This is a genomic window from Streptomyces sp. NPDC004838, from assembly GCF_053600955.1.
Genome location: NZ_JBSGAW010000006.1, coordinates 1 through 57,671 on the forward strand (window position 1 = coordinate 1; position 57,671 = coordinate 57,671).

Below are 57,671 nucleotides of genomic sequence, written 5' to 3' on the forward strand. Positions count from 1 at the left end.
AGGGAGGCGTACGTGGGCCCCTGGCTGCCCGAGCCGCTGCTCACCGCGCCGGACGTGGCCGAGGACGTCGAGCTGGCCGAGAGCGTGTCGATGGCACTCATGCTCATCCTGGAGACGCTCTCGCCGACCGAGCGCGCCGTCTTCGTGCTGCGCGAGGTCTTCGACATCGGCTACGACGAGATCGCGGCCGCGGTCGAGAAGAGCCCCGCGGCCGTCCGCCAGATCGCGCACCGCGCCCGCCGGCACATCGACGCCCGCCGCCCCCGCTCGGTGGTCTCCCCGAGCGAGGCCCGAGCGGCTCTGGAGTCGTTCCGGCGCGCGCTCGAAACCAGGGACCTGCAAGGGCTGCTCGACGTGCTCGCCCCCGATGTCGTCGCGGTCAGCGACGGCGGCGGCGTCAAGCAGGCCGCGCTGCGGCCGATCACCGGCGCCGACAAGGTGGTCCGCTTCCTGGCCGGCGGTCTCGGCAAGTTCGATGCCACTATCACCGTCGCCCCGACCGTGGTCAACGGCAACCCGGGGCTCGTCTTCCGCCTGGCCGACGAGATCGACGGAGTCATGGCGGCCCGCGTCGAGGGCGGCCGCATCACCGGCCTCTACTATGTCCGCAACCCGGAGAAGCTGACCCGCGTCGCGACCGAGACCCCGCTCACCCTGCGATGAACACCGGCGGCGAGCCCAGGACACCGGAGTCACCTGCACGCCGTCTCGCCCCGTGCGTCGTGCCCCGGGCGTCGCGCCCGCTGCGGGCAGCGTCGCCCGCGTACGTCATCAGCGCACGTGGTGGGTGAGGTCGTCCAGCGGTAGCCGGGACAGTTCTGCTGTCGGGCGCCTCATCCGTCCGACCGTGGCGAAGCTACCGAGCGGCTGGGTGAACAAGCCGCTCCGGCTCCGGTGGTCGGGACGCCGTGGGACGCGGACGGGTTGCCCGGGTTGCGGCCGGAGGCGGACTGGCGTGAACGGATCGTGGTCCGCGGTGATTTCGGGCCCTCGGCCCGCTTCCGGCGGCCGCGCACCGGGCGGGTGGCGCCGTCGCGCGTCACGGGGTGCCGATCTCGGTCACGAGCCGGGACAGGGGTATCCGGCCCGTGGGAATGGCGGATGTTCCAGATGGTGCCGGGGCGGGGTGCCCGAGAGAGATCGCGGTGCGGACCCGCCAAGGGGCCGCCACCCGGCAGAGGGCGCCGGCCCGGTCGGCGTTGGCGCGGGGGAAGAACGACGCCGGGCAACTGCCCAGGCCCGCCGCGCCGGCGGCCAGCATGAGATTCTGCGCCACGCGTCCGGCGTCGAACTGGGCGTCCTCACCGCCGCCCTCCTCGTCCACCGCGAGGGCCACCACCACCGGAGCGAGGGCGAGATGGCCCGCGTACGAACCCAGCAGGCTCAGCTCGCGCCTGACCCGGGCGTCCCGGACGACGACGAATCGCCACGGCTGCCGGTTGCGGGCCGAGCCGGTCCAGCGGGCGGCTTCGAGTACGGCATGGAGTTCACCGTCCGTGACGGCCGCTTCGGTGAACCATCGGGTGGCCCGCAGCGAGGACAGGGCCGCGAGCAGGTCGTGATCAGGAGTTCGCACCCGATCACCCTATTGCCGGCCGTTTCGGTTCCCGCGGGCGGCGGCTCTCCGCCGTCGACGCCGCACGCCCACCGCCGGGTCGCGATGGAACTCCCGCACCACCCGCCCGGCGGGGCGGCGGACGCGCGTCCGCCGCGCACTGTCGGTCCGGCCACTGCGGTACGCCGCCGTGTTCTGCCTGGCCGGGGACTGCGTCGCGCCGCCCCGCCGCGCTTTCTTGACTCACCGGTGCGCCTCCAGCGAACGGGATCATTTCCCCGCGAGTCCCAGATTCACACCGCCTCGGAAGTCCACGGTCGACTGGGCGATCACGGCGCCGTGGTTGCGACATGTTTCCTGGACGGAAACGCTTGAGGGGAGCGTCCCGCAGGACAGCTTCTGGTACTGCTCAGCAGCGTTGCGTGTAGACACTGCCACCCTGCGCAGCGTCGCAAAGCCACCGTGCTTCCCCTTGATCTCAGCCAGCACGGTCTCCGTGAACCTTCCGACTGCGCCAACCATTTCCGCACACGATTCGGTGAAGAGTTCCGCAGTAGCCGAGCTGCACGGGGAGTTGGTTCCTTCGCCAAAGGTGCCGGCGAGGCTGTCGATACGAGGGGACAGCATCTGCTGGACCCGTTCGGCCTCTAGCTGACGGGCACTCGGGGGCGAGGCAGTTGCGCTACTGGAAACACTCCCCTGGTTCGAAGGTTCCGAATCTTCCACCGCAAGCGAATCGCATCCTGTCAAGCATAGGACGAGGACGAGGGGCCCCCAGATACGGCTGTTCATGGGGATTCCTCGTCCTCAAGGACCTTCGAAGCAATCTTCAAAGCGGTCTCCATTTAGCGCTTCTCCGAGCAGTCCTCAGGAGGCTTCGAATACCTGCAAGCTGGTCCAGACCATAAAACAGGACCACAGGGCTGTCCACCCCGCGAATGAGACACTGTCCGGAAGTAACTCGCTGAGCCGTCTACGATAAATCCCTTGGCCATAAACGCCGATGTGAATCTCATGAGAAGGTCTCATATGGCGAGTTCGGCGAGTTCTTGTAGCAGGTCGGCGCGGCGGCGCCGTATCGCCGGAATGCCCCTCACCGGAGGCTTGGGGACCTGGCCGTCATGGGTGTTCACACCAGAGACTCCCACTCAGAGCAGCCCGTCCAGCCGCCCGCGTACAAGCGGGTCGTAGGCCCGGTGCCGGAGCGGGCTCGGGGCTGGGTCGTCGCGGCCGTGGTCGTACATCCGGCCACGCGGCAGCCGCTCGCCGTCGGTGTTCATCAAGTCGGTCTGCCAGCCACCGCCGACACCGGACCGGGATACGGCGACGGGACCGGCCTTGGCGAGGGCCGGGCCCTGACACTGCAACAGGTCTGGTCAGGAACCACGTGCGCGGACTCTGGGACTCGTGAAATGCTGGAGTTCTTTGAACTGCGCATATCAACGGGGGTCGATGGGGCGTGGGTTACACGATTCCTGAGGGTGTCGACACGATGCTCGACGTCGTGGGCGTGGGGTGGCCGAATGTCGACGAGGACGCGTACCGCGATATGGCGGACGCGCTACGGGAGTTCGCGGAGGACGCGGACGACGATGCCGGGACGGCGCACGGGCACATCCAGCGGTTGCTGTCGTCGGGGCGGAGTGAGTCGCTGACGGCGCTGGACGCGCACTGGAAGAAGGTCCAGGGGAAGAACAAGGACCTGTCGGGCGCGGCCCGGATCGTCGCCGGGGCGTTGGACCGGGTGGCGGACATCATCGTCGCCCGGAAGATCGCGGCGGTCGCGGAGTTGGCCGATCTGTGTGCCACGGTCGGGATCGCGCTCGCCGCGGCCCCTTTCACCGCCGGGCTCACCACCCTCCTGGCGGGCGCGAAGATCGTCGCCACCCGGATCGCGTTCAAGAAGATCCTCAAAGAGATGGCCGAGGCGGCGGTCGCGGAGATCACCGCGGTCCTGACGCAGCCCGCGGTCGCGGCGTTGGAGTCGATCGTCGCGGACCTGGCGATCCAGACCGCGATGAACGTCACCGGTCAGCAGGACGGCATCAACGTCGACCAGGCGGTCCAGGCGGGCAAGGACGGCCTCCAGTTGAACACCGCCGGTGGCGGGAGCGGTCCGGGCGGCGCCTTGGGCATCGACCACGACGCCCACAGCAACACCGGCGGCAAACTGGCGAACGTCCAGGTGTCGATGAACAGTCGCGCCGCCGGCAAGATCGGCAAGGCGAAGGGCCACCACGGCCGGGCGAAGGGCAAGGACTCCCTCACCGCCGTCCTCGACAGCACCATCGAGGGCGTGGTCGAGAAGCTGGTCAAGGGTCACAACCACATCGGCGACCACCTGGGCAAGAAGCTCCCCGATGCCCTCGGCCACAGCTCCAGGACCCATAAGAGCACCGACAAGGACATCGACGACCGCATCAAGAAGATCACCGGCAGCGGTAGACGTGACGGCGACGACCTCGCCGGCCGCCGCGCCGAACCCGGCTCCCCCACCCGCCAGCACCCCGACAGCACCCGCACCAAACCCAACTCGCTCGATGGTGCGGTGAACGATCCCCGAGGCAATGCGGTTTCGCTGGAGAAGAAGACCTGCGCCACAGATCCGGTTGATGTCGCCGCTGGTGAGATGGTGTTGCCGCAGACAGACCTCTCCTTGCCCGGCGTTCTGCCGCTTGTTCTGCGCCGGACTCATCTGTCGGGGTACCGCTACGGGCACTGGTTCGGGCGGAGTTGGGCCTCCACGCTCGATGAACGCATCGAACTCGACGCCCGCGGCCATGGAGCTTTGTGGGCCCGGGAAGACGGTTCGGTCCTTGTCTATCCGCGGCTGCCCGCTCCCGGTGACGCGGAGGGCGTGCTGCCGTTGGAGGGCGATCGGTTGGCCTTGGTGCACGGTGGTGTCACGGACGATGTGACGACCTACGTGATCAGGGACCCGCGGGCGGGTCTGGTCCGCAGGTTCGCGGGCAGCCCGTATCGCGCGTCGACGGCGTACTGGTTGCAGGAAATCGAGGACCGGCACGGCAGCGGGATCACCGTCCACCGCCGTCCCGACGGCTCCCCCACCAGGGTCGTCCACGACGGCGGCTACCACGTCGCCCTCACCACCCGCGACGGCCGAATACATGAGCTGACCCTGCGCACCCCCGACGGACCCGTCATCGTCATGACGTACGGCTACGACCGGGACGGCAACCTCGACGCCGTCACCAACTCCTCCGGGCTTCCGCTGCGCTTCGGCTACGACGCGGAGGGGCGCGTCACCTCGTGGACCGACCGCAACGACTCCACCTACCAGTACCGGTACGACACCAGCGGCCGTGTCACCGGCACGGTCGGCCCTGACGGCTACCTCTCGTCCTCCTTCGTCTACGAGACGGTCCCGGGCTCCGACGACACGATCACCCGCTACACCGACTCCCAGGGCGCCACCACCACGTACCGCGTCAACAGCCGTCGCCAGGTCGTGGCGGAGACGGACCCTCTGGGCAACACCAGCCAGTACGTCTTCGACGCCCACGACCGGCTCCTCGCGGCAACCGATCCGCTCGGGCACACGACGCGACTCGAACGCGACGCGGCCGGCAATGTCATCGCCATGGTCGCGCCGGACGGGGAGCGGACCACGGCCACGTACAACGATCTGGGTCTGCCCGTCGAGGTGGTGGAGCGGGGCGGCGCACGGTATCGGTACGTCTACGACGCGCGGGGCGATCGCATCGCGGTCGTCAGCCCTCTCGGGTCGAGGACGGAGTACGCGTACGACAGTGCGGGTGGGGTGGTCGAGATCCGCCCTCCGGCCGGCGACCCGATCCGTGTCCGTAACAATGAGGCGGGCCTGCCCGTACGGATCACAGCGGTCAACGGTGCCGAGGCCGTATGCGTCCGGGACGCTTTCGGCCGGGTCACCGACGTCACCGACGCCCTCGGCGGCTCCGTTCGTCATGGATGGACAGTCGAGGGCAAGCCGGCGTGGCGTGAACTGCCCGACGGTGCCCGGGAGGCGTGGAGCTGGGACGGCGAGGGGAACCTCCTCGGCTACACCGACCGCATGGGACGCACCCGCACCCACTCCTACACCCACTTCGACCTGCCCCTCGAAACCAGCGCGGAGGGTGCTCGCCACCTCTTCACCCACGACACCGAACTGCGTCTGACACAGGTCACCAACGCCGCGGGGGCTTCGTGGACCTACGTCTACGACCCGGCCGGCCGGCTCGTCGAGGAGCGCGACTTCGACGGCCGCTCCATGACCTACGCGTATGACGCCGCGGGCCGCCTCGTCAGGCGGCGCAATGCGGCAGGGCAGGTATTGGAGTACGAGCGTGACGTCCTCGGCCGGGTCGCACGAATCACCCACGAGGGCGACACCCTCTCGGCCTTCGCGTACGCCTCGACCGGCGCCATCCGGGAGATCACGAGTCCCGACGCCCGGATCACGTTCGAGACCGACGCCACGGGCCGCCTGCTGTCGGAGACGGTGAACGAGCGGACCTTCCGCTACGCCTACGACGCGCAAGGCCGCCGGACCTGGAGGCGCACTCCTTCCGGTGCCGAGAGCAACCTCCACTACGGACCCGCCGGGCTGGCGGCCTACGACGTCGGGGACCACGTCTTCGACTTCGAGCGTGACGCGCTGGGGAGGGAGCGCACGAGAACCCTCGACGACTCCCTGGTCATGCGGCAGTCCTGGGACGAGGTGGGCCGGCTCACCCGGCACCACGTGGAGACGGAGAGCGCCGAGGTCCTCGCCCGAGCCTTCAGCTACCAGCCGGACGGGTCGCCCGTCGCCATCGACGACAACATCACCGGGCGCCGGACCTTCACGCTGGACGCGGGTGGCCGCATCACCGGTGTGAGGGCACGAGGGTGGAGCGAGCGGTACACGTACAACAGCGGAGGCGACCAGATCCACGCCGACGTCACCGCGGCGACAACCCCCGAGCAGGACCGCGCCGACGAGCGCCACTACGACGGCACCCTGCTGACCCGCTCGGGCCGGCGCCATCACACCTACGACGCCCAAGGGCGGCTCGTGGAACGCCGGGAGCGCTCCCTCAGCGGCAAGCAGCTGACGTGGACCTTCGCCTGGGACGCCATGGACCGCCTGACCGAAGTCCGCACACCCGGCGGCACCATGTGGCGCTACGTCTACGACGGCCTGGCCCGCCGGATCGCGAAGACCCACCACCGGGCCGACGGCACGATCCTGGAGTCGGTCGACTTCAGCTGGGACGGCCCCCAGCTCGCGGAACAGCGAACCGGCAACACCGTCCTCGTCTGGGACTACCTCGGCGCCAGGCCCCTGGCCCAGCGGGAGATGAAGACACGGGCCGACGCCGCCGGCGCGGATCAGCGGGAGATCGACCAGCGGTTCTTCGCGATCGTCACCGACCTGACCGGGGGCCCGCAGTACATGCTGGCTCCCGACGGATCCGTCTCCTGGCGCGCACGGACCACCGCCTGGGGCACGACGCGGTGGAACTCCGACGCCACCGCGTACACCCCGCTCCGCCATCCAGGCCAGTACTTCGACCCCGAGACAGGGTTCCACTACAACGTCCACCGCTACTACGACCCGGACCACGGCCGCTACATCAGCCCCGACCCGCTCGGTCTCGCGCCCGCCCCGAACCAGTACGCCTACGTCGCCAATCCGTTCGTCATGGCGGACCCTCTCGGGCTGGCCGGCTGCTCACCGGACCACACCTGGGGCGGGAGGGTCGTCTTCGTGAGGGACGAGCACGGCCGCCCGTATGAGATGCACGCCACGATCACCCGCGACATGCTCGACGAGGGCACCCACGCCAACAATCAGCTCAGGCCCCCGGGATTCGTCGACGGCAATGTGCACAACCAGGCCCGCGGGCACATGCTGGCCCGCATGCTCGGCGGCACGGGCGACGACTTGGACAACCTCTTCACCATCACGCAGAACCCCACCAACACCCCCCTCATGCGCGACTTGGAGCAGAGCATCTACAACGCCGTCGCGGGAGATCCCGCCAACGGTGTCCGGGGCCAGACCGTCCAGTACAGCGTCTATCTTGACTACACGGACGACCGGGCAACCTCGGTGCCCTCGACCATCTACATGGGTGCGGACGGCTCCGACGGATTCTCCATGGACACCCACCTCGCCAACCCCGACCACGCAGCGCAACAGAACCGACGCCGACTGGGAATCGAATGACCGACCTCGACACCCTCATCCGACTGTGCCCTCCCCCGAACCCGGCGATGACCATCGACTGGAACGGCACCGAGGCCGAACTCGGGACGCGCCTGCCCGATGACTACAAGGCACTCGCCGAGCGGTACGGGCCGGGTACCTTCTGCGACTACCTCACGCTCTACCACCCGCACGGGGTCACCGAGTACGTGAACCTCACCGGCCCCATGCCCGGGCGGATCCGCTCCCAGCTGCGCACGGACTACGACCACGGCACACACCCCGTGCCCTACGACCCCGACCACCTCTTCGCCTGTGGCGTGACCGGCAACGGCGAGTACCTCTTCTGGATCAGCGAACCGGCGGACGAGCCCGAACGCTGGCAGGTCGCGGTCAATGAGGCCCGGGGCCCGGTCTGGTTCACCTACGAAGGAGACATCACCGGCTTCCTCGTGTCCGTCCTGACCGGGCGGACTCAGGTGCCGCAGTTCCCGACCGGCCTGCTTCGGGCTCCGCTCACGTTCACCCCCTCGCACCCGGTCCTCGTGAAGCCCGAGCCCCTCGACAGCCTTCCCACCGCCCCTGTCGACACCGCGGCCATCCGCGCATGGGCCCGCGAACACGGTTACGCCGTACCGCCCCGAGGACGCATCCCCCCGGACATCCGCGAAGCCTGGGAGAGGGCCCAGAACCACTGATCGCTCCCGGTCATCCAGCCGCGCACCGCACGCCCGGCGGACCCTGGCCGCCACGGCTGGATGGCCCTGAACTTGGCCTGGGACGGGCTCCCGTCGTCCGCGGCCGGATCGCGGCCGCGGGAGTGCCGTCCGGCGGCCGCAGTTGCGACTGCGGCCTGTGCCGTCCGGCACTCCTCCCGCTCCCCTACCCTCTCGCGCGGCATGTCATGGGGCGGGGACGTGATCGTCGGCATCCGTGGAGAACGCGAGATCCTTCGAGGCTTCGAGAGAGTCCAGCCGCTCCCTGAGCGCCGCGGTGCCGAGCGTGTAGGCGTCCGAGCCCAGGGTGAGCCGCTTGACGGCTTCCGGCTGATCGGCGGACGCGATGATGGCGGCTGCGATCTTCACGGGGTCGCCGGGGGCCGGGAGTGCGGGAACTTCACCGGCGAACATCCGCCGCAGCCGGCCGGGCGCCCCGTCGGCGTACTCGGGCATCGCCGTGCCCAAGACCGCGCTGCCACCGCCGAACTCCGTGCGGGCGACCCCGGGCTCGACGAGTGTGACTCCGATCCCGAAGGGGGCGATGTCCGCCGCCGCTGACTCCCAGAACCCTTCAACACCCCACTTCGTGGCGTGATACAGGCTCATCGCGGGGAAGGCGATCTGTCCGCCGATGCTCGACAGCTGCATGATCCGCCCGCCTCCCTGCCCGCGCAGGAAGGGGATCACCGCGCGAGCGAGCTGGATCGACGCGGTCAGATTCGTCGCGATCTGCCGGTCGATCTGCTCGTCGGAAAGCTCCTCCGCGGCTCCGAAGAGTCCGTAGCCCGCGTTCGAGACGACGACGTCGATGCGCCCGAGGTCGGCGACGGCCCGCGCCACCACCCGGCGGAGGCGGTCGGTGTCGGTGACGTCCAGCGTCTCCCGCCAGAGCCTCTCGCCGTGGCGGGCCGCGAGATCGTCCAGGGTGTCGGTACGACGCGCGGTCGCCGCCACGCGGTCGCCGCGTTCGAGCAGTTGCTCGACCATCGCCCGTCCGAATCCCGACGATGTTCCGGTGATGAACCAGGTCTTCATGACGCCCCTCAAGGTAACCAACTGGATAGATACACACTGCCATGGCCGACCTTCCGTAAGCAACTGGATGGTTACGTACGATGGGGGTATGCCACCCGACGCCACCGAGACCAAGCGCCGCATCCTGACAGCCGCACGGGACGAGTTCGCCATGCACGGCCTCGCCGGTGCCCGAGTGGACCGGATCGCGGAGACCGCGAAGGCGAACAAGCGCTCGATCTATGTGCATTTCGGCACCAAGGAAGAGCTCTTCGACATCGTCGTCGCACAGAGCCTGCTGGAGCTGGCAGACGCGACACCGTTCGACGCCTTCGCACTCCCGACGTACGCCGGCGAACTGTTCGACGTGCTCCAGAGCCGCCCGGAGGTCGGGCGGCTCACGTCGTGGGCCCTGTTGGAGCGCCCCCGGCCGCTCGACGCCGAGGTGGAGGCATACCGCGCGAAAGCCGAGGCGATCCGCGAGGCCCAGGAGCACGGCGCGATCGCCCGCGACAGGGACGCCGTAGAGCTCCTCGCCATGATCATCGCGCTCGTCACCAGCTGGACCAACGCGTCTTGGTCACTGCGCTCGCTCGGAACGTCGAGCGATCCGGGCGTTCCCGGTCCCGACTTCCGTGCCGGCATGATCCGCGCCGTCGCCGAGGTCGTCGCGCCCCGCCGCTGAGCTGACGGATCATTCGATCGGTGCGGTGCTTGCGAACGTCTCGTTACCGGTCGGCGGCACGGTCGAGTTCTCGGTACAGAACGGCGATCACCGAGCACACCAAGGGCATGACGGTCAGCGGCAGCAGCAGGAGAGCCACGGCCGTCGGTGTGATCAGGACCAGCACCCCGGTGATGTACGCGTTGTCGCCGCTGATCTCCAGCATGGCCAGCCCCGCCGGACGCGCGACGGGGGCGGCCGCGTAACGGAGCAGGAAGAACGCCGGCGCCGCGGTGGCCGCGAGGAGCAGGCAGACTCCGACCGTCCTCCTCAGCGAGCCCCGGGTCAGCGCGAACGAGCGCCGCAGCGCGTGACGCGGCGACAGGTTCTCGTTGACCAGCGCGGCGGTGGCCACCGAGAGCCGGATGTACACGAGCAGCCCCACGGCCCCGGCGGCGGCCGGCAGCCCTACGGCGACCAGCAGGTCGAGCGCGCCTTCGGGCGAACTGAGGCGGCCGTACGCGGAACCCGGCACCTCGCCCGCGTCCATCGCGAGCCACAGAACCGCACCGAGCAGCACCGGGCCGCCGGCGCACAGTCCGGTCAGCAACTGGACCCGGAAGGCGTCGCCGGTGCGCGCGAGCGTGCGCCGCCGCAGTTCTCCGGCGTCCTGGGTTCCGGGTCCCGCCAGGGCACCGGGGGCGGCGAGGGCGTGCGCGGTGTGCAGCAGGGCGAGGACCAGTGCGGCGAGCCCGAGCAGCAGGACCACCACGACGGCGCCGACCGCGAGGAGCGTGGGCCACTGGTCCGCGTACGCGACGTAGGAGTCCTCGGCGGCGATGGACGCCTCGGCGTCGCTGCGGGCGTCCTCGAAGGCGCCCCACGCCAAGGCGAACCCCAACGCCAGGACTCCGACTCCGAGGAGGGCCGTCAGCGCGCTCACGGCGAGCGTGAAGCGGTACAGGGCGCGCCGGCCGTTCCGGAGAACGCGCAGTGCGTCGCGTACGAGTTCCGGCACGGTGCGGGGCGGATGGTCTGCCCCGTCGGCGTCGCCCCGGCGTGCGTCCGGTCCGCGTATCCCGCCCGGTGCCGCCCTGTCACCGCTCTCCCGTGTTCCCGGTCGCGGTGCTTCTCCCGTGCTGTCTGTCATGGTGCGATCATGCCTTAGCGAACGCCCCCTCACCCCGCCGCAGTTGGCGACGTCCACGGGCCCGCAGGTCATCGCGGGAACCGCCGAGCGGTGTCGAACCGGGCATGGCCGAGGTCAGCCGCCACCCCGCCGATGTCCTCGCCCAGCTCATGCGCCGTGCCCACGCCCCCGGCGGGCAGCACCTGCTCACCCGTACCGCTGAGAACTCCCCCGGCCTCGGATGTCAGTGGGACGATCTACGGTCTTCTCCATGACGCGATCAATGCGGGCGCTCGCCTACGCCGATCCGTCCGCCCTGGGTTCGGGTGCGGGCGGGCGGCTTCTCGGCCTGGAGACCTCCGGCGGACCGACGCCGGCCGGACCCCGGGCCCGTCCCACCTCCTTCTCGGGCGGTGTGGCATCGCCCCGGACGGCGGCGCGAGGTCTGCCGACGGTCGCGGACGTGGCCGCCGCCCGATATGTCGGTCCACGCCCCGGACCCTTGCTCGACCCGGTGGTGACCGGCGACAGCGACCGGCTCCGGTTCGAGTCCGTCTCCGGTTGCCGCGGGGTGTACGCGCGGCTCGACGTGTCGCGGGAGGGGCTGGAAGGCGCGGAGACGCCGGCCGCCGCGGGAGGCACCCGGTGAAGGAACTCCTCGAATCCGTCAGGAACGGGCGCGCCCACGAGGTGCCGGGCCTGCTCGAGCCCCTGACCGCGGCCGAGCGGAAGGAGTGCCTCACGGAGATGAAGGCGCTCCGCGCGGAGGTGCGCGGCTGGCGACGCTGGAACGAGCGGACCGCGGCGCAGACAGCGCTGCTGGTCGCGGGCGTGGGGTGTCAGACCGGGGCCGCCGCCGCGGCAGCCTGGATCAACTCCCGTGAACTCCGGTCCAGCGGCCGTACCCCGCACAAGCTGATCCTCGATGTGCTGGCCGACCGGGATCCCGCGTGGCTCGGCGACGTCGCCCACCGGCTCGCCGCCCGCGACTCCACCGCGCGGGAGGAGTATCCGCTGATCGAGGGCCTGGTGCGGCGGTCCGGGTGCCCGCTGCCCGTCACCGAGGGCGTGGTGCACGGGTGGGCCGACCATGTGGGTGCCCCCGGAAGGGGCGGGCTGCTGCGCCTCGGCGAGGATCCGCACGCGGCGCTGCTCGTTCCCCGGATCTTCGAGCTGGCGCGCCTGCCCTCGAACATCCTCTGGTACTCGGACATCAAGGCTCCCGAGGCGTGGCCCGCCGCTTTCCTGAGGCTGGCCGACGCCGGCGTGGTGGAGCGTTCGGTGCTGGTCGACGGCTGTGTCTCGCGCCTGCTGCGCGGTGGGCGGCCGGCCGAACTCAGGTTCCTCACCGGGCTGGTGCGGCGCCTGGAGCTGAGTACAGAGGAGGAACGGGCCCGGATTCCGGACTGGCTGGGCATGGCGGCGGACGGGCCGGTTCTGGTGGCCTCGCACGCCCAGGGGGTGCTGGCGGGGCTCGCGGAGAAGGGCCTGCTGGAGACCTCGGTCCTGGTCGAGATGTCGGGTGCCGTGGTCTTCCGCCCGGAGAAGAAGCTGGTGCTCACGCAGTTGGTGCTGCTGCGGAAGGTCCTGCACCGCGATCCGGACGCCGCGCCCGCGCTGCTGCCGTCGGCCGCGGACGCCTTCGGGCACGAGGACGTGGGCGTCCAGGACCGCGCGTTGAAGCTGGTGACCCGGTATCTGCCCCGCGTGGAGGCCGGACTGCGGGAGGAGCTCGCCGCGGCCGCCTCGCTGCTGGGTCCCGCGCACCGGGACGCCGCGGAGCGGGCCTTCGGGACGCTGCCGGAGGAGGACCCGGAGGAGTACCGGGAGTTCCTGCCCGTGGTGAGCGAGCCCGGTGAACTCGCACCGGCTCCCGAATCGGTGGCCGAGCTGGTCGAGGCTCTGCTCGCCGTTCTGAACGGGCGGGGCCGGACCGAACCGGATGTGTGCGAGCGGGTGCTGGACGGGCTGGTCAGGATAGGTGCCCGGGAGCCCGAGGTACTGGCCGGGGCCATGCGCGAGGCGCTGGCCGACCGCTGGTGGCTCGACGAGAGCCGTCGGCGGCCACCGGTGCTGAAGATCACGAACTTCGCCACCGGTCTGGAGGCCGTCGCCGCGGCCCTTCTCGATCGGATCCCGCTCACGACCCTCGAAATCGGCTGGAAGGGCAGGCGTTCGGGTAAGGGGCCCCGTTGCCCGCACAACGGGCTCGACGCGATCATCGATTCCCGGCTCTGGGAGGTCGCGTGGCGGCTGCGGACCGATCCCCTGCCGTTCCTGCTGGCCGTCCCGACCCGGCGGACCGGCGTGCTCGATCCCGGGGTGCTGGCCGAGCGGCTGCGGGAGTACGGGCGACTCGGTGTGGCGCCGGCGCCCGTCGACTTCGGGCAGGCGCTGCTGCGGGTGGAGTACGGCGGGGGCGGGGCCGCCGCGGAGACGGCCGCGTCCCTGGGCACTCCGGAAGGGGATCGCCTCGCCGCATGGCTCATGGGCGAGGGACCCCGGATACGAGCCCTGGGCAAGGGAGGGGCGGACGAGCCCCCGGGGCCGACCGACGGCGGACCACCGCGGCTCGGCGCCGACGCCGTCCACGTCCGGCTCGACGGGGCACGGCGGCGGCCGCAGATCGAGCACGAGTTCCGCAAGCCCTTCCACTGGTTGGGGGACGATCCCCAGGAGCTGTGGCACTGCTGCTACGGGTACTGGAACGAGAACTGGCGGACGGCGCTTCCGTACGAGCGGGAGTCGCTGGCGACCTGGATGACGCCGGCTCTGATGAGGTCGGCCGGGGAGGGTGAGCGCGGCGCCACCGTCTGTCTGCCGCGGCTCGCGGAGTCCGAAGCGCCGGAGGGGCCCGCCGGGCCGGCTCTGCACCGAGCTCTCGCGGTCGGCCTCGGTGCACGGCACGCGGACGACCGGCTGGCGGCGGTGGACGCGACGCTGATCCTGGCGGCACGGAAGCAGTTGGACCCGGCGCGTCTGGGCGACGACCTGGCCCGGCTGACGGTCCAGGGGCAGGTGAAGACGAACAGGCTGGCCGACGCCCTGGGGAAGGCCGCGGTGTCCGGCGCGTACGGGACGGCGTGGTCAGTCCTGGAGGTCGCGCTGCCCGGGCTGCTCGGCGCCAATGGGTCCGCGCGCGGGCTCGGCGAGGTCCTCGCCGTGGCCGCGGAGTGCGCCGAACGCTGCGGTTCCGCGATCCTGCCCGACCGGGCACTTCTTGTGCCGGATGGGCCGGGTGAGCCGTCGGCGCGGGGGTCCGTCGGTGGGCCGGAGCCGGGCGGGGCCGCCTCCGGTGACGGGTTCTCCGCCGGGGCGCTCTCCGCCCCGGACGGGGGCCCGGCGCGGGAGGCAGGAGGCGTGCCTGTCGACGGCGGCTCGGCAGGAGCAGCGCCCGCGCGGCACACGGTCGCCGAGGCGGAGCCGCCCGCGAGGACCGCTCCCGCAGTCTGTCCGGTCCGGGCGGAGGACTGGATACCGGGTCTGGCGGAGCTGGCGGGGAAGGGAGGAGGGTCGCAGGTGGTGGCTCAGGCGTCGCGTCTGCTGAACGCACTGCGGAAGGCGGCGGAAACGGGGGCGGACACCCGGCGGTGAGGGCCGTCCGGTCATCGGCGGTCGATCAGTGCGGCGTCGGATGCGGTGACCGTACCGGTTTCCACCGCGGCGGTGGACATCGCGGAAGCGGGTTCAGCGCCGGGCCGCCGTCCCATGGCCCTCGTTCCGCTGAGGCTCCGTCAAGGAGTCTCGCCGGACCGGTCCCAGCGGTTCCGCTCGCCGGGGTGCGGGCCGTACAGGGCCCGGCCGGGCCCTGTACGGCCCGTGCACTCGGCCCCCCGACACGGCTGCCGATGACGCGACGCGGCCAGGGCGTACGTACGGGTACCGGACACGGAGATACGCGGGCTGCGGCTGCGGCGCGCGTTGCTGGACCGCATCGCGAGGCACGGCAGCACCACCGAGGAGATGAAAGCGATGCACGAACGGGCCCGGATGTCCGCCCTCGAGCCGCATGAGCAGAGACCCTGCGGGATGCCTCCGCACGGAGGACGCCACGGGGCGGGCCGCCACCCGCCCCGCCGCGCCGCGGTTCACACCGTCTGGGAGTCGTGGGTTGTGCGCCCTCCGACGACGGTCCAGTCGCTCAGGATGGTCGAAAGCTCGTCGACAGGGACGGCGAAGGGGTCCTTCGTCGGCACGAAGAAGTCCGCGAGGTGGTTCTGGGCGATCATGCCTCGGTGGGTCTCCTCGCCGACCATGTAGCTTCCGGTGTGGGAGTAGGCGGTGAGGGCCTGGGCCACGCTCAGCCGGTGCCGGGCCTCACGCAGGCCGGGGTGGTCGATGGTGCTTCCGCTGACGAGCCACCAGATGGACGTCCAGGGCTGGTACCGGTTCGCGCGCGTTCCGTCGGTGCCGGCCGCCAGCCACAGGCCGGCGTCGGTGAAGTCACCGAGCGGGGGTGTCCGGCGGGCCTGGTCGAGTCCCCACAGCGGGACGTAGTCCGAACCCTGGAGCACCATCCGGTTCTGGATCTGGACGCCCAGGCCGAGGGCCGCCATCCGGGAGATGTTCGCGGGGCTGGCCTGGTCGGCGTGGACCACGGACCAGCGCAGCGCCCGCAGGTCCGCGGTCTGCGCGACCTCCTCCCACGCGGTCAGGACGCGGTCCAGGGAACTGTCGAGGACGGCGTGGATGCTCATCGGCCATCCGGCGGCGGCGACGCGCTTGCTGATCGCGGTGAGTTCGGCGAGGGGAGCGTCCTGGATGGTGAAGTCGTCGAACCCCTCCATGTCGTGGCAGCCGAGGTGGACGAGTTCCCCGATACCGCTGTAGCGCATCATGTCGTCGCCGAAACCGGGTGCCACGTGACGCATCCACGCGGAAAGCTCCTCCAGCTCACGCCCGGCCGTGGAAGCGGAGAGGAACAGTCTGAGGCGGACCGGCAGGTCCTGTGCGCGCCACAGGTCGAAGACGGCCTGATAGCTCTCCGGTGTCATCATGAAGCCGCCCGCGTCGGCGACAGCCGTCAGCCCGTGCCGTGCGAACTCGTCGAACATGGCGCGCGTGCCGGCGCGCTGGAGTTCGGGGGACGGCTTCGGCATCTTCAGCAGAGCGTGGCGATAGGCCGCCTGTCCCCGGACCACTCCGGTCAGCTCTCCGCCTTCGTCGACGTCGAAGGCGGCACCCGGCGGGGCGTCGTCCGCGGATGCCCAGCCGCAGGCGCGCAGGGCCGCCGTGTTCAGGACCGCGCACTCGTAGCCCATCTGGGCGAAGACCGGGTTCCTGGGAGAGGCCGCGTCCAGTTCCGCCCTCGTCGGTGTGCGCTGCTCGGCGAACTGCCTGCGATGCCAGCCGCCGACGACGCAGACCCAGTCGTCCTCGCCGACCCGGGCCACCTGGACGCGGATGCTCTCCAGCGCGTCGGCGACGGAGCACACGGTCTCCCAGTGGAGCTCTGTGTTCCACGTGACGCCGGCGCGCACCGCGTGGATGTGCGAATCCTGGAGGCCGGGGAGCACCCGGCGACCGCCGAGGTCGATGACGCGCTCGCTCGCGCGGGCGAGGGGAGCGATGTCCTCATCGGTGCCCACGGCGATGAAACGCCCGTTCCGGACGGCGAAGGCGGTCGGTTCGCCGCCTTCCGGGCCGCTTTCACCGGTCCACACCCGCGCGTTCCTCACCACGAGGTCAGCGAGCCTGGTTGTCATTCCTACTCCCTTGCTGAGCGTTGATTCGGTCGCCGCCCGCCCGTCCACGCCCCTCGGCAGAGCATCCGTCCGAGGGCGGGAGCGCTTCGGCCGCGGCGGACTCCGCCGGGTGAAGGGAGTCGCCCTGAGCATGCTGTGGAGGGACTGCGGGTGAGGCCGGTGACCGCCGATCCGGCTGAGGCCCTCGCGCCCTGCCGGGAGCGTCGCCTCGAAGACGTCAGGCGGAGCCCGGCCTCTGGGCTGTCGGGCGTCCGCTTCTCCGGCCGTGTCGAGAGCCGGGGTCGGGTCCATGGGGCCGGGTACCGGTGAAGCCGGTGGCGAGTGCGTGTCGGCGATCGCCCGGCCGTGGTGATTGCGGGCGGGCCGGCTCCACACGATGTTGGCGTGGCAAGGCGCCTCCGTGATACTCGGGCGCCTTGTCGCGCCGCCGAAGCTGCGGCAAACGTAGACCCAATAGAATCCAATCGCAATACTCTGCCCGCTATTGGTGTCGATTGACGCCATAAATGAGTCGCTTATTGTATCCAATGAAGGGTGAGGGTTCCCTGGGTTGAAGGAAGGGGAAGCGCGCGCCGCCGCCCGGTGGGCAGGTACCGGGCCCACGGTTCTCACCATGCCCGGCCGATGCGACTCCTCCCCCGTACGCGCCGGTACGGCGTGGTGGCCACCGTCCACGGCATCGGCCGCCGTGTCGGTGCGCGGGACCGGCCCCTCCCCGTCCCGCGAGTCGCCACGCCGTCGCGCCTCCTTGCGAGGCCCCCGGAAGGGTCCGTTCGGCCCTACTGCGCGCACGCGGGCTGAGGAACGCTCGTCGTGAACCGGCAGCGTGCCCGGCACATGGCCGGGGCAGAGGGTGTACAGGATGAATGAACACGCACGGCATATGAGCGGCGGCGGTGAGGCGGAAACCCCGCGGCATCTGACCCGGCTCCTCCGCGGCGAGGCGCTGCGGTTGCTGGGAACCGTCTCCCTGGGACGGATCGTGTTTACGCACCAGGCTCTGCCCGCCGTCCGCCCCGTCAACCACCTGGTGGACGGGGGAGATGTCATCGTCCGGCTCCACGACGGCGCGAGCGCCGCCTCCGTCGGCGCACCCGCCGACGGTCCCGGCGTCGTCGTCGCCTACGAGGCGGACGTCATCGACCCGGACACGCACCTCGGCTGGAGCGTCGTCGTGACCGGATACGCCCGCCACGTCGCCGACCCCGATGCGCTGAGCCGGTACCGGACCCTGCTCCGTCCCTGGGTCGCCCAGACCACGAACGACATCCTGCGCATCCGGCCGGACATCGTCACCGGCTTCCAGATCACCGTCCTGCCCGGCCCGGCAACACCTTCACCGGCGGGAACCCGGCCACCGGTCCCCGGGCTCCGCGGCTCGGGCTGACCGTCCCCGGGCCGGTCGCGGAGATGACCGGACCGTCCCATCGGGCCGCTGTCGGAGCGTCGGGCCGCGGTAGCAGCATCGCCCCGCTGTCGGCGCGTCAGGCCGCGGTCGCAACGTCGGGTCACGGTCGTGGCATCAGGGCTGCGGTCGTGACATCAGGCCGCGGTCGTCGCGTCAGATCGCCGTACCGGGGATCAGCGGTGCCCGCCAGACCAGCCGGGTACCGCCGCCCTCGGCGGGCGTACCGACCTCGAAGGCGCCGTCGGCGTCCCGCGCCCGTTCGCGGAGATTGCCGAGCCCGCTGCGCCGGCCGTCCTCGGGGATGCCCCTGCCGTTGTCCGTCACCGTGAGGACGACTTCGTCGGCGGTGGCCCGCACGTTCACTTCCACTCGCGTCGCGTGCGCGTGCCGGGCGGCGTTGCTCAGCGTCTCGGTCAGCACAGCCATGACGTGGTCGGCCACCTGCGGCGGCACATCGGTGTCCAGCAGGCCCTCCATGGTCAGCCTGGGCGGGAATCCCAGGGCCGAACCGGCTTCCCCGACGGCGCGGGCGACCCGGGCGCGCAGGCTGGGCCCGGTCTCCCCGTCCCGGTTGCGCAGCCCGAAGATCGTCGAGCGGATGATCTTGATGGTCTCGTCAAGGTCTCCGACGGCCCGAGCGACGCGCTCGGCCGCGCCCGGATGCTCGATCAGCCGGGTAGCGCTCTGCAGGGTCATGCCGGTGGCGAACAGCCGCTGGATGGCGAGGTCGTGAAGATCGCGGGCGATGCGGTCACGGTCTTCCAGAAGCACGAGATGCTCGGCGTCGCGCCGGTGGTCGGCCAGTTCCAGGGCGACGGCTGCCTGCCCGGCGAAGGCGAGCAGCGGGTCGAGTTCACCTTCGGTGAAGACGTCGTCGCCCTCCGGACGGGCCAGCAGCAGAACACCCCGCGTGTCCTCCGCCGCCGTTCCCAGCGGGACGGCCACCGCCGGACCCAGCCCCTCGAACTGCCGTGGCCCGGCGTTGTACCGGGCGTCCGAGGCGATATCGGCACAGGTGATGGGTTCGCCGGTCCGGTAGGCGGCGCCGGAGAGGGTCCTTTCCACCGGTACGACCAGGCCCCGCCGCAGGTCTCCCTCCTTTCCGACGGCCAGCTCGGCGACGAGGTCCCCGGTGCCGGGTATCGGGACGCACACGTCGGCGAGCCGCGCGCCGGTGATCTCCTGTGCCCGGCGGGCGATCAGTTGCAGCACCTCCAGCCGCGGGCTCCCGGAGAGCAGGCTCTTGGTTATCTCCGCGTTCGCCTCCAGCCAGCGGCGCTGGCGCTGCGAGTTCTCGTACAGCCGGGCGTTGTCGATCGCCACCCCGGCGGCCACTGAGAGGGTGGAGATCACCGACTCGTCCTCGGCGTCGAAATCCTGGCCGTTTCGTTTGTCGGTCAGGTAGAGGTTGCCGAAGACCTCGTCCCGGACCAGGATCGGCATGCCGAGGAACGTCCGCATCGGCGGATGGTGGGGCGGGAAGCCGTGCGACGAAGGATGCCCACCGAGGTGCGAGAGCCGCAGCGGCTCCGGGTGACGGATGATCTCGCCGAGCAGGCCGTGACCTGCGGGCCGAGGCCCGATCTTCGCGATCTCCTCCTCGCTCAGCCCGGTGGTGAGGAACTGGGACAGTCTGCGTCCGTCGGGACCGACCACGCCCAGGGCCCCGTACCGGGCGTCGACCAGCAGCGCGGCGGCCTCCACGATCCGTCGCAGCACTTGGGCGAGGTCGAGTTCACGGCCCACGGAGACCACGGCCTCCAGCAGGTTGTGCACACGGTCCCGGGTCCCGCGTGCCGCGTCGATGCGTGCCTGCAACTCGTCCAGCAGTTCGTCCAGCCGCAGCTGGGGCATGCGCGACAGCGGCTCCTCCGCGCCCACCGACCACTCCTTCGTCGATTACCCGTTCGTATCCGACAAAGGTTATCGGGCCGCCCGCGGTGCGCTGACGGCGTACGGGCGGACCCGGCCGGACGCGTGCGAGTACGGGGTACGTACGGCGAAGACGTCAGCGCCTCGGACGGCCCTCGTGCGGGGAATGCGACGTGCCGTGCCGGCCCTCCTGGCCGATCTGGGCGGCGATGACCGCCGCCTGGACCCGGCGCTCCACGCCCAGCTTGGCCAGCAGGCGCGAGATGTTGTTCTTGACGGTCTTCTCCGCGAGATAGAGCCGCTCGCCGATCTCCCGGTTGGTCAGCCCCTCGCCCACCAGCGCCAGGATGTCCCGCTCACGCTCGGTCAGCCCGGAGAGCCCCTGCGACTCCTCCTTCCGGCCGCCGTCCCGGAGGCGGGCCATCACCCGAGCCGTCGCACCGGGATCCAGCAGGGACTTGCCCGAGGCCACCGTGCGTACCGCCGAGACCAGGTCCGTGCCGGAGATCTGTTTCAGGACGTAGCCCGACGCCCCGGCCATGATCGCGTCCAGCAGCGCCTCCTCGTCGTCGAACGAGGTCAGCATCAGACAGGCCAGTTCCGGCATCCGGGAGCGCAGCTCACGGCACACGCTCACCCCGTCCCCGTCCGGCAGTCGCACATCCAGCACCGCCACGTCGGGGCGCAGGGCCGGCACGCGTGCCAGCGCCTGCTCCGCCGTGCCCGCCTCTCCGACCACCGTGAGGCCGGGCTCGGCGTCCAGTAGATCGAGGACACCCCTGCGTACGACCTCGTGGTCGTCGAGGAGGAACACCTTGACCGGCCCTGGCGTCGAGGCGCCGGTCGAGGTGTCAGCGGCATTGTCCGTCATGTGGAAGCTCCGTCATCCCTGTCGATGGCTGTGCTCGCCGCCCGCCCGGGTGGAGAGCACCTCGCAGTGTGCCTGCGGAGGGCCCGCGGTGCCAGGGCCGGATGGCCCTCCTTCCTCCTTGGGAGACCCTGGCGGAGCGCGGTGGCGTTGCCGGGGGCGGTGCGGTCGGGCTCGGTGTCGACGTCGAGGCGCGGGTCCGCGGTGGCCGCCAGGGCGGCGCGTTCGGCGGCCCGCGTCCGCCGCGAGGGCCGCGAGGGCCGCAAGGTCGGCGGGTTCGGGGTCGAAGGTGGGTGTGGTCGGCTGCCGCCGGGTCGAGGAGGGCCTTGACGATGGCGATGCCGGGTTCATCCTTCTCGACCAGCATGGGGGGGCGCCGGCACGGCGAACTCTTCGCCGTCGGGGTCGGCGGGTCGGTCCTCCAGGTCGTACCGCGATCAACCGATCGGATGATTCCCCTTCGAGCGCGATGGGCGATGTGGCGGGGGCGGTCCGCGCGCGAAGCTCTCCGCATGACCACCACGAGCACGCCCAGAGCGGGTCGACGGCCCATCATCGAGGTCAGCGACCTCCGTAAAGCCTACGGCGGCAGGACCGTCGTCGACGGCGTCTCCTTCACCGTCGAGGAGGGTGAGATCTTCGGGATTCTCGGTCTGAACGGCGCCGGCAAGACCACCTCGGTCGAGTGCGTCGAGGGCCTCCGTGTTCCCGACTCCGGCCGCGTCCGGGTCGCGGGACTCGATCCGATCGCCGACCGCGCCGAGGTCACCGAGGTCCTCGGCGCCCAGCTCCAGGAGAGCGCCCTCCAGGCGAAGCTCACCGTGCGCGAGGCGCTTCAGCTGTACTCGGCCTTCTACCCGCGCCCGCTCGACTGGCGGCCCCTCGCCGAACGGCTGGGCCTGACCGCCAAGCTCGGCACCCGCTTCGGCAAGCTGTCCGGCGGGCAGAAGCAACGGCTGTTCATCGCGCTCGCCCTCATCGGCTCCCCCCGCGTCGTCGTCCTCGACGAGCTGACCACCGGCCTCGACCCACGCGCCCGCCGCGACACCTGGTCGCTGATCGAAGACGTCCGCGACAGCGGCGTCACCGTCATCCTCGTGACGCACTTCATGGAGGAGGCGCAGCGGCTGTGCGACCGGATCGCCCTGATCGACAAGGGACGTATCAGCGCGCTCGACACCCCCGACGGGCTGATCGGCCGCTCGACGGGGTCCGCGGTCATCTCCTTCACGCCGTCGCGTCCGATCGACCACGAGACCCTGGCCGCGCTCCCCGGGCTGGCGGCCATCGAGAGCAAGGACGACCGGATCACGCTCAGCGGAACGGACGAGACCGTCAACGCGGTGATCTCGCTCCTCGCCCGGAGCCATATCGAGGCGCACCGGCTCCGGGTCACCGACGCCACGTTGGACGACGCCTTCATCGAGCTGACGAAGGCATGACCGGCAATGCCCCGCCCCGCACCCAGGAGCAGCGACATGACTGAACCGGCGATGACCACGGCCCCGACCGTCACCGGCGGCCCCTCTCCCCGAGCCGCCGTGCTGCGCTCCGAGATCAGGCTCTACCGTCGTGACCTCTCCAACATCGTCTCCATCGTCTTTCCTCCCGTACTGCTGCTGATCCTCGGCCTCGTGCCGATGTTCCGAGAGGTCGACGATGACCTCGGCGGCCTGCGGGTCATCGACCTCTATGTGCCGGTGGTCGTACTGATCTCGCTGATCACGGCCGCCCTCCAGGTCTTTCCGCCGATCCTGACCGGCTACCGCGAACTCGGCATCCTGCGGCGCATGTCGACGACCCCGGTGCGCCCGTCGACCCTGCTGTCCACGCAGATGTGGCTGAACGGCGTGGCGGCCCTCGTGTCGGCGGTCATGTGCCTGATCGTCGGCCGGCTCGCCTTCGATGTGGCGTTCCCGCGCGAGGTCGGGGGGTACGTCCTGGCGCTGCTGCTCGCCGCCGCGGCCGGTCTCGCCATGGGCGCCCTGGTCGCGGCCCTGGCCAGGACCGCCAAGCACGCGACCGGCATCGGCACCGCGGTGTACTTCCCCGCGCTGTTCTGCACCGGGCTGTGGATTCCCGTGCGGGCCATGCCGGACGTCCTCGCCGACATCGTTGTGCTGACGCCCTTCGGCGCCGCGGCCGGCGCCCTGGACCAGGCCGCCGGCGGCGACTGGCCCGCCTGGTCCCACCTGATCGTTCTCACCGTGTGGGCCGTGGTCACCTCGGGCGCCGCCGTCCGCTGGTTCCGGTGGGAGTAGGGAGCGTCCGTGCACACTGAGGCCATGACGACCGCGGACACCGATCTCGACCGGCATTGGGCGACCGTCCTCAGATGGCATCCGTACTGGTTGCTCGCCACAGGCACCCTGCTGTCCGCGGCGAGGCCGGAGCTGACGCCGACCACGGGCGAACGCATCGCCACGGTCACGCTGATCGTCGCGGCTCTCGTACTGCAGCTGTGGTGGGGAAGGACCCGTCGCGTCGGGACGTCGGCCCGGCCGGTACGCGCCCGCCCCGACACCGCCTCGGCCGCGTACTTCGCGATGCGCTGGGCGATCAGCTCCGTGCTCACCTGGCTGAATCCCTTCTTCGCCTTCTACGCGGCAGCGGGCTACATCGACAACAACGAGCTGATCTCCGACCGGCGCTGGCGGAAGGTCGGGGCCTTCGCCTCCTCCCTCCCGCTGGCCGCGGCCCAGGCCGGCGGGGTGCCCTTCACACACGCCGGGCAGTGGGCGCTGTTCGCCGGTCTGCTCCTGGTCAACAACGCGCTGCTGATGATGATCGCCTACTTCGTCCAGCACGAGGAGGATCGGTCCGCCGCCAGGGCCGCCGCCATCGCCGAACTCGAACGCACCAACACCGCCCTTCAGCAGGCGCTCGACGAGAACGCCGCCCTGCAGGCCCGCCTCCTCCACCAAGCGCGGGAAGCGGGCATCGCCGAGGAACGCAGGCGGCTGGCGGCGGAGATCCACGACACCATCGCCCAGGGCATGACCGGCGTCATCACCCAACTCCAGGTCGTATCGAGCACATCCGATCCGGCGACGGCGCACGAACACCTCGACCGCGCCGTCGACCTGGCCCGCCACAGCCTGGGCGAGGCCCGCCGCTCCGTGCAGAACCTGGCTCCCGTGGACTTGGCCCACGACACACTCCCCCGGGCGCTGCGGAAGGCGGTCGCCCAGTGGGCCGAACAGAACCGCGTCCGCGCCGAGTTCACCCTCGCCGGCGAGGAACTGGAGCTGCACAGCGAAGTCTCCGCCACTCTTCTGCGCATCACCCAGGAAGCGTTGACGAACGCGGCCAGGCACGCCGACGCCTCCCGCGTCGGCGTCACCCTCAGCTATATGGACAGCGAGGTCGCGCTGGACGTCCGCGACAACGGCCGGGGCTTCGAGCCGCTGCGGCCACCGAAGCGCACGGGGACCGGCGGCTTCGGGCTCGAAGGGATGCGGTCCCGTGCCGAGCGCGTCGCCGGCTCCCTCACCGTCGAGTCCGAACCCGGCTACGGCACGGCGGTCTCGGCCCGACTGCCCCTGGTCCGCCCGTGAGCTGATACGGCGGCCCCGGCCGCGTGCGGTACGGGCCTCGACGAGGGAAGGCCGGGGCACCAGGGGTTCCGCCCCTTGTGCGCCATCGCAGCACCGTGCGGCCGGGCGCTCTCCCGGCGGTTCAGACACTCGCCGCCGTGGCGTGTACCGCGTCGGCGACCAGGTCGGCCATGTGATCTCGATGCTCCCGGCCCGTCCCGGCCTCGTGCCCTGGGAGACCCGGTAACGGCCTCCCTCCCGTACTGTGGGTGCGCCATGACCGACATCACCTTGCTGCTGGTGGACGACCATCCCGTCGTGCGGGACGGGCTGCGCGGCATGTTCGCCGCCTCCCCCGGCTTCACGGTTCTCGGAGAGGCTTCGAGCGGCGTCGAGGCCGTGGAGATGGCATTCCGTCTCGATCCCGACGTCGTACTGATGGACCTGCGGATGCCCGGCGGCAACGGTGTCGACGCCATCGCCGAGCTGACGCGGCGCGGCGCGCGCTCCCGGGTCCTGGTGCTCACCACCTACGACACGGACACCGACACGCTCCCGGCGATCGAGGCGGGCGCGACCGGATACCTGCTCAAGGACGCTCCGCGGGATGAGCTGCTGGCCGCGGTACGCGCCGCCGCCGACGGCCGGGCCGTTCTGTCGCCGGCGGTCGCGTCCCGGCTGATCAGCGTGGTCCGTGGGCCGGCGACGCCCGGCGGCGAGACGCTCTCGGGCCGTGAGCGCGAGGTCCTCTCCCTCGTCGCCCGTGGCACGTCCAACCGCGGGATCGCGGCGAAGCTGTTCATCAGCGAGGCCACGGTGAAAACCCATCTGACGCACATCTACGGCAAGTTGGGCGTGAAGGACCGGGCCGCGGCGGTCGCGGCCGGCTACGACCGGGGCATCCTCGGCAGGCCCTGACGGCAGCCGGACCGGGACGGCGGCTCCGGCCGGGCCGTCGCCGAAGCCATAGCGCCGACGACCCCGCCGTCTGCCGACCGCCCGGGGCCGAGACGTACGCGCCTGCGGGCCGGGGGCTACGAGCCGGGGGCCGAACGGGACCGGGTACGGCGGCGGGGGACGCCCTCGTCGGTGGCGCGCAGATCCTCCAGCAGGCGGGCCTGGCCGGTGAGAACGCCGGTGAGGATGCCCCGGGCGACCCGTAGGAGTTCGGCCACCTCGGGGCTGGCCAGCGCGTAGTGCACCGCTGAGCCCTCACGGCGGGTCACCACCAGATTCGCGCGGCGCAGTACCGCGAGCTGCTGGGAGAGATTCGCGGGCTCGACCCGTACCTCGGCCAGCATTTCGGACACGGCGTGCTCACGCTCACTCAGCAGTTCCAGCACCCGGATACGCACCGGATGCCCCAGCGTCTTGAAGAACTCGGCCTTCAATTGATAAAGCGGCGCGGTCACCGGACCGGCCTCTCGCCCCGACGCCCCGGCGTCCGGCCGGACGTCATCCGTCCCGCCCACTCCATGCCCCACATCCCCTCAGCAGCCACTGTCACGAGGACATCATCGGCCATCGCGCCATTGTGGCGACATCGCGGCGGCCGGGCCCGGGTATTCGGGAAAGCCGGAGAAAGCCGGAGAAAGCCTTGCCCGGTGGCTGTGTCCGCGATCTTTGCGGACACAGCCAATCCGTCATGCGGTGAATTGCAGAAGTCTGCAATTCATGGGCAGAAGAAAAGGGCTCGGAAGATCAGCCCGGATTGCCCTGGTCGTATCGCCGTACGGCCCAGTCGTCCCCGGGGCCCCAGGTCCACTCCATCGACGGGTCGTACCCCTGCTGACCCTGCTGGCCGCCGTACTGCAGCTCGTCGTACACCGGAGGCTGGCCGTGGCCCTGCGGCTGGCCGAAATCCTGTACGGGGATGCCCTGGGGCGGGGTGACGTCGGGGCTGTACCCCTGCGACTGGGAGTACTGCGGGTACTCCTGGTAGTGCTGGTGGCTGTGGGCCGGGTGCGAGAGGTGCACCTGGGACTGCTGTGTGGACTGCTGCTGGTACGCGGCGCGGCCGTACACCTGACCGCCCATGCCGTACTGCTGCTGGTGCTGCTGGGTGTGCTGGTGCTGCCGGGCGTAGGGGCTTCCGTGGGGCAGATGACCGTGGGCGTACCCCTGGGCCGTCAGGTGCGGGACGTCGTAGCCCTGCTGCGGCTGCGGCACATAGGGGCGGAAGCTCTCCGGCTGGAGCTGCTCGGGTACGGGCCGCGCGGGGGCCTCGGCAGTGACCGTTCCGGTGGCGCCGGAGGCGGTCGGCTCGGGGACGGGCGTGGCTTCGGGGGCGGTCTCCGGCGTGGCGGTGTCGGGGCTCTCCTCGGGCCGGTGGCCGGGGAGCAGGACCTCGACGTCCCCGTCACCGGCCTTGCGCCTGGCGTCCGCCCACTCCTCCAGCTGGGCCTTGCAGGCGAGGTCCAGATGCATCACGGCACGGGCGTCGACCACGACCCGCCGCTTGTCGGCGACGGACTCCAGGGCGTCGATCAGCTTGAGCATCTTGAGAAACGTGGCGCTGCCCTTGATCACGAGTCGGGCGCTGTCGCCGTCGGTGGTCTTGCGGATGGTCATGTGGGACATCCGCAGCGCCGTGAGGACGATGGCGACGGCGAGGCCGGCGAGCACGCCCTCCAGGAGGTTCGCGAGGACGATGGCGGCCGTGGTGATCAGCATGACGATGCCCTCGCCGCGGTCCGTCTTCCACATCTGCACGAACGCGGGCGGGTTGAAGAGCTTCCACCCGGCATGGAGCAGGATGCCGGCCAGGACGGTCACCGGGATGAGGCCGAGCAGCCCCGGCAGCAGCAGTCCGAAGCCGAGGAGCCAGGCACCGTGCAGAATGCGGGAGATCTTGGTCCTCGCGCCCGCCTGGACGTTGACCGCGCTGCGGACGATGACGGCGGTCATGGGCAGGGCGCCCAGGAGTCCGCAGATGGTGTTGCCCACGCCCTGGGAGAACAGTTCCTTGTTGTACTCGGTGCGCTCACCGGAGTGCATCCGGTCGACGGCCGCGGCGCTGAACAGGCTCTCGGCGGAGGCGATGATGGTGAAGGTGACGATCATCATCAGTACGGCCGGGTCGAGCAGATGCCCGAGGTCGGACGGACCGACGACGTCGATGGCCTCCGTCAGGTCGTCGACCTTCACCCTGTCGATGTCGAACACCGGCAGCGCGGCGATGATCGAGCCGAGCATCACGGCGAGCAGGGGCGCGGGCACTTTCCCCAGCGGCTCGGGGACCTTCTTCCACACGAAGCACAGCACGACGCTCATGGTGCCGAGGACCAGCGCGGCGACCTTGTGGGGATCGCCGACGACGTCCGCGGCCAGATCGGGGAGACCGGCCATGTTCTTGGTGGCCGTGCCGAGCTGCTTGGAGTCCACGAGGGCGTAGGTCTGACTGAGCATCAGCGGGAGACCGATGCCCGCGAGCATGCCCTGCACCACGGAGAGCGAGATGGACTGGAACAGACGGCCCATCTTCAGCATGCCGAGCCCCATCTGGAGCAGGCCGGAGATCAGGACCACGGGACCGAGCAGCGCCACCGAGTGCTCGGTGGTGAACTCCAGGACGAGGACGGCGAGTCCGGCGGCGGGACCGCTCACCTGGAAGGTGCTTCCGGGGAGGAAGCCGACGACGAGGCCGCCGACGATGCCCGAGATGATGCCGAGGGATACGGAGACGCCGGAGGCGGCCGCGACACCGATGCACAGGGGCAGGGCGACCAGGAAGACGACGACCGACGCGACGATGTCGGTGCCGATGGACCCGGAGCGCGCGGACGAACCGGCGGGTTTCCCGGAGGTCCCGCCGCTGCTCCGTTTGGCGTGACGGCCCGCACCGGGACGTGTTCGTTCAGACGACAAGGTGGTTCCTTCCACCACATCCGGCCGGCCGTGGTGCCCGGGGGGAAGTCCGTTCGGCGAACCGGTGCGTGGGTCGTGGGGGGTGCCGTCCGCCGGGACGGCCGGGACTCCGGGGCGGAGTCCCGGCCCGGAGCATGCGCCCGTGCCGTGAGTCGTCCATGAGCACTTCATTAGAGCGTTCTCACCGACGGGGACGAAACACCCGGCCCGGCCGCGCGGGCCCAGCAGGCTGCCGGGGCGTTCCCCGCACACCGCCCGGCGGGCGGGCCCGGAGGCCCCCCACGCCGCGGTGGACGCCCGGAACGGGGCCTCGCGCGCCCTGCTGGAGCCTCTGGGTTCCACCAACGTCCGTGACGTCGAGGAAGGCGACGACGGCGCCACCAAGGGGTGCTCACGCGCCTTGCCCGAGGGACGGGAGGCCCTCCGGGGCGCCGGCCCCACCCCGGTGCCCCGCCCGGTGCCCCTCCCGTGTCGTCCCGGCCCGTGGTCGGACCGGCCCGTGGTCGGACCGGCCCGTGGTCGGACCGGCCCGTGGTCGGACCGGGGAGATCAGGCCAGGAACTCGGTCAGGTGCCGGTTGAGCCGGGCCGCGTCCTCGGTGGGGATGGTGTGGTGGGACGCGCCCGCCAGCACGGCGACATCCGCCTGCGGCATCAGGCGCCGCACGGCGGCGGCCGTGCGCCGGAGGTCGTGGGCCCGGCTGCGCTCGGCCAGGAGCACCAGGGTGGGCACGGTGCAGGACCGGAGCGCCTCCGCACCGGGACGGCGCATGACCAGAAGCTTGGAGGGCCGGGCACCGACGGTGCTGTCGAGGAAGGACTGCCAGCCGGGATCCTGCGGGGTGCGTCCTGTCTCCCACCTCAGGAATCCGCGGTGGCGTGCGACGGAGGGCTTCAGCAGCGCCGGCAGTGCGCGAAGGAAGTAGCGGGCGCTCATGCCGGCGAAGCAGTTGGTCGGGTCGAGGAGGACGATCCTGCCGAGCCGGGCGGGCGCGTGCAGCGCGTAGTTCAGGGCGATCCAGGCACCGTAGGAGTGCCCGCAGAGATGCGCCCCGTCCAGTTCGAGGCCGTCGAGCAGTTCGTCCATCCAGGCCGTCAGATCGCCGATGTTCCGCAGCGGCGCCCCGTCGTGAACGCTGCGGCCGATGTCGCCCATCACATCGACGGCGTACACCCGGTGGTCGCGAACGAGTTCCCCGACATTGGCGAACCAGACCATCGACGTCGTCCCGCCCCCGGGCAGCAGGACGAGGGGGACACCGTCCTCGGGGCCGCTGATGTGGACCCGCGTACTCCCGTACCGGGAGGGCACGTCGACGCTGTTCACCGCCACCGGCCAGCGGCTCAGAGCGGCGTCGTAGGCTGCATCGAACTCGGTGTGGTGAGGCATGGCTCCGCCCTGGTTTCTTGATTCATCAAGAATCTCGATTATCGAGATATTATTCGGAGGACACGCGTGGTCGACAAGGACGCCGGGCTTCAGATGGTCCACCTGCTGCGCGATGTCACCGTCGAACTCGACCTGTTCGCCGCCGGGTTCGCGGAGGAGTACGCACTGCACTCCACGGACGTACGCGCGTTGATTCATCTCGTGGACGCGGACCGAACGGGCGTGCCCGCCACGCCGGGATGGCTGGGCGCGCAGTTGGGGGTCAACTCCGCGTCGACGACGGCCCTGGTCGACCGGCTGGAGCGCAAGGGGCTGGTCCGCCGGGACCGTGACACCCACGACCGCCGCAGGGTGCTGCTGATGCTCGAGGAGAAGGCGGTCACCATGGGCTGGTCCTACTTCGGCCCGCTCATGGGCGAGATGGTCACGGCGATGGGTTCGTTCGACGAGACCGAGCTGGCCACGGTGCGGCGGTTCCTGCTCGCCATGCGCGACACCACGGTGGCGGAACGGCTGTCGCGGGGCGAGACCGCGGGCAAGCCCGTGCGGCGCGCCCTACCGGAAGGCTGAACGGACTCTGTCCGAAAGCGATCTGACGAATAGACCTGTCTCCCGCGCCCGACGGCCTGCTCCACCCGCGCGCCCGGACAAGGGCCCGCCGACGAAACGGGCGTGAGGACGCCGGAGCCACTGACGGGAGCGAGGGTTTCCGGCCCCGGGAGGGCACGGCCGCGAGCGCCCCGGGCAGCGGCACCGCGGCCACGGCCCGGAGCGGCCGGGGCGGTTCAGCCGGCCCGTCGACCGCCGTCGACGCCGGGCGGGAACATGTCCTCGATCCACCGTGCGTCGGTGAGGTACCGGCGGTCGTGCCCCTCGGCGATGTGCCGGCCGAAAGCCGGATGCCCTGCCGACGCCTGGGCGTGCATCCACTCGACCAGCGCCCGCAGACGGGCTGCCGCGACGGCCGGAAACGCGGTCCGCTCCTCCTGCGACAGGCCGTAGGCGTCGGCGAAGAGCCGCAGCCGGCGGCGGGCTTCGGGGACGGGCAGCGTGAGTTCGGCCTCGTCCGGCGCGTACAGCGGGACGAAGCGGTACGCGGTGTAGGCCACGTCCCACAGGCGCGGACCCGGGTGGGCCGTGTCGAAGTCGATGAAGGCGACGGGGAGCGACCCCCGGAACACGGTGTTGTAGGTGGCCGCGTCACCGTGGCAGATCACTTCCGCGGGTTGACGCGCCGGCAGCTGCCACACGTCGTCCGGCTGCCGTACGAAACCCAGCGAGGCGTCGTGCAGACCCCGGAGCAGCAGAGCCGCGGCGGTCAGTGAGTCGTCGCCGCGCACCTCGGGTGCGGAGAAGTCGTGTCCGACGTCGCCGGGAAGGAACTCGACGACCTCCTCTCCCCCGTCCTCGCTCAGTCCGTGGGGGCGCGGGGCCCCGGTGAAGCCGGTCTCGGCCAGGTGGGCGAGAAACCTCTGCACGGTGGCGCTCCATGGCCCCGCGGGACGTATGACACGGTCCCCCACCCGCACGACCCGGTTCACTCCGCCGGTCAACAGTTCACGATCTTCCACCGGGGCACGATAGGCGGCACACCGCGACGGCCGCAGCCCGTTTTCTCCCCGCGGGCCCGGCCGCGGGATGGGCGGCGGCAGCACCGTCGGGCCGTCCGGCAGCCGGCGGTACTCCGGGCCGTCAGCCGTCGCCGAGGCACGGCCGTTCGCCTCTCACCGCGGTTCCGGGGGACGGATCGGGACAGCCGGACCCTGAGTGTGACGCAGGTCATATTCGATGCCGGAAATATCCGGGGATCGATTCCCCGTTTGGACTCGTGTCCTGCTAAATGAGAAGTAATACTCCGCTTCGAACGGTCAGGGCATCGGTCCCGGCGGCGAAACAGGCCACCGGGATGTCACAGAAAGGGGTGGAGACGTGGTCGCCACGGATACGGATGCCACCATCGCGTCCGCGGGTCCGGCGCCGCGCCGTGCGCGGCCGAGGGCGGACGCCCTGCGCAACCGGGAACGCATCGTCTCGGCGGCGCGGGAGATGTTCGCGGAGTTCGGCTCCGAGGTCCCCTTCGACGACATCGCCCGCCGCGCGGGCGTCGGCAACGCCACGCTGTACCGGCACTTCCCCGACCGGTCCTCCCTCGTCCACGAAGTGGTCGTCTCGGTGATGACGCGGACGCTGGCGGAAGCCGGGGCGGCGGCAGGCGAAGCCGATCCCTTCGACGCGGTACGCCGCTTCACCCACGCGGCGGCCGATCAGCGCGCCGGGGCGCTCTGCGCGATGATCTCGGGCAGCTTCGACGCGCGGCACCCCGAACTGGTGGCCCTGCGCGCACGGCTCGAAGACTCCGTGAAGGAACTCATCGGGCGCGCGCAGTCGGCGGGCCGGATGCGTCCCGACGTCGCCGCAGGGGATCTGATGGTCGCGGTCTTCCAGCTCACCCGGCCGCTTCCGGGCACCGGGTGCGGCGCCAACGACCGCTTCGTCCACCGGCATCTCCAGGTGTTCCTGGACGGCCTGGAGGCGCCTCCGCGCTCCGAACTCCCGGGCTCGGCGGCGACGCTGGAAACCCTGCGGGACCTCGGCGACGACGAGGTGGCGATGAAGCCACGCCCATGAACCGGTTATCCACGCCACGGCCAGCCGATCCGTAGCCGGTCCGGCCGGCCGCGCCGCCAGTCGGCGATCCCACGGGCACATCCTTTGTGACCTTTGAAACCTTTGAACACACAGGTGGCTATCTCCATGTCAAAAACAGCCAGTACACCTCCCGGGGCGATCACCCCGGACCCTCTGCGCTGGAAGGCGCTGACCTTCATCGCGCTCGCCCAGCTGATGGTGGTGCTGGACGCGACGATCGTGAACATCGCGCTGCCGACGGCTCAGCAGGACCTGGGCATCTCGGACGGGAACCGGCAGTGGGTCATCACCGCGTACGCGCTGGCCTTCGGCGGACTGCTGCTCTTCGGCGGCCGGGTGGCCGACCTGTGGGGCCGTAAGCGCGCGTTTCTGATCGGTCTGATCGGCTTCGCCGCGGCGTCCGCGCTGGGCGGTGCGGCCAACGGCGAGGCCATGATGCTCGGCGCCCGCGCCCTCCAGGGTGTCTTCGGCGCACTGCTCGCGCCGGCGGCCCTGTCGCTGCTGGCGGTGATGTTCACCGACGCCAAGGAGCGCGCCAAGGCGTTCGGCATCTACGGCGCGATCGCGGGCGGTGGCGGCGCGGTCGGCCTGATCCTCGGCGGTGTGCTCACCGAGTACCTGAACTGGCGCTGGACCTTCTACGTCAACATCCCCTTCGCCGCCGTGGCCGCCGTCGGCGCGTACTACGTCATCAAGGAGCCCGAGGGCGCGCGCAACCGTGCCTCCCTCGACATCCCCGGTGTCATCCTGTCGACGCTCGGTCTGGTGGCACTGGTCTACGGCTTCACCCGCGCCGAGCACTCGGGGTGGTCCGACGGCCTGACCGTGGGCATGTTCATCGCGGCCGCCGTGCTGCTGGCGGCCTTCGTGATCACCGAGTCGAAGGTGAAGGCCCCGCTGCTGCCGCTGCGGGTTCTGACCGAGCGCAACCGCGGGGGCGTCTACCTCTCGCTCGCCCTGTCCGTGGTCGGCATGTTCGGCCTCTTCCTCTTCCTGACGTACTACCTCCAGGTCGTGAAGGGGTACTCGCCGGTCAAGACGGGCTTCGCCTTCATGCCGATGACCATCGGCATGATCGTGGGATCCACCCAGATCGGCACCCGGCTGATGACCCGTGTCGCGCCGCGCATGCTGATGGGGCCGGGACTGCTGGTGGGCGCACTGGGCGTTCTGTTGCTGACGCAGATGGAGATCGACAGCTCCTTCATGGGGCTGATCCTGCCCGCGCAGCTGCTGCTCGGCCTCGGCATGGGCACGGCCCTCATGCCCGCGATGTCCATGGCGACGCACGGGGTGGACCCGGCGCACGCCGGTGCGGCCTCCGCGATGGTCAACACCTCGCAGCAGGTGGGCGGCGCCATCGGCACCGCGCTGCTCAACACGGTCGCCGCCTCGGCCACTTCGTCCTTCATCGCGGACCGGGCGGCGGGCGCGTCCGATCCGGCGCGGCTCCAGCTCGAAGGCATGGTGCACGGCTTCTCGTCGGCACTGTGGTGGGCGGTCGTGCTGCTGGTCCTGTCCTCGCTGGCCGCCTTCGTCCTCGTCAACGCGGGACGTCCGCAGTCCGGCCGGCCGGGTGGAGCGGGCTCGGGCAAGGACTCCGACAGCCAGATGCCCGTGATCGCGCACTGACCGCTCGCGGCGGAAGAGCGCCTCGGACGTCACGGGGACGTACGTCCGTCACGGGGACCTACGCCACAGGAGGGCCTGCCCGCGGGGCGGGCCCTTCCGCGTACCGGCTTGGGTTCCAACGGTCCCCGCCGTCCCGCCCCCGCCCGGGCACGGTGCGGACCCGAGCGCCGGCGCCGGCGCCGGCAGCGGCAGCGGCAGCGGCAGCGGCAGCGGCAAATGATCTTCCGGAGTTGTTCGGCCGGCGGTCATCGTGCCGACGCCGTGGTCCGGTGTGATCAGGGCCATGAAATCTCCCTTCACCACCGCCCCTTCCCGCCGCTCCCTCGTCCGCGGCCTGCTCGCCGGAGCCGGCGCCGCCGCGGTGTCGGGCGTCCTGCCGTCAGCCGCTTCCGCCGCCGGCACGGGCCCGGAACGCCGGGGCACGGCGGACCACGTCATCCTCATCGCCTGGGACGGGTTCGACCCCCGCTACGTGGACCTCGCGCCCCTGCCCCACCTGCGCCGGCTGGCCAGGCGGGGTTCGTTGTCGACCTCACGCGGCGTCATGACCTCGATCACCAATCCCTCGTGGGCCTCGGTCGCCACCGGGGCGTGGCCGGAGAAGACGCTCAACACCGCGTACTTCTTCGACTCGAAGGCCGGGGTCGCCCGCGGGCAGACGCGTGACATCGCGGTGCCCACCATCGCGCAGGCGGTGCGCGCCCAGGGCGGCACGGTGGCGTCGGCTCAGTGGTTCATCGTGCAGAACTACGGGACCGCGTACGGGGATCCGGAGGGCGTCTACACGCAGCCGGGCGGTCCGGCCTCCCGTCGGTTCGACGACATCATCGCGGTGATCGAGGGCAGGCCGGTCCGTTCGGGCACCACCACGGTGACCGCGCCGCGCGTACCGGACCTGATGGCCGTGTACTGCGACGAACTCGACGCGCTCGGCCACGCGGGCGGTGAGGACAGCCCCGCACTCCCGGACGCGATCACCATGCTCGACGGCCAGCTCGGCCGCCTGGTGGAGGCGACGAAGGACGCCGGGATATACGGCCGTACGGCGTTCGTGCTGATGGGTGACCACGGCATGACGACGTTCACCCGCCGCAACGGCGCTCAGATCCTCGACGCCGTCGCCTCGGCAGGGCACACCGCGCAGATCCTCGGGAGCGGTCAGGCGCCCTCCCCCGGTACCGATGTCGCCATCGTGGTCGGCGGTGTCGGCAGCGTCCATCTGCTGGGCGAGGCCGCGGCCGACCCCGGCGCGGCGCGGCGGATCAAGGCGGCGATCGAGAAGGCCGACCATGTCACCGCGGTGTACGACAAGGACTGGCAGCGGGCCCAGCGCATGAGCCCGCTCCACGGCGAGCTGATCATCCAGGTCGATCCGGGCTGGTCCATCGGAACCGGCGAGCAGTCCGGCCCCGCCGGGCGGCACGGCGCGCCGACCGAGCAGGAGTCGGCGTTCCTGATCGCCGGTGCGGGAGTCCTTCCGAACCGGCTCCCCCGTGCCGCGCGCCATGTGGACGTGGCGCCCACGATGGCGGCGCTGCTCGGGATCGCCCCGCCGGCGGGCGCGCAGGGCAGGGTGCTGACCGAGGTGCTGCGCCCGGGGCCCCGCGGCCACTGAGCGGTCGTACCGGTCTCCGGTACCGGTCCTCCGGTGCCGGTCCTCCGGTCTTCGGTGCCGGGGGCCGTCCGGCCGACGGGTTCCGTTCCAGGGGGACGGCTCCGCGGCCCGGCCCCGGCGGATGTCCTCCGCCGGGGCCGGGGCGAGGCCGGCGGCGCCGCGGGGCAGGGCGGCGGTCACCTGATGCCGCCGGTGGCTCGGTCCGGGCAACCGATCGGGGTCCGGCTCGTGATGTGCCTGACGCAGCGCCCGGCCTAGCGTCGGCGGCCGCGTGTGCCGGGAGGGCCGTGCACCGGTTCTCCCGCCGACCGTGTTCTGAGACACAGTGAGGAATAAACCCCTATGGGCGTTGATTCTTGGTGATGTTGCGCGGGGCACCCGTTCACCCCTGGGAGGCGGCCGTTTGGGCGGTCGGAGACAGGACGAGCACGACACGGGGCTGAGGTGGCACCGCGCCCTATAGATCACCTCATATCGGTACAGGAGATTCCATGTCGTCCAAAGTTGTGGTCATCGGAGGCGGATACGGCGGAACTACCGCCGCCAAGGCGCTCGACGACGCCGCAGACGTGACCCTGGTCGAGCCCAAGGACGCCTTCCTTCACAACGTGGGAGCCCTGCGTGCGGCGGTCGACGCCGACTTCGCTCCGCAGATCTTTCTGCCGTACGACAAGCTGCTCGGCAACGGCCGTGTCGTACGCGATCGTGCCGTCCAGGTCGAGCCGGGAGCGGTGACTCTCGGCTCCGGCGACCGGCTGGCGGCCGACTACATCGTGCTCGCCACCGGCTCCGGTTACCCCTTCCCCGCCAAGAGCGACCTGGACGACTCCGCCGCCTCCCTGGAGCGTTTCGGCCTGGTGCGGAAGCAGCTGTCCAACGCCGGCCGCGTCCTGCTTCTGGGCGCGGGCCCCGTGGGTCTGGAGTTCGCCGGAGAGATCAAGGCGCAGTGGCCGGAGAAGGACGTGGTCCTCGTCGACCCGGCCCCGGGCATTCTGAGCGACTACTCCAGCTCGCTGCGGGAGGAGATCGAGCGGCAGCTCGACGCGCTCGGGGTGCGGATGCTGCTGGGGGACTCGCTCACCGAGGAGCCGCCGACCGAGGTCGGTACGGCGGGCACGTTCACCGTGACCACCCGCGCGGGCGCCTCCGTGACGGCGGACGTGTGGTTCCGTTCCTACGGTGTCACTCCGGCGACCGGCTACCTCGCCGGCCGGCTCTCCGAGGCCCGGCTCGCCAACGGCCATCTCGCGGTGGGGCCCACGCTTCAGGTGCGCGGCGAGACCTCCGTCTTCGCCCTCGGTGACATCACCGACGTCGCCGAGTCCAAGCGGGCCGGCGCCGCGATCCAGCACGCCTCCGTGATCGCGCAGAACATCAAGTCGCTGATCGCGGGCGAGCAGGAGCTGGCCGTGTACGAGCCCGGCCCGGCCGCCATCCTGCTGCCGCTGGGACCGACGGGCGGCGCCGGCGAACTGCCCGGCGGACAGCTGCTCGGCCCCGAGGCCGCGTCGGAGTACAAGGGCGCGGACCTGATGGTGGGCCGCTTCGCGGAGAGCCTCGGCCTCACGCAGTGACGTCCGGCGCCCGGGCGGCGGACCGGTGTGAGGGTACGCCTCCCGGGCGGTGCCGGGCGGTGCCTCCGTCACGGTGAACGGCCCTGCCGGGGCGGGCCGGAGCCGTGACGGGACCGCTGTGCGGGCGTCGATCCGGGCGCGGTAGGCCGTACGCCGCCTGTTTCCGACGGCGTACGGAGCCCCGCGGATGCGAGCCCCGTGTGGCCGGGCCGGACCCCGTACGTGGTCCGGCCCGGCCTGCGTCCCTCCGCCGGGGAGCGGGGGCGCGCGGAACCCGGCCGGGGCATGGCCGGGGCCCGCCGGGTGCGGGCGGCAGCGCGGAGAGACCGTCACCGGCCGGAGAGCCGCCCCCCACCGGGCGGCCCCGTGACCGGTGCTGTACGGCCCCGCTCCTCATCCGCGCGGGACGTCGCCGGTCAAGCGGCGTCCGGAAGCCACAGGTCGGGTCCGAACACCTCGTAGCTGATCCGGCGTGCCGGGACGCCGCGGTTCAGCAACTGGGCGCGGACCGCGCGCATGAAGGGCAGGGGTCCGCACAGGTACACGGTGGCGTCGGAGGGGACGTCCACCCCGTCGAGTTCCATCCGGCCGCTCCGGGTGCCGGGTTCGGCGATGCCCGGCTCCTCGTACCAGAACACGGAGTCGGCGTTCGCCAGCCGTTCCGTCAGCTCGCGGGTCTCGGTGCGCAGGGCGTGCTCGTCCGGGGAGACGTCCGCGTGCAGGACGAGGACGGGGCGGGTGGAACCCCTCGCGGCGAGTTCGGCGAGCATGCCGACCATGGGCGTGCACCCGATGCCCGCGGAGGCGAGGACCAGAGGGGTGCGGGACTCGTCGAGCACCACGTCGCCGAACGGGAGGGAGACGGTGAGGTCGTCACCGGCCCGAAGGGTGCGGTGGAGCAGATCCGACATCTCTCCGTCCGGGGCGCCGTCGGTGCCCGCGACCCGCTTGACGGTGATCCGGCGCACATCGCCGCCGGGGTCCGAGGAGAGGCTGTACTGCCGAAGCTGGTGCACGCCGTCCGGCATGCGCATCCGGACGCTGACGTACTGCCCCGCCTTCGCCGCCGGGGCGGGGCGGCCGTCTGCGGGGCGCAGCAGGAAGGAGGCGACGTCCGCGGTCTCCTCGCGGCGTTCGACGACGGTCCACTGCTGCCAGATCTCGCCCGGCGCCACGCCCGCCTGCGCGTAGAGCCGCGCTTCCCGGGCTGTGAGCGCGCCGGCCATCAGCCAGTAGACCTCGTCCCAGGCCGCCGCCACCTGCGGGGTCACCGCGTCGCCGAGTACCTCGGCGATCGCGCCGAACAGGTACTTGTGGACGATGGAGTACTGGTCGTCGGTCACCCCGACCGCCGTGTGCTTGTGGGCGATCCTCTCCAGCAGGGCGTCCGGCCGGGTGTCGGGGTCTGCGAGGAGTGCGGTCGCGAAGCCCGCGATCGATCCGGCCAGAGCCCGCCGCTGTTCGCCACTGGCCTGGTTCGCGCGGTTGAACATCCCGTCCAGCAACTCGGGCCGGTCACGGAACATCGTGGCGTAGAACCTGCTGGTGATCTCGTCGAGCGCGCCGCCCACGGCGGGCAGCGTGGCCTTGACGACGGCAGCGGACTCAGCGGACAGCATGGAGCCTCCCAGGTCTGGGGCGGGCGTAGCGGGGAACTCGGCCGCTCATCGCGACGCGGCCACATCTGTATAGCAAGACGAATTCTGGCATTTCGGGTGTTCAGGATCGCGCAGGACGGCGAGGGACCATCGGCCGACGCCCGGGGACCATGGTCCCCGTTCCCCGCCGCGGTGCGGGCCCCTCCGGGGCGCGGCCAGGGCCGTCCGGCCCATGGCGGTCGCGGCGCCGCGCCTCTACCCTGCGGCCCGCGACGGACCGGCGCGGGATCCCGCGCGCGCTCCGCCCGAAGACCGTGGGGACGCGAGGGCCGATGCCCCGCGCATACGCCGCGGAGGAGCCTCGGGCCGCCGTACGGCTCCGTGGCCGGCCGGACTCCGCACGGCTCCGGCCCGGCGCCCCTCTCCGCCCGACGCCGGAGCACCGTTCCGAGCCGACGGGCGTCGAAGCCCCCGGCCTGCCGTTTCGCGCGAGCGCGACCGGAGCGCGACCGGAGTCCGGAGGGCCTGCGGGCGATCTCCGGATGCGACTGGCGTCCGGAGGTACCAAGTAGGTACCATCCCCTGCATGCCATCACTGAACGTGTCGTTCACCGACGAGGAAATGGAAGGCGTGCGGGCTGCCGCCGCCGCCGAGGGCAAGAGCCTGAAGCAGTACATGCACGACCTCGGGGTCCGCGAGATGCACCGCAAGCAGTTCGTCGCCGGTGCGGCTTCCTGGGCGGACCGGTTGCGCTCCGAGTTCGACGCGGCCTTCCCCGACGAGATCCCGCCCCCGAAGCGCGGCAGCGGGGTCGCGGCGGCCTGATGAGTCGAGCCCTGCACATCGACGTCTCCTGGCTGCTGGACGTCCAGGAAGCCGCCCTCGACCAGGAGGACGTGACGGTCACCGACTACTCGGCGCTCGTGGCGGCCGTGGCCCGGCACAGGACCCGGATGCCCACGCTGGAGGACTCGGACCCGGACGCCGCCTGGCGCGCCGCCGCACTCCTGCACAGCATCGTGCGCCTCGAACCGCTGCCGCACCGCAACAGCCTCTACGCGGCGTTCGTCGCCGCCCAGTACATGGACCAGTCGGGCGAGGGGATCGACCCACCCTACGGCGCCCTGTCCGACCTGATCCGGAAGGTGCGCGACACCAGGGTGAGCGTCTACGCCGTCGCGGAGACCCTGCGGTCCTGGAAGATCTGACCCGCCGCCGGACGGCCGGGGCCGACGCCCGCCCCGCTCCGCGCCCACCTGCGCCTGCCCGGGGACACCTCACCGACTCACGGCCACGGGTGCTCCCGCGCATGGCCGGCCCCGCCGCCGAGGCGGCCGACGTCCCCGGCTCCGTCGAGTTCGGCGGGACGGGACCGACTTCGGGACCGTCATGATGAGCAGGGCGCGTGATGCGGCGCGGCTCCGGTACACCCGCGGCGTGTCGGCCGGGAAGCCGGCGTGGTCCCCGGGCCCGAGACCGACGGCCGCCTCCCGGGGTCCGGTGTCGGCACGGCCGCGGATCACGCACGTGTGCTCGCGGGTGCCGGGGCGGTGCGCCTTCGCGAGGTGATCGGCTCCGGGGTGGAAGAGCAGCTCGTAGGTCTCGACGGTCATTCCGGGGTGACGGGAGCGTTGCGGCAGGCGCGCGCGCCCAGAGGGTTTCCCGGGATCGGGGGACGGTCGGCGACCCGGACCACCTCGACGGCGGGGGGCGGCTCCTCCTCGGCCGGGTCGGCCGGCGTGGCGTCCAGCGCGTAGGCGAGAGCGAACGGCGTCTCGATGGTGGGTTGCCCTGGCCCCGTTCAAGCCCGCTCAGCGTGCCTTTGGCCACCCCGGAGGGTTCGGCGAGGGCCGTCGCGGCCGAGCCGCTTGCCGTCACCCCGACAAGTCCGGCCGCCCTCATGAGGGCATGGCGGCGAGGGTGCGGTTGAGGGCGCTGCCGGGGCGGCCGGTGAGCTCCTCCCAGGTCCCCTCCTCGGCGATGCGTCCGGATTCGAGGACGGCGATGCGGTCGGCCCGGCGGATGGTGGCGCGGCGGTGGGCGATGACGATGGTGGTGCGGCCTTCCCGGCGGAGTGCGGTGGCGAGTTCGGCATCGCTCGCGTTGTCGAGGTGGGCGGTCGACTCGTCCAGGATCAGGACGCGCGGCTGCGCCAGGAGCGCGCGGGCGAGGGCGATACGAGCCCGCTGGCCTCCGGAGAGCGTGGCGCCGCGTTCGCCGACCAGGGTGCTCATCGGGGCGATCCGGTCGATGCCGCACAGTCGGGCCGTCTCGGCGAGGAGGTCGCCGTCGGCCTCGGGGGCGGCGAGCCGCAGGTTCTCGGCGAGGGTGCCGTGGAAGAGGGGCGTCTCCTGGCCCACCAGCGCGACGGCACGCCGGAGTTCGGCATCGGCCAGCTCGCGTACGCCGATGGCGACCCCGTCGGCGGGTATCAGTCGGACCTCTCCTTCGGACGGGTCCCAGAAGCGGGCCAGGAGGTGGGCGCAGGTCGACTTTCCGGCGCCCGAGGCTCCGACCAGGGCGAGCGTCTGCCCCGCGGGGACGGTCAGTTCGACGCCGTCGAGGACGGGATCGCCGCCGTAGTCGAACCCCACCCGGCGCAAGCGGACACCCAGCGGGCCGGGGGGAAGCGGGCGGGGCGCGGCGGGCGGCGGGGCGAGCGCGGGAGCCTTGACGGCCGCACCGACGCGGGAGGCGGCGGCGCGCAGGGCCACGGCCTGACTCAGGGAGCGGGCGGACTCCGCGACGGGGCCGAGGACGGCCAGGGCCAGGGCCATCGCCGCCGGCGCCCACGCGCCGTGCAGCCGCCCCGAGGTCACGGACTGCGCCGCCGCGGCGACCACGCCGAGAACCGCCGCCACGATGAGGAGTTCGCGGACCGCGGCGGCGACGGCCTCCCACGTGGCCTCGGCACGCTGGGCGTCGCCGACCCGCCGTCCGCGCTCCGCCAGTCGGCGTCGTCGTCCGGCGAAGGCGCCGAAGGCGAGCAGTTCGCGCAGTCCGTCGACGGTCTCCACCGTGTCGGCCGACAGCTCGGCGACGGCGTGCCGCGTACGGGCGCCGCGCACCGCGCGCCCGCGCGCCTCGGCGAAGGGGGCCGCGGCGAGCAGCGCCGCGACCGGCAGTACGGCGGCGAGGAGCCATGGCTCCACCGTGGCGAGGACCGCCGTGCCCCCGGTGAAGACCGTTCCTGCCGCCAGGAGCTGGGCGGTGGTGTGGGCGTAGAAGAACTCCAGTGCCTCCACGTCGGCCATGGCGGTGGTGGCGAGGTCCCCGCTGCGCCGGCCGGCGACCCGGGCGGGCGCGCTGCGGGCGAGCCCGTCGAAGACGCGTACGCGCAGCGCGGCGAGAACCCTGTAGGCGAGGTCGTGCGAGAGGTCCATCTCGCGCCAGGTCGTCAGGGCCCGTACGAGGACCAGGGCGACGAGCGCGGCGACGGTTCCGGACGACGGGGCCTTGGTCTCGATGACGGCTGTTCCCACGGTGTGCGCGGCCAGCGTGACCAGCGCGACGAGGGAGCCTTGTTCGAGGAGTGCGGCGGCGCAGGTGCGGGCCGTCATGGCGCGGTGCCCGGCGAGGGCGGGGAGAAGAGCGCGCAGGGAGCCTCGCTCGGGCACACCCGTCTCGATGGTGGCGGTGTCGACGGTGTTGCTCATGCGGCGAGTTCTCCTCGGTGGGTACGGCCGGCCTCGACGAGTCGCGCGTAGACGCCCCCGGCCTCGATCAGAGCGGAGTGGTCGCCGATGGCGTCCACTCGTCCCTCGTCGAGGACGACGATGTGGTCGGCGTGGCGGACGGCGGCGAGCCGGTGGGCTATCACGAGGACGGTGCGTTCGCCGGCGGCGTCCGGCAGTTCGCGCACGATGTCCGCCTCGCGGCGTTCGTCGACCGAGCTCGTCGCCTCGTCGAGGACGAGCACCGGGGTGTCGGCGAGGAGGGCTCGGGCGAGCGCGAGCCGCTGCCGCTGTCCGCCGGACAGCGTGGCGCCGCGTTCGCCGAGGACGGTGGCGTAGCCGTCGGGGAGAGCGGCGATCTCGTCGTGGACGCCGGCGACGCGCGCCGCCGCCGTCAGATCGTCGTCCGTGGCGTCCGGACGGGCCAGACGCAGGTTGTCGGCGATGGTGGCGTGGAAGAGGTACGTGTCCTGGGACACCACGGCGACGCCCTGCCGCAGCGTGTCGAGGGTGTAGTGGCCGGCGGGGCGTCCGTCGAGGGTGATCCGGCCTTCTTGTGGGTCGTGGTGGCGAAGGAGCAGGGCGAGCAGGGTGGACTTTCCGGCTCCGGACGGGCCGACGATGGCGGTGGTGCGTCCCGCCGGTGCGGTGAAGGAGACGCCGTGGAGGGCGGGCTCCGGCCGGCCGGCATAGGTGAACCGGACGTTCTCGAAACGGAGTTCCGGGGGTGCCGGCCAGTTGGCGGGTGCCGTTCCGGTGTCGTGGACGGCGGGTTCGGCGGTGCGCAGCGCGGCGATCCCGTCCGCGGCGGACACGCCCAGGTATCCGGCGTGCCACTCGCGGGCGAGGTCGCGGACCGGCCGGAAGCACTCGGAGGCGAGGAGCAGTACCAGGTAGGTGCCGGTAGCCGTGGTGGATCCGCTGACGGCCGACCAGCAGGCGAGGAGCGCCGCCGCGGCGGTGCCGCCCTGGATGGCGAGGTCGGTGATGCCGGTGTCGACCAGGGAGACCCGGAGTTTGGCGACGGTCGCGCGATGCAGGGCGGCCGAGCGGTTCTCCAGGCGTTCGCGGGTGCGGCCGACCGCGCCGGCGGCGCGGAGGGCGGGCATGCCCTGCAGGGCTTCCAGGTAGTCGGCGCCCAGTCCCTCGTACGTGTCCCAGTGCTCCTTGCCGCGGGCGGCGAGCAGGCGGTCCCAGGCCCGGGGGCCGAACAGCGCGAGCAGGAGGGCGGGAACGAGACCGAGGAGCGCCGCCGGTTCCACCAAGGCCGAGGCGGCGAGCACCAGGGGCGGCACGGTCAGGGTGATCAGGAGCTGGGGCAGATAGCGGGAGACGTAGGCGTCGACACCCTCGACTCCGTCGACGAGGGTGGTGCGGACGGCTCCGGCGCGCGCGGTCGTCAGGTGGGCGGGGCCCAGGCGGCCCAGGCGGGTGAGGAGTTCGTCCCGCAGTGCCACCCTGACCTCGGCCCCGGCGCGGGTGGCGGTCCGCCGCTGCCACGTGCCGAGTCCGGCGCGGGCGGCGACGACGGCGAGCGCCGCGGCGAGCAGCCATGGAAGCCGGTGCGTCTGGCCGCGGGCCAGGTCGGCGAGGGCGAAGGCCAGCAGGGCCGCCTGCGCCAGGTGGGTGAGGGTGACGACGCCTTGCAGGAGGGTGGCGGTGAACAGGGGGCCTTGTGAGCGTCGGGCGGCGCGGCGCAGCTCGGGGTGGACGATCATGTGGTGTTCTCCTCGTCGGCGTGGAGGGTGCCGAGTGCCAGTCCGTGGACGATCCAGTCCCGGCCGGGTGGGGCGCCGAGCGCGGCGCCGAGGTCCGCCTGCTGCCAGGAGCCCACGGGCCGGGCGGCCAGCCCGTGTCGCCGGGCGGTGACATGGGCGAGATGGACGGCGAACCCGGCCCGCAGGTGCGTGCGGCGGATGTGCGGCGCGTCGGAGTCCGCGGGGCAGCCGCGGGCGAGCAGGACGGCGCCCGCGTCGGCGATCCATGCCTGGCCCGCCGCCCAGGCCGCGAGGGTCGGGCGGGCCTCTCCCGCGGCGCACCGGCGCAGTGTCGTGCCGTCGGCGGCCGTCTCCATCAGGCCGGGCCGTGGGGGGCCGACGGCGACGCACCACCGCAGGTCGCCACCGCCCGCCCGGGACGCGGTGGTGAGGACCGCCCGCAGCGCGTCCGGGGCCGGGGTTCCCGCCAGGGGCGGCGGGGCGCTGCGGCGGGCCAGCAGTTCCTCGCGGGTGGGTACGGGTTCCGATGGCCGGGAGCGTGAGGGGCCGTCCTGCCGGTGGGCCTGGCCCGGCGGGGGGACGCGTACGGTGGCGAGGGGTGTCTCGGCGTGGCCGTCGAGGCGTGGCTCGGGCTCCCCCGCGCCCAGCGCGCGGGCCGCGAGAAACAGCGCCGCCGCGGCGTGTCCTGTGTCGAGCAGCAGCAGCGGCCGGGCGCGGTGACCGTAGTGGGAGGACGTACGCCGTGCGGTGACGGAGAGTTCGGCGGTCACGCCCGGCGGCGTGCCGTCGGGTGGCGGGCCGAGGCGGTGGACACGGTGACGCAGCGGGTCGTAGCCGTAGTGGCCGGGCGGCAGGGAACAGCCTGCGCCCACGACGAGTTCGGTGTCCACCGGGTGCAGCGCACCGGCGGACGATGCGGGCCGCAGCCGTCCGGAGTCGTCCGAGGTCGCCAGGGAGAGTCGTAGCAGGGCGCGGAGATCGAGCTCCGCCGGGCCGGCTTCCGGAATCGGGCGCGGCGGCCCCGGCCAGGCCGGGACGGCCGGCCCCGCGGGTGTGTCGGAGCCGGGACGTTGCGAGGAGCGGGCGCGGGCGAGAGCGGCGGCGAGGTCCACCGGGCCGTCCGCACCAAGGCGTTCCGCGCCCACCGGGCCGTCCGCACCAAGGCGTTCCGCGCCCACCGGGCCGTCCGCACCAAGGCGTTCCGCGCCCACCGGGCCGTCCGCACCGAGGTGTTCTGCGTCCATCGGGCTGTCCTTACATATGCGGCGGAGGCGCCAGGGTGAAGTCCTCGGGCGCGCCGGGCGCGGCCTCGCGCCAGCCTCGTCGGACGGCTGCTTCGGCGAGCCGCGGGCAGCCGAAGTACCCGAATGCGGCGGGGGCGTTGGGGAGGAGCCCGGAGACGAGGACCCGTGCCACCCGCAGGGACGTTTCGGCCACGTCCTCGGTGGTCAGGTCGAACGTCATCACGCGGTGGCCGCCCGCGTGCAGCGCGCTCTCCAGCCGCTCTCGGCCGCCGGGTTCGACCGCGTCGACGGATACGGTCCCGAGGGCGGGTTCGGTGAACCGCCGCGCCTCGACCGCCATCCGTGCGTCCAGCCACACCTGCACGTGCGCGCCCAGGTCCCGTACGTGCTCGAACTGTTCGCCGCACGCGTCGAGATAGCGGCCGTCGGCACGGTGGTCCAGGTAGAGCCCGCGGGCGAGCAGGCCCGCCTCGACTGCCTGGAAGACCCAGCCGTCGGGGCCGGTCAGGCCCTGGGTGAAGACCCAGGTGTGGACGGCTTCGAGTACCGCCTTGCGGGCGGCCTCGGCGGGGTCGTACTTGCAGGCGAACCCGGCCGCGTACAGGCCGAGGTTCGGATCGTGGACGAGCGCGGCCATGCAGGGGGCGAACTCCGACGGTATCTCGACGAGGTGGACGTCGAGCGCGGATCCGGCCAGGTCGTCCATGAGGCCGGGCACACTGGCCGGGTCGATGCCGCGGGCGGGTCCGTCGAGGTGCCACCACAGTTCCAGGGCATCGCGTTCGACGATCTCCAGCAGGCCGCGCTCGACGGCGTCGTCGAGTCCCTGTCCGGTGGCTATGCCGGCGTAGTTGAGGTGGTGGGTGCGGGGCAGCTCGCGCAGGTCGCCCTGGCGCCAGTTGAGGTGGGTGAGGGCGAGCGGCGCCAGCACCTCCGCCGTTCGTCCGCCGGGCAGCCGCTCGGTGCCGCGCGTCCACAGGGACGGGGTGTCGGGGGTGAGGCGGCGGTAGGGGAACTTCTCCCGCGTGTACTGCCAGGGCGCGTAGGCGGGCAGGTCGTCGGGGCCGTAGAGCCGCAGGCCCTTGTCCGCCAGTTCGGCGGCGGTGGCGCGCAGGGGGGCGTCGGGGTGGCCGGGCGGCGGCACACGGTTGCCGCAGTACCGCTCGATCCCTTCGGCTATCGCGGCGACGCGGGCCTGCCCGGGGTCGCCGAAGGTGGTGCCGAGGGAGACCCGGTCGGCGGGCCACAGGCCGAGTCTGCGGGCGTCGGATATCTCGGCCGTGAGCGCGGTGTAGCGAGGCGGGGCGCCCGCCGGGTGGTCAACGGGGTTGACCCTGCGGACGATGCCGCAGACGGGGTCGACGAGAGCTTCCAGCGGCAGCGCCGTCATCGCGGGATCTCCTTGGCGGGATCGATGGAGGGTGGATCGATGGAGCGGGAATGCGGCAGGACGTGCAGGGTCAGCGCCGCGCTCTTCGCGTCGACTTCTCGCCGGGAGGCGAGCAGCCGGCGGGCCGTGACCGGATCGCCCCCGGTGTGGGGGTTGCGGGCGTGCGCGGGGAAATGGTGTCCGGCGATCTCGACCCGCAGCCGTGTGCCGGCGCGCAGCCGACGCGCGATCCGGCCGAGTTCGACGGTGAACCCGCCCTTGGGGTCGGCCGGCTGTTCCCTCCGCAGGACGCCGACGGCGAGTCGCTCGGCGGTCCCTTCCGGAGTGAGGGCGACGAGACGGGCGGCCCAGTCGGCGGACGGGGTGTCGGCGGTGGCCCGCAGCCGTATCCGTACGGGTCCGACGGCGTCGAGCGGTTGCGGCAGCGGCGTGGTGGCCAGCAGGCAACGGTCGGGGAGTCCTCGGGTGGGCACGGTGAGGTCGTCGGAGCGGACGGGGCGGTCGGGGTCGGCGGTGAAGGCGGAGCCGCGCAGCAGCCGCAGTCGCCATGTGCGTGGTTCGCCGTCGGTGCCCGCGGGCAGCCACAGGTCGCCGCCGCCCAGCGCCGTCGCGCCGTGACGGCCTGGAGCGAGTTCGCCGGCGAGGCCGCGGCGGGCCCAGCGCACGTACAGCTCGCCGAGGCTCACCCGGTGGGCGGGACCCGCGTCGGGTCCGGGCGCGGAGACGAGACCGTGCCCCCAGGGGCCGAGGAGGAGGCGGGCCGAGGGTCCGCCCCAGGTGCGCCACAGCGCGACCGTGTCCTCGGTGAAGGGGTCGTGATGGCCGCCGATCGCGAGCAGGGGCATGGTGGCGTGCGCGGCCCGCGAGGCGAGTCGGCCGCGATCGCGGTGCCGCCACAGGCCCGCCCAGGAGGGCAGGTCCCGGCCCAGCCGCTCGGGGAGGCCGGTGAGCGGCAGGTGGGTGAGCAGACCGGGGTCCGCGGCGAGGGCGTCGTCCAGCGCGGCTTCGTCACTGTCGCGCCGGTCGCCGTGGGCGGCCCACCACCCGGCGCGGGCCAGCAGCCTCTCCACGCCGGAGGGTTCGCGCGCGGTCTCGGCTGGGCCGAGTGCGGGCACGGCGGCGATGACGGCGTCCGGCCGGGCATCCGGCTCTCCGTCCGTGTCGAGGGCGAGGACGAGTGCGCAGTGGGCGGCGTAGGAGGCGCCGACGGCGACGTACCTCCCGTCACTCCACGGCCGGCGCCGGATCCAGCGCGCCGTCGCCGCCCCGTCGGCGGCCTCTCCCTCGTACGGATGCCACTTCCCCCGCGAGGCGAACCGGCCGCGCACGTCCTGGACGACGGCGGCGAACCCCCGTCGGGCCCAGCCGTGTGCCTCCGCCCGGTGCCGGGCGCGGTCGTAGGGGGTACGGATGAGGACGGCGGGGAAGGGACCCCCGCCGTCGGGAAGACGTACGTCCGTGGCGAGACCTTCGACGGTCGCATGGAAGGACGTCATCCGTTCTTCTTCGGCATCGGTGCGACGGCGGGAACGGGAAGGACGGGGTGCTCGGTGACGGTCAGCGTGCGCAGGTCCACGTGCCGGAGTCGGCGCCGTGCCGGGAAGCCGGCGGTGTCGGCGGTGTCGTGGGCCCACCGGGCGAGGTCGTCGGCCAGCAGGGCCGCGAGCAGCGCGGCGGCGGGAACGGTCGGCCGGACCGGTGTGCCGGACGTACGGGGTCCGTTCCAGTAGGCGGCCAGCTCGCGGTGGGCAGGGGTGGCGGCGAGCCGGCGGGCCCGGACGTGTGCCGAGGTGACGTCTCCGGGGGCGGCGGCGAGGGGTTCGACGTACGCCTGCCAGCCCTCGCGGTGGCAGCGCAGCCAGGCGACCCCGTGCTCGGGCAGCCGGTCGGCGGCCTCCCACAGCCCGTCGGGCACGGGTCCGTCGAGGCACCACACGACGGCGGCGGGGTCGCCGTCGAGCAGGTCGCCGATCTCCGCCGGGGGCGTGTCCGAAGCGGTCACCGCGGGTGCCGTCCGGGGCTCGGCGCCCAGGGCGGTCAGGTGTACGGCGAGCGCTCCGGTCAGCGCCGGTTCGCCGAGGAGGCGGATGCTCCGGCGGGCGGCGGGCCACCGCGGGCGCCGCGGTTCGTCCGCCAGGTAGCCGGCCTCCTCGAAGGCCCTCACCACGCGGTGCAGTTCCTCGTTCATCGGGGCTTCGTTCATCGGGGCTTCATCCATCGGGGCTTCGTCGGCGCCGGAGAGCAGGGCGAGCAGGGCGCTCTCGTCCGCGTCTCGCGTCCTCACGCTGAGGAACTCCCCTTCGGTCGTGCGGACGGCGAGACCCCGTCCGGGCACGGCGACGACTTCGACACCGGATAGGAGCCGGCTACGGGACACGACGATCCTCCTGACGACACGGTTGGGATGGGCGTGGGCCCGCCCGGAAGGCAACGGGCGGGCCCACGGTCGAGGGTGACGAGCCCTCGCTTACTCCTCGGTGTCCTCGAAGGGGTTCTCGACGAGGGCGTTGGAGTGGGAGGCCGAGTCGTGGGCCAGCTGACCCGGGTCGGCGATCGGGGCGAAGATCTGCTCGTTGTCCATGAACTCTCCTTGTTCGCAAGGGAGATGCGACGTTCGGATGAGCGCCGCGCTCGAACACTAATGGAACTGATTTTCATTTTCCAGAGCGTGGATGGGGTGATCTGGGTAACACACCGGCCAGCCGCCCTCGGGGTCCGTGCCGACCCGGCCGGCCACCTTCAGTACGTCCGCGAGCAGCCCGGGCGTGACGACCTCCTTCGGTGTTCCGTCGGCGACCACGCGGCCTTCGCGCAGGGCGACGATGCGTTCGGCGAACCGGGCGGCATGGGCCAGGTCGTGCAGCACCATCACCACCGTGAGCCCGCGTTCCTCACGCAGGCGGACCACCGTCCGGAGCACGTCGAGCTGGTGGTGCAGGTCCAGATAAGTCGTCGGCTCGTCGAGCAGCAGGACGCTGGTGTCCTGGGCGAGTGCCATCGCGAGCCGCACCCGCTGCCGCTCGCCCCCGGACAGCGCGTCGACGTCGCGGTCGGCCCACTGCTCGACTCCTACGTCACGCAGTGCCCGGTGCACGACGGGGTCGTCGCCCTCGCGGAGCATGCCCAGCGGGCCGCGTGCCGCGTACCGCCCCTGCCGCACGAGGTGACGGACGGTCATCCCGGGTACGGCGGGCGCGGACTGGTGCAGCAGCGCCACTCTGGCCGCCGTGGCGCGCCGGGAGAGCCGGGCGAGGTCGTCGCCGCCGATGTGCACGCTCCCCCGGTCCGGCCGGAGCAGTCCGGCGGCCAGCCGCAGCAAGGTCGACTTGCCGCAGCCGTTGAGGCCGATGAGAGCGGTGAGTTCGCCCGGCCGTACCGTCATGTCGACGCCCCGCAGCACGGGTCGCGCGGGGTAGCCGAAATGGACTCCCTCGACGTGTATTCCCATGGACTGGGTCATGCTCGGTCCTCCGTCGGTTTCAGAACGTACGGCTCGGTGCGCGGCGCACGACGACCAGGAGCAGCACGGCGCCGAGGCAGGCGGTGAGCGCCCCGACCGGAAGCGTGAAACGTCCGGAGCCCAGCGTCTGGGCCAGGAGCCGCGAGGACAGCTGCGCCGCGGCATCCGCCCCGCACACCACGACCGCGCCCAGCAGGGCGGCGCCGGGAAGGCTCGTCCGCAGGTCCGCGCCGAAGACGGCCACGGCCAGGTGCGGGACGAGCAGTCCCACGAAGCCGAGCGCTCCGACGGCGGCCACCGCGCCCGCGGTCAGTGCCACCGCGCACAACAGGGCGAGGGTGCGGGCCCTTTGGGCACTGAGGCCGGCGGCGAGGGCGATGTCGTCACCGCAGCGCAGCAGGGTCAGGGGGCCGGCGAGCAGCCAGGCCGCGGCCCCCCAGGTGAGCGCCCAGGGCCAGAGCAGTCGCCAGTGTTCCCAGACCCGGCCTTCGGTGGTGCCCACCAGCCACTGGACGACGCTGCCGAGTTCCCCCGGCTCGACCAGGAGCACCATGGCGGTGAGTCCGCCGAGCACCGCCGACACCAGCACTCCGTGCACGGCGGTCTGGGCCGGGTCGCCGCCCCCACGGCCCGCGAGCAGCCAGAGCAGCGCCGCTCCGGCGCATCCGCCCGCGCACGCGGCGAGCACCACGGTCAGGGGCGAGTCCCATCCGGCGAACCCCAGGGCCGTCGCGGTGACGGCTCCGAGGACCGCTCCCGGTGTCACGCCCGTCACTTCGGGTCCGGCGAGGGGGTTGCGCAGCGCGGACTGCAGGACCAGCCCGGCCATGGCGAGGGACGCGCCCGCGCCGAGGGCCACCAGCATCCGGGGCAGCCGCAGTTGAAGGAGGATATGACGTTCCGTCGTGTCTCCGCCCCCGCCCAGTACGTCCCAGACCGCGCCCGGGGACATACCGCGTCCGGTCACCAGTTCCGCCCCCACGCAGAGGACGGCCAGTGCCGCGAGGGCCGTGAATCGCCGGCTCACCGTGTGTCCTCCGTTCCCGTCGTCTCAACGGCGGGAGGGGGAGCGCCGCCGACGCGGCGGGCCCCGGCCCCGTGCGGACGAGCGTTCTCCTGCCCTCCGGCGTGAGGCATCTCGCCGGCCGATACGGAGGCTGCCGTTCGCGGTTCGCGCGGCAGCCCGCGCATGACGGCCGAACCCGCCCGCCCGCGCCGGGTCGTCCGGTCGCGGCGGCCCGACCGCATCAGGGCGATCCCCGCCGGCACTCCCAGCAGGGCCGTCCAGGCACCGGCCGGTGTCTCCACGGGTGCCAGCGCCAGCCGGGCCGGGACATCGGCGGCCGTCACGACGACGGCGCCCCACGCGGCGGACCACGGAAGCCAGCGCACCGCACCCGACGCGGGACTGAACCATCGGGCCAGGTGCGGGGCGAGGAACCCCACCCACGCGACGGGCCCGCAGACGGCCGTGACCGGCGCGATCAGCACGACGGCGATGGCCAGCGCCGCCAGCCGTGCCCGCTGGGCGCGCACGCCCAGCGCCTCGGCGTCCTCGTCGCCCAGCCGCATCACCGAGAGCACCGGCGCACACAGCACGAGCGCGGGGGCCGCGACGAGCAGCCACGGCCACAGCCCTGCGACGTCGTCCCAGGTCCGGGCGGAAAGGGACCCCAGCAGGTAGCGGTAGATGAGCTGGAGGTCGAGCTGGTCCGCCATGACCATCAGGACGAGCAGCGCCGCTTGCAGGGCCGCCGAGACCGCCGCGCCGGTCAGCAGCACCGCGGACGGGCTGCGTCCCAGCCCGGCGGCGAGCAGGGTCAGCCCGCCGCCGAGCGCGGCCCCGCCGAGGGCGAGCAGGGGCTCGACCGCGGCGGGCAGTGACAAGGTCAGCACCAGCGGCGCGGCAACCCCCAGCACGGCCCCGGACGAGACGCCCAGCATCTCCGGCACCGCCAGGGGGTTGCGCAGCGCCTCCTGGAGCACGAGCCCCGCCGCGCCCAGACAGGCTCCGGCGATCAGCCCCAACACCAGCCGCGGGAGACGGAGTTCGGTGACGACGATCCCGGCGAGCGTGCCGTCCCCGTCCAGTACCGCACCCGCGAGCCGGTGCGGTGGGACGTAGGGGGTACCGAGGCACAGGGCGCATACCGACGCGGTGGTCAGCACCGCGATCACCAGAAGGGGTTGCCACACCCGTGCGCGTGGTGAGGACCGCCGGGCCCCGGCCCCCGTCCGGTCTGCCGCGGCGGGTGCCGAGAAGCGCGTCCTCACCGCAGCGCGGCCGTGGCCTCGTCGAGGACGAGCCCCAGCGAACGGGTACCGCGCCCCTTGGCCCACACCTCCGAGTTCACCTCGTGGACATCGCCGTTCTTCACCGCCGGAATCCTGCTCCACAGGGGGTTCTTCGCCAGCTTGCCCGAGAGCTTGCCGTCCGCGTCACCGAAGCTCATCGTCTCGACGAACAGCACGTCGACTCCCTGGGCGAGGATCTCCTCAAGGCTGTAACTGCCCTCCACGCCCCGGGACTTCCACGGGTAGCCGGCGATCTTGGGGAACAGACTGGCCGTCACGTCGCCCTCCGGAGTGGCGACGCCGAAGTTCTCGTCGCTGCCGTAGATGATCAGGGCGGTCTTGTCACTGGGGGCCTTCTCCGCCTTGGCGAGCTTGGCCCGGAAGGTCCGCTCGGCCTTCTCCCCCTCGGCGGTGCGACCGGTGAGGGCGGCGGCGTCACGCAGGTAGCCCACACTGTCCTCCCACGTCTCGGGCTGCATGGCCCAGAACGTGGTCGCGCCCTTCAGCGCGGGGGCGAGCTTGCCGTGGGTGTCCCCCAGGCCGATCACGAGGTCCGGCTTGTGGGAGAGGATCGCCTCGACTTCCGGGGCGATGAATCCGCCGGGGATGACGTCGACTTCCTTGGCCTTGGCCTCCCCGAGGAAGCGGGGGTGGCCGAGCAGTGCGCTGTTGGTGGCCGTCGGGACGATGCCGAGTTCGGTCAGGATGTCGTCGCAGAGCGCGAAGAGGCAGACGATGCGCTCCGGTTTCTTCTCCAAGAACACCTTGGCACCCTTCACGTCGGTCAACTCCGTGGCCGCCTTGATGGGTTCAACGGTGACCTCGGTCTTCGCGGTGGGCCCGGCCTTGTCGCTCACGGACTCGCCGGAGGACGAGCCGCAGCCGACCAGGACGGAACCCACCACCATCGCGGTGAGCCATGTACGGACGGATCTCGACGGTGCGCGCAGCATCGATGTTCTCGCTTCTTCTCCGGAAACCTGGAACGCACAGAACATACATGATAATCGTTTTCATTAGACAGTCCTGGAGGACCTCATGGCCGCTGCCGCTTCCGCGCTCCTCGTCTCCGACCACGTGGACGGGTCCGTGTACGTGCTGTCCGTGCCGGACTGCACCGTCACAGGACGCCTGACCGGACGCCATCTCTCCGAGCACGCGGGGTTCCTGGCGCTACCGGGAGGACGGGTGGCCTGTGTCGACGACCGCCGGGGAGAACTCCTGGTGCTCGACCCCTTCGGCGACGAACTCGTGGAACTCACGGTCCCGGTCGCCGTGCCGGCCGAACATCTCGCCTGCGATCCGTCCGGCCGCCGACTGACCGTCACGACCGGCCTCGGCAAGAACACCGAGCCGTGGTCGGATCTGCTGACGGTCGTCGACCTGGCCACCGAAGAGGCGGCTCGGGTACGCACACGCCTCGGCGAACCGGGCGTGACGGTGCTGGGCGGCGACGATCCTCTCGTCGTGCTGCGGCACAGAGAACCCGGCGCGCTGACCGTCCACCGGTTCGCGGACCTCCTCGCGGTTCCGCCCGGCTGTCCCGTGGTCACGCCTCACGCACTGCTGCCGCTGCCGGACGACGGGCACGGTGACGCACAGGACCCCGGATCGGGGCAGGTGTTCGCGGCCACGAGCACGGGAGTGCACTCGGCCCGGAGGGAGGGTGACACACTCGTGGCCGGGACGGTGATCCCATGGGAATCGCCCGCCCGCGGCTGGTATCTCCGCCTCGACACCCGCCGGCGTGCGCTCTGGTCCACGCTGCGCGGCGGCGCTCCCGATCCGCTGCGATGGCCGGACTGGACCAATCAGGCATGGCGCCATGACCTGGAGACGGGCCGCACGCTCCTCACCGAACTCGGACCCGGACTGGTCTTCCGACTGGCTCTCGCCCGGAGCCACACCGCCTTCACCCGCATCCACCCCGACGGCGACGAACTGGTTCTGCTGCGCGCCGACGACACCCTTCGGCGCGTCCCCCTGCCCGCCATGGACGGCGCACCGAGGCGCGGCGGCACCCCCTGGGAGGGCGTCCAGCGCCGGGCGGTAGCCGCCTCGCCGGGCTCCGACTGGGTGGCCGTCACCCGCGGCGGTCACGGCGAAGTTCATCTCGTCCACGCGGAGACGGGCCAGGAGGCGACCCGCCTGCGTCTGGAAACGCCGGTGCATCACGGCGGCCATCTGATGCTGCTCAACAGGAACGACGGAGCCGACGGCGATCCCGTGGGCCGCTGACGGGCGCGGACCGACCAGCGCCCTTCTTTTGCGGCTCGGTTCTCCCCCAGACTCCGTCCGGGGGGACCCCCACGGGGCGCTTTCAGCGTGTGTCGACGGTCGACCGTGCTCGACCGCTCGTTCCTCGCGGCCTCCGCACGCTCTCCCTTTCGACACCCGCGCGCCCCTCCAGCTCACGCGCCAGGGCCCACGTCACCGGGCACACCGGGCGCTGCCCGCAGGCGACCGTTCCGCCTTCGCCATGCCGCAACCGTTGACATGACCGGACGGTCATGATTGCGTGCAACCCATAGGTATCGAACGATCGTTAAATTTTGCCCGCCGTGGGGCGCGGCGACGGGCGGTGTCTCCCTGGGCGCACCGGCCCGCACCGTCCCGTATCCACAGAGTCACGACGAGTCCTCTGGAGTACACAGAGATGGCCGATGTCATCGAGCACGACCGTTTGTTCATCGGGGGACGCTGGGTCGCCCCAGCGGGCGGAGACACCATCACCGTGGTGTCTCCCCACACGGAGGAGGTCATCGGCCGCGTCCCGCACGCCGGTCCGGCCGACGTGGACGCGGCGGTGGCCGCCGCCCGCGAGGCGTTCGACCACGGGCCGTGGCCGCGGATGTCCGTCGACGAGCGCATCGAGATCGTCCTGCGTATGAAGGACGGCCTCGCCGCGCGCGCCCCCCGGCTGGCCGCGCTGATCTCGTCGCAGAACGGCTCGCCGATCACCTGGGCGGCCACCGGCCAGGTGATGAGCGCGATCGCCGTCTACGGCACGACGGCCGGGGTCGCCCGCGAGTTCCCCTTCGAGGAGTGGCGCCACGGCATGGGCGGCCCGCTGCTCGTACGCAACGAGCCGGTCGGTGTGGTCGCCGCCGTGGTGCCCTGGAACGTTCCCCAGTTCGTCACCGCGACCAAGGTCGCGCCCGCCCTGGTCAGCGGCTGCACCGTGGTTCTGAAGGCTTCCCCCGAGACCCCGCTCGACGCCTTCGTGCTCGCCGAGGTCGCCGAGGCGGCGGGGCTCCCGGCCGGGGTCCTGAACGTCCTGCCGGCCGACCGCGAGACCAGCTCCTACCTGGTGGCCCACCCGGACGTGGACAAGGTCGCCTTCACGGGCTCCGTCGCGGCCGGCCAGAAGGTCATGGCGAGCGCGGCGGAGAACCTGCACCGGGTGACGCTGGAACTCGGCGGCAAGTCGGCGGCCGTCATCCTGGAGGACGCCGACCTGACCCAGGTGGTGCCGGCGCTGATGGCCGGCTCCTACATGAACAACGGGCAGGCGTGCATCGCCCTCACCCGCATCCTGGTTCCGGACAGCCGGTACGACGAGATCTCCGCCGCGCTCACCGCCGCCGTGTCCGCGCTGAAGGTCGGTGACCCCCTCGACCCGGGGACCCAGGTGGGGCCGCTGGTCACCAAGCGCCAGCAGGAGCGCAGCCTGGAGTACATCCGCATCGCCCGCGAGGAGGGCGCCACGCTCCTGACGGGCGGCGGCGTCCCGGAGACGCGGAAGAAGGGCTGGTACGTCGAGCCGACGCTCTTCGGCGATGTCGGCAACGACATGCGGATCGCCCGCGAGGAGGTCTTCGGCCCGGTCGTCGTCCTCATCCGCTACCAGGACGAGGACGACGCGGTCCGGATCGCCAACGACTCCGACTTCGGCCTGAGCGGCGCGGTCTGGGCCGGGGACACCGAGCACGGCCTCGACGTCGCCCGCCGGATCCGCACCGGAACCCTGAGCGTCAACACCCTTCGGGTCGACTTCCTCGGCCCCTTCGGCGGCTTCAAGAAGTCGGGCGTCGGGCGCGAGTTCGGTGTGGAGGGTCTGCGGTCGTATCTGGAGCCGAAGGCCGTCTACCTTCCTCAGAGCACGAAGATCCCCCAGACGAAGAGGAACACCATGCGCGCGGCGATTCTCCAGCAGACCGGCGACGAGACGCTCGACGTCCGCGAGGACGTGACGACCCGACCGGTGGGCCCCGGGCTGGTGCGCATCAGGATGCGCGCGGCGAGCCTGTGCCACTCCGACGTCTCCGGGATGAACGGCACCCTCGCCCTGCCGACGCCGTTCGTGCCGGGACACGAGGGAGCGGGCGTGATCGCCGAGGTCGGCGAGGGTGTCACACACGTCTCGCCCGGAGACCGGGTCGTCGTCTGTTGGATGCCGCCCTGCGGGCAGTGCGGCTCCTGCAAGCGCGGCGAGGGCAACCTCTGTCTGAGCGGCATGGCCTCCGTCACCACCCCGGTCTTCGCCTCCGGCGGCGAGCCGGTCTTCGGTTTCATCGGCACCGGTACGTTCGCCGAGGAGATCGTGGTGTCGGGCAACGCGGCCGTACCGCTGCCCGACGACGTCCCGTTCGAGATCGGCGCGCTGATCGGCTGCGGTGTCACCACGGGGATCGGCGCCGCGCTCCACACCGCCGAGGTGAAGCCCGGCTCGCGGGTCGCGGTCATCGGCTGCGGCGGCGTCGGCATCAGCGTCGTCCAGGGCGCCAAGGTCGCGGGCGCGACCACCATCGTGGCCGTCGACCCGGTCGCCGGGCGCCGCGACTGGGCCCGGGAGCTCGGCGCGACCCACTCCGCCTCCCCCGAGGAGTTCGCGAAGCTGACCGCGGAGCTGACCGGCGGCGAGGGCTTCGACTACGTCTTCGAGGCGGTCGGCAAGCCCGCCACGGTCCGCACGGCGTA

General features: G+C 72.0%; 41 protein-coding genes and 3 pseudogenes (1 of these 44 running past the window's edge). 21 read left to right on the forward strand and 23 right to left on the reverse strand.

Annotation, left to right across the window (positions count from 1 at the left end; genetic code table 11):
• The coding region (locus ACWEFL_RS08885) for a sigma factor-like helix-turn-helix DNA-binding protein (protein ID WP_451709516.1) at positions 1-663 on the forward strand (663 nt) is incomplete at its 5' end.
• A 376-nt stretch (positions 664-1,039) separates the two neighbouring features.
• Here the strand turns inward: ACWEFL_RS08885 and ACWEFL_RS08890 are convergent.
• Together ACWEFL_RS08890 and ACWEFL_RS08895 are read right to left on the reverse strand one after the other, a co-directional pair.
• Positions 1,040-1,576, reverse strand: a complete 537-nt coding sequence (locus ACWEFL_RS08890) for a nitroreductase family protein (protein WP_451709519.1) — start codon at positions 1,574-1,576, stop codon at positions 1,040-1,042.
• A gap of 1,127 nt (positions 1,577-2,703) precedes the next feature.
• Positions 2,704-2,835, reverse strand: coding sequence for a hypothetical protein (locus tag ACWEFL_RS08895; protein ID WP_451709520.1), 132 nt, complete (start codon positions 2,833-2,835; stop codon positions 2,704-2,706).
• Between the two features lie 212 nt (positions 2,836-3,047).
• Here ACWEFL_RS08895 and ACWEFL_RS08900 point away from each other — a divergent pair, with 212 nt between their 5' ends.
• From ACWEFL_RS08900 to ACWEFL_RS08910, 3 genes and pseudogenes are all read left to right on the forward strand, one after another.
• Positions 3,048-7,751 (forward strand): DUF6531 domain-containing protein, encoded by a 4,704-nt coding sequence (locus tag ACWEFL_RS08900; RefSeq protein ID WP_451709522.1) that lies wholly within the window; start codon positions 3,048-3,050, stop codon positions 7,749-7,751.
• Positions 7,752-7,798: 47 nt separating this feature from the next.
• Positions 7,799-8,074: pseudogene (locus ACWEFL_RS08905) on the forward strand (SMI1/KNR4 family protein); the annotation flags it as partial.
• Between the two features lie 243 nt (positions 8,075-8,317).
• Positions 8,318-8,428: pseudogene (locus ACWEFL_RS08910) on the forward strand (Lsr2 family DNA-binding protein); the annotation flags it as partial.
• 204 nt (positions 8,429-8,632) lie between these two features.
• Here the strand turns inward: ACWEFL_RS08910 and ACWEFL_RS08915 are convergent.
• Positions 8,633-9,484, reverse strand: a complete 852-nt coding sequence (locus ACWEFL_RS08915) for an SDR family oxidoreductase (RefSeq protein ID WP_451709525.1) — start codon at positions 9,482-9,484, stop codon at positions 8,633-8,635.
• 88 nt (positions 9,485-9,572) lie between these two features.
• Here ACWEFL_RS08915 and ACWEFL_RS08920 point away from each other — a divergent pair, with 88 nt between their 5' ends.
• The gene (locus tag ACWEFL_RS08920) at positions 9,573-10,148 is read left to right on the forward strand and encodes a TetR/AcrR family transcriptional regulator (protein ID WP_451709528.1); all 576 of its coding nucleotides are present in this window, start codon (positions 9,573-9,575) and stop codon (positions 10,146-10,148) included.
• Positions 10,149-10,191: 43 nt separating this feature from the next.
• Here the strand turns inward: ACWEFL_RS08920 and ACWEFL_RS08925 are convergent, their stop codons facing one another.
• Positions 10,192-11,277, reverse strand: coding sequence for a hypothetical protein (locus tag ACWEFL_RS08925; protein ID WP_451709530.1), 1,086 nt, complete (start codon positions 11,275-11,277; stop codon positions 10,192-10,194).
• A 262-nt stretch (positions 11,278-11,539) separates the two neighbouring features.
• On the opposite strand from ACWEFL_RS08925, the pseudogene ACWEFL_RS08930 reads away from it, so the two are divergent.
• Together ACWEFL_RS08930 and ACWEFL_RS08935 are read left to right on the forward strand one after the other, a co-directional pair.
• Positions 11,540-11,878, forward strand: a pseudogene (locus tag ACWEFL_RS08930) (SWIM zinc finger family protein); the annotation flags it as partial.
• 23 nt (positions 11,879-11,901) lie between these two features.
• Positions 11,902-14,850: a DUF6493 family protein gene (locus ACWEFL_RS08935; protein ID WP_451709532.1), complete on the forward strand. Its 2,949-nt coding sequence runs from the start codon at positions 11,902-11,904 to the stop codon at positions 14,848-14,850.
• Positions 14,851-15,344: 494 nt separating this feature from the next.
• On the opposite strand, the gene ACWEFL_RS08940 is transcribed toward ACWEFL_RS08935, so the two are convergent.
• Positions 15,345-16,961, reverse strand: coding sequence for an amidohydrolase (locus ACWEFL_RS08940; protein ID WP_451709535.1), 1,617 nt, complete (start codon positions 16,959-16,961; stop codon positions 15,345-15,347).
• 862 nt (positions 16,962-17,823) lie between these two features.
• Between ACWEFL_RS08940 and ACWEFL_RS08945 the strand changes: the two genes are divergently transcribed.
• Positions 17,824-18,348 carry a pyridoxamine 5'-phosphate oxidase family protein gene (locus ACWEFL_RS08945; RefSeq protein ID WP_451709538.1) on the forward strand — a complete coding sequence of 175 codons (525 nt, stop codon included), beginning with the start codon at positions 17,824-17,826 and terminating at the stop codon, positions 18,346-18,348.
• Between the two features lie 174 nt (positions 18,349-18,522).
• Here ACWEFL_RS08945 and ACWEFL_RS08950 read toward each other — a convergent pair whose 3' ends face one another.
• The gene (locus tag ACWEFL_RS08950; protein WP_451709540.1) at positions 18,523-20,250 is read right to left on the reverse strand and encodes a GAF domain-containing protein; all 1,728 of its coding nucleotides are present in this window, start codon (positions 20,248-20,250) and stop codon (positions 18,523-18,525) included.
• Between the two features lie 127 nt (positions 20,251-20,377).
• Positions 20,378-21,112 (reverse strand): response regulator, encoded by a 735-nt coding sequence (locus ACWEFL_RS08955; protein ID WP_451709543.1) that lies wholly within the window; start codon positions 21,110-21,112, stop codon positions 20,378-20,380.
• 509 nt (positions 21,113-21,621) lie between these two features.
• Here ACWEFL_RS08955 and ACWEFL_RS08960 point away from each other — a divergent pair.
• From ACWEFL_RS08960 to ACWEFL_RS08975, 4 genes are all read left to right on the forward strand, one after another.
• The gene (locus ACWEFL_RS08960) at positions 21,622-22,551 is read left to right on the forward strand and encodes an ATP-binding cassette domain-containing protein (RefSeq protein ID WP_451709545.1); all 930 of its coding nucleotides are present in this window, start codon (positions 21,622-21,624) and stop codon (positions 22,549-22,551) included.
• A 36-nt stretch (positions 22,552-22,587) separates the two neighbouring features.
• On the forward strand, positions 22,588-23,370 hold the full coding sequence (locus ACWEFL_RS08965; RefSeq protein WP_451709548.1) for an ABC transporter permease: 783 nt from the start codon (positions 22,588-22,590) through the stop codon (positions 23,368-23,370).
• A gap of 24 nt (positions 23,371-23,394) precedes the next feature.
• Positions 23,395-24,666, forward strand: coding sequence for a sensor histidine kinase (locus ACWEFL_RS08970; protein ID WP_451709550.1), 1,272 nt, complete (start codon positions 23,395-23,397; stop codon positions 24,664-24,666).
• Between the two features lie 255 nt (positions 24,667-24,921).
• Positions 24,922-25,563, forward strand: a complete 642-nt coding sequence (locus ACWEFL_RS08975; RefSeq protein WP_451709553.1) for a response regulator — start codon at positions 24,922-24,924, stop codon at positions 25,561-25,563.
• Positions 25,564-25,679: 116 nt separating this feature from the next.
• On the opposite strand, the gene ACWEFL_RS08980 is transcribed toward ACWEFL_RS08975, so the two are convergent.
• The 3 genes from ACWEFL_RS08980 to ACWEFL_RS08990 form a co-directional block, all read right to left on the reverse strand.
• On the reverse strand, positions 25,680-26,057 hold the full coding sequence (locus tag ACWEFL_RS08980; RefSeq protein ID WP_451709555.1) for an ArsR/SmtB family transcription factor: 378 nt from the start codon (positions 26,055-26,057) through the stop codon (positions 25,680-25,682).
• A 289-nt stretch (positions 26,058-26,346) separates the two neighbouring features.
• Positions 26,347-28,398 carry a SulP family inorganic anion transporter gene (locus tag ACWEFL_RS08985; RefSeq protein WP_451710017.1) on the reverse strand — a complete coding sequence of 684 codons (2,052 nt, stop codon included), beginning with the start codon at positions 28,396-28,398 and terminating at the stop codon, positions 26,347-26,349.
• Positions 28,399-29,061: 663 nt separating this feature from the next.
• Positions 29,062-29,901 (reverse strand): alpha/beta fold hydrolase, encoded by an 840-nt coding sequence (locus ACWEFL_RS08990; RefSeq protein ID WP_451709557.1) that lies wholly within the window; start codon positions 29,899-29,901, stop codon positions 29,062-29,064.
• A 66-nt stretch (positions 29,902-29,967) separates the two neighbouring features.
• On the opposite strand from ACWEFL_RS08990, the gene ACWEFL_RS08995 reads away from it, so the two are divergent.
• Complete coding sequence (locus ACWEFL_RS08995; protein WP_451709560.1) at positions 29,968-30,471, forward strand: MarR family transcriptional regulator; 504 nt, start codon at positions 29,968-29,970, stop codon at positions 30,469-30,471.
• Positions 30,472-30,686: 215 nt separating this feature from the next.
• Here the strand turns inward: ACWEFL_RS08995 and ACWEFL_RS09000 are convergent, their stop codons facing one another.
• The gene (locus ACWEFL_RS09000; RefSeq protein WP_451709562.1) at positions 30,687-31,379 is read right to left on the reverse strand and encodes a phosphotransferase; all 693 of its coding nucleotides are present in this window, start codon (positions 31,377-31,379) and stop codon (positions 30,687-30,689) included.
• Positions 31,380-31,830: 451 nt separating this feature from the next.
• On the opposite strand from ACWEFL_RS09000, the gene ACWEFL_RS09005 reads away from it, so the two are divergent.
• From ACWEFL_RS09005 to ACWEFL_RS09020, 4 genes are all read left to right on the forward strand, one after another.
• Positions 31,831-32,529, forward strand: coding sequence for a TetR/AcrR family transcriptional regulator (locus ACWEFL_RS09005; protein ID WP_451709565.1), 699 nt, complete (start codon positions 31,831-31,833; stop codon positions 32,527-32,529).
• A 126-nt stretch (positions 32,530-32,655) separates the two neighbouring features.
• Positions 32,656-34,182 carry an MFS transporter gene (locus ACWEFL_RS09010; protein ID WP_451709567.1) on the forward strand — a complete coding sequence of 509 codons (1,527 nt, stop codon included), beginning with the start codon at positions 32,656-32,658 and terminating at the stop codon, positions 34,180-34,182.
• Between the two features lie 283 nt (positions 34,183-34,465).
• Positions 34,466-35,797 (forward strand): alkaline phosphatase family protein, encoded by a 1,332-nt coding sequence (locus ACWEFL_RS09015; protein WP_451709570.1) that lies wholly within the window; start codon positions 34,466-34,468, stop codon positions 35,795-35,797.
• 491 nt (positions 35,798-36,288) lie between these two features.
• On the forward strand, positions 36,289-37,371 hold the full coding sequence (locus ACWEFL_RS09020) for an NAD(P)/FAD-dependent oxidoreductase (protein WP_451709573.1): 1,083 nt from the start codon (positions 36,289-36,291) through the stop codon (positions 37,369-37,371).
• Positions 37,372-37,787: 416 nt separating this feature from the next.
• Here ACWEFL_RS09020 and ACWEFL_RS09025 read toward each other — a convergent pair whose 3' ends face one another.
• Entirely contained in the window at positions 37,788-38,990 is a 1,203-nt protein-coding gene (locus tag ACWEFL_RS09025) for a globin domain-containing protein (RefSeq protein ID WP_451709576.1), read from the reverse strand.
• A 565-nt stretch (positions 38,991-39,555) separates the two neighbouring features.
• Here ACWEFL_RS09025 and ACWEFL_RS09030 point away from each other — a divergent pair.
• Positions 39,556-39,795 carry a hypothetical protein gene (locus tag ACWEFL_RS09030; RefSeq protein WP_451709579.1) on the forward strand — a complete coding sequence of 80 codons (240 nt, stop codon included), beginning with the start codon at positions 39,556-39,558 and terminating at the stop codon, positions 39,793-39,795.
• Positions 39,795-40,178 (forward strand): toxin Doc, encoded by a 384-nt coding sequence (locus tag ACWEFL_RS09035; RefSeq protein WP_451709580.1) that lies wholly within the window; start codon positions 39,795-39,797, stop codon positions 40,176-40,178. The genes ACWEFL_RS09030 and ACWEFL_RS09035 overlap by 1 nt, the downstream gene beginning before the upstream one ends.
• Positions 40,179-40,868: 690 nt before the next feature.
• On the opposite strand, the gene ACWEFL_RS09040 is transcribed toward ACWEFL_RS09035, so the two are convergent.
• The 11 genes from ACWEFL_RS09040 to ACWEFL_RS09090 all read right to left on the reverse strand — a co-directional run bounded on the left by ACWEFL_RS09040 (position 40,869) and on the right by ACWEFL_RS09090 (position 53,704).
• The gene (locus ACWEFL_RS09040) at positions 40,869-42,626 is read right to left on the reverse strand and encodes an ABC transporter ATP-binding protein (protein ID WP_451709582.1); all 1,758 of its coding nucleotides are present in this window, start codon (positions 42,624-42,626) and stop codon (positions 40,869-40,871) included.
• Positions 42,623-44,362, reverse strand: a complete 1,740-nt coding sequence (locus ACWEFL_RS09045) for an ABC transporter ATP-binding protein/permease (protein WP_451709585.1) — start codon at positions 44,360-44,362, stop codon at positions 42,623-42,625. The genes ACWEFL_RS09040 and ACWEFL_RS09045 overlap by 4 nt, the downstream gene beginning before the upstream one ends.
• Entirely contained in the window at positions 44,359-45,606 is a 1,248-nt protein-coding gene (locus ACWEFL_RS09050; protein ID WP_451709588.1) for a SagB/ThcOx family dehydrogenase, read from the reverse strand. The genes ACWEFL_RS09045 and ACWEFL_RS09050 overlap by 4 nt, the downstream gene beginning before the upstream one ends.
• Positions 45,607-45,616: 10 nt before the next feature.
• On the reverse strand, positions 45,617-46,996 hold the full coding sequence (locus ACWEFL_RS09055) for a YcaO-like family protein (RefSeq protein ID WP_451709590.1): 1,380 nt from the start codon (positions 46,994-46,996) through the stop codon (positions 45,617-45,619).
• A complete protein-coding gene (locus ACWEFL_RS09060) occupies positions 46,993-48,492 on the reverse strand; it encodes a CocE/NonD family hydrolase (protein ID WP_451709593.1) in 1,500 nt (499 codons plus the stop codon). Before ACWEFL_RS09060 ends, ACWEFL_RS09055 begins: the two co-directional genes overlap by 4 nt.
• Positions 48,489-49,373, reverse strand: coding sequence for a hypothetical protein (locus ACWEFL_RS09065; RefSeq protein ID WP_451709595.1), 885 nt, complete (start codon positions 49,371-49,373; stop codon positions 48,489-48,491). Before ACWEFL_RS09065 ends, ACWEFL_RS09060 begins: the two co-directional genes overlap by 4 nt.
• A gap of 90 nt (positions 49,374-49,463) precedes the next feature.
• Complete coding sequence (gene amiA / locus ACWEFL_RS09070; RefSeq protein ID WP_243900507.1) at positions 49,464-49,577, reverse strand: streptamidine family RiPP; 114 nt, start codon at positions 49,575-49,577, stop codon at positions 49,464-49,466.
• Between the two features lie 57 nt (positions 49,578-49,634).
• Positions 49,635-50,456: an ABC transporter ATP-binding protein gene (locus ACWEFL_RS09075; protein ID WP_451709598.1), complete on the reverse strand. Its 822-nt coding sequence runs from the start codon at positions 50,454-50,456 to the stop codon at positions 49,635-49,637.
• 19 nt (positions 50,457-50,475) lie between these two features.
• Positions 50,476-51,483: a FecCD family ABC transporter permease gene (locus ACWEFL_RS09080; protein ID WP_451709601.1), complete on the reverse strand. Its 1,008-nt coding sequence runs from the start codon at positions 51,481-51,483 to the stop codon at positions 50,476-50,478.
• Positions 51,480-52,652: a FecCD family ABC transporter permease gene (locus ACWEFL_RS09085; protein WP_451709604.1), complete on the reverse strand. Its 1,173-nt coding sequence runs from the start codon at positions 52,650-52,652 to the stop codon at positions 51,480-51,482. Before ACWEFL_RS09085 ends, ACWEFL_RS09080 begins: the two co-directional genes overlap by 4 nt.
• A gap of 74 nt (positions 52,653-52,726) precedes the next feature.
• On the reverse strand, positions 52,727-53,704 hold the full coding sequence (locus tag ACWEFL_RS09090; RefSeq protein ID WP_451709607.1) for an ABC transporter substrate-binding protein: 978 nt from the start codon (positions 53,702-53,704) through the stop codon (positions 52,727-52,729).
• Positions 53,705-53,789: 85 nt separating this feature from the next.
• On the opposite strand from ACWEFL_RS09090, the gene ACWEFL_RS09095 reads away from it, so the two are divergent.
• Positions 53,790-54,989, forward strand: a complete 1,200-nt coding sequence (locus tag ACWEFL_RS09095) for a hypothetical protein (RefSeq protein WP_451709610.1) — start codon at positions 53,790-53,792, stop codon at positions 54,987-54,989.
• Positions 54,990-55,407: 418 nt separating this feature from the next.
• A protein-coding gene (locus tag ACWEFL_RS09100; protein WP_451709613.1) for an aldehyde dehydrogenase family protein crosses the window boundary here: on the forward strand, positions 55,408-57,671 show its 5' portion. The gene runs 292 nt beyond the window's last position; the window shows 2,264 of its 2,556 coding nt (coding positions 1-2,264); its start codon is at positions 55,408-55,410; its stop codon lies beyond the right edge, outside the window.

Bases quoted from the DNA above. Each gene is read 5' to 3' on its own strand.
- ACWEFL_RS09095 (WP_451709610.1), top strand. From the start codon at position 53,790: ATGGCCGCTGCCGCTTCCGCGCTCCTCGTCTCCGACCACGTGGACGGG.
- ACWEFL_RS08990 (WP_451709557.1), bottom strand. From the start codon at position 29,901: ATGCCTCACCACACCGAGTTCGATGCAGCCTACGACGCCGCTCTGAGC.
- ACWEFL_RS09040 (WP_451709582.1), bottom strand. From the start codon at position 42,626: ATGAGCAACACCGTCGACACCGCCACCATCGAGACGGGTGTGCCCGAG.
- ACWEFL_RS08895 (WP_451709520.1), bottom strand. From the start codon at position 2,835: ATGAACACCGACGGCGAGCGGCTGCCGCGTGGCCGGATGTACGACCAC.
- ACWEFL_RS09045 (WP_451709585.1), bottom strand. From the start codon at position 44,362: ATGATCGTCCACCCCGAGCTGCGCCGCGCCGCCCGACGCTCACAAGGC.
- ACWEFL_RS08965 (WP_451709548.1), top strand. From the start codon at position 22,588: ATGACTGAACCGGCGATGACCACGGCCCCGACCGTCACCGGCGGCCCC.
- ACWEFL_RS09035 (WP_451709580.1), top strand. From the start codon at position 39,795: ATGAGTCGAGCCCTGCACATCGACGTCTCCTGGCTGCTGGACGTCCAG.
- ACWEFL_RS09090 (WP_451709607.1), bottom strand. From the start codon at position 53,704: ATGCTGCGCGCACCGTCGAGATCCGTCCGTACATGGCTCACCGCGATG.
- ACWEFL_RS08975 (WP_451709553.1), top strand. From the start codon at position 24,922: ATGACCGACATCACCTTGCTGCTGGTGGACGACCATCCCGTCGTGCGG.
- ACWEFL_RS09030 (WP_451709579.1), top strand. From the start codon at position 39,556: ATGCCATCACTGAACGTGTCGTTCACCGACGAGGAAATGGAAGGCGTG.
- ACWEFL_RS09060 (WP_451709593.1), bottom strand. From the start codon at position 48,492: ATGACGTCCTTCCATGCGACCGTCGAAGGTCTCGCCACGGACGTACGT.
- amiA (WP_243900507.1), bottom strand. From the start codon at position 49,577: ATGGACAACGAGCAGATCTTCGCCCCGATCGCCGACCCGGGTCAGCTG.
- ACWEFL_RS08960 (WP_451709545.1), top strand. From the start codon at position 21,622: ATGACCACCACGAGCACGCCCAGAGCGGGTCGACGGCCCATCATCGAG.
- ACWEFL_RS09055 (WP_451709590.1), bottom strand. From the start codon at position 46,996: ATGACGGCGCTGCCGCTGGAAGCTCTCGTCGACCCCGTCTGCGGCATC.
- ACWEFL_RS08940 (WP_451709535.1), bottom strand. From the start codon at position 16,961: ATGACAACCAGGCTCGCTGACCTCGTGGTGAGGAACGCGCGGGTGTGG.
- ACWEFL_RS09025 (WP_451709576.1), bottom strand. From the start codon at position 38,990: ATGCTGTCCGCTGAGTCCGCTGCCGTCGTCAAGGCCACGCTGCCCGCC.
- ACWEFL_RS09010 (WP_451709567.1), top strand. From the start codon at position 32,656: ATGTCAAAAACAGCCAGTACACCTCCCGGGGCGATCACCCCGGACCCT.
- ACWEFL_RS09050 (WP_451709588.1), bottom strand. From the start codon at position 45,606: ATGGACGCAGAACACCTCGGTGCGGACGGCCCGGTGGGCGCGGAACGC.
- ACWEFL_RS09020 (WP_451709573.1), top strand. From the start codon at position 36,289: ATGTCGTCCAAAGTTGTGGTCATCGGAGGCGGATACGGCGGAACTACC.
- ACWEFL_RS08925 (WP_451709530.1), bottom strand. From the start codon at position 11,277: ATGACAGACAGCACGGGAGAAGCACCGCGACCGGGAACACGGGAGAGC.
- ACWEFL_RS09015 (WP_451709570.1), top strand. From the start codon at position 34,466: ATGAAATCTCCCTTCACCACCGCCCCTTCCCGCCGCTCCCTCGTCCGC.
- ACWEFL_RS08915 (WP_451709525.1), bottom strand. From the start codon at position 9,484: ATGAAGACCTGGTTCATCACCGGAACATCGTCGGGATTCGGACGGGCG.
- ACWEFL_RS08970 (WP_451709550.1), top strand. From the start codon at position 23,395: ATGACGACCGCGGACACCGATCTCGACCGGCATTGGGCGACCGTCCTC.
- ACWEFL_RS08955 (WP_451709543.1), bottom strand. From the start codon at position 21,112: ATGACGGACAATGCCGCTGACACCTCGACCGGCGCCTCGACGCCAGGG.
- ACWEFL_RS08945 (WP_451709538.1), top strand. From the start codon at position 17,824: ATGAATGAACACGCACGGCATATGAGCGGCGGCGGTGAGGCGGAAACC.
- ACWEFL_RS08920 (WP_451709528.1), top strand. From the start codon at position 9,573: ATGCCACCCGACGCCACCGAGACCAAGCGCCGCATCCTGACAGCCGCA.
- ACWEFL_RS09075 (WP_451709598.1), bottom strand. From the start codon at position 50,456: ATGACCCAGTCCATGGGAATACACGTCGAGGGAGTCCATTTCGGCTAC.
- ACWEFL_RS08900 (WP_451709522.1), top strand. From the start codon at position 3,048: ATGCTCGACGTCGTGGGCGTGGGGTGGCCGAATGTCGACGAGGACGCG.